We start from the raw sequence: 57,671 nt of genomic DNA on the forward strand, positions 1-57,671 counted from the left end.
GGGCGCCGTCCCCGCCGCACCAGCGGTGCGACCACTCGACCAGGCAGGCGTGGATCGGGAAGCTGGCCCGGCCCTTGTCGGTGAGGCGGTACTCGCCGTCGCCGCTGCGGCTGAGCACCCCGAGCGCGACGAAGCGGCGCAGCCGGTCCGACAGCACCTCCGGGGAGATCGCCAGCTCGTGGGCGAAGCAGTTGAACGCCCGGATCCCGGTGAGCGCGGCGCCGAGGACGGCGGCACCCCACCGGTCGCCGATGATCTCCATCGCACCGGGCAGGAACGAGAGCGGGTCGACGGGCAGCGTGCCGCGGGTGCGCCGCGGGTGTCTGCGGGCCAGCAGGTCCAGCCCCGGCGCCCACGGCTCGCGCTCGACCTCGGTGTCCCGCGGCCCGACCGCGCCGCCGCAGGCCGCACAGCACACCCGCACCCGGGTGGGGCGGCCGCAGTCGCGGTGCACGATCTCGGGGAGCGGGACCTCCCGCGGGACCCAGGTCTTCTCCCAGTCCCAGGTGCAGATCAGCAGCTTCCAGATGTCGCCGCCGCGCTCGGTGAGGGCGTAGCCGCGGCGCTCGCGGGCACCGTCGGCGTAGCTGCGGGGCTCGAGCAGACCCGCGTCGACGAGACCGCGCAGCCGCGCCGACAACGTCGCGTCGGAGATGTTGAGGGTCTCCCGCCACTCCGCGTACCGGCTGACGCCGAGGAAGGCGCGCTGCAGGATCAGCAGCGTCCAGGTGTCGGCGAGCAGGCCGAGACCGCGCCCCACGGCGCCCAGCTCCTGCGGCCGCACCCGCTCGCCTCCCTTGACCCCGGACTGCTCAAGATCGTACCGTTGGCCTCACTCTGCCGATCGAAGCCGCGCCTCCGGGCCCGGCCGGCGGCGGGGTGGGCCGGATCGGGGGGTCGGCCCACCGGCCGGGGCGGACGTCCTGCGACAGCGCGGTGAGGGGGCTGCGGCAGCCGCGGGGCGTCGTCCCGGTCAGCACGTCATCCGTTCTCCCGGTCCTTCTCGTGCTCCGGGTCCTCGGGCCGTGGGGCCGGCTCGACCGTCACCACGCCCTTGTCGAGGTCGATCGGGCCCAGCCGCCACTGCTGTCCGCCCTGCGCGGCGTCCGAGTCCTCGTGCATCCGCTTCCGCGGGAACATCTCTCCGAGTACACCCATACCGCCACCGTAGGCCGATCGGCGGCCGAGCCGGTCCCGCGCGGCCCGGGGGCGACGCGGGACCGGCCGGGATCAGGCCGGGGTCAGCGGCAGCATCCGCGGCCCGGTACCCGACGCCGGGGTGAGCACGCGGGGCTCGCCGCGGTAGGTCGTCGTCCGCTGCCGGACCGGGCGACCGGCGGCCGCCGCGATCGCGGTGAGCTCGGCGACGGAGCGCTCGGAGCCGTTCTCCGAGCCGGCCATCCGGGAGATCGTCTCCTCCATCAGGGTGCCGCCCATGTCGTCGGCACCCCCGGCCAGGATGTCCGCGGCGAGGTCGTCGCCGAGCTTCACCCAGGAGCACTGGACGTGGTCGATCCGCCCGTGCAGCGCGAGCCGGGCGAACGCGTGCACCGCCCGGTTGTCGCGCTCCGTCGGACCCGGCCGGGCGATCCCGGCCAGGTAGATCGGCGCGTTGTGGTGGACGAACGGCAGCGGCACGAACTCGGTGAACCCCCCGGTCCGGTCCTGGATCGAGGCCAGGGTGCGCAGGTGCCCGAGCCAGTGCCGGGGCTCGTCGACGTGGCCGTACATCATCGTCGAGCTGCTGGGGATCCCCAGCTCGTGCGCGGTCGAGACGACCTCGATCCACTGGGACGCTGGCAGCTTGCCCTTGGTCAGCACCCACCGGACCTCGTCGTCGAGGATCTCGGCGGCGGTGCCCGGGATCGAGCCGAGCCCGGCGGCCTTCAGCTCGGTCAGCCACTCCCGGATCGACACCCCGGCCTTGGCCGCCGCAGAGACGATCTCCATCGGGGAGAACGCGTGCACGTGCATCCCCGGCACGGCCGCGGTGACCGCGCGGACCAGGTCGGCGTAGAACGACACCGGCAGCTGCGGGTCGATGCCGCCCTGCACGCAGACCTCGGTGGCACCGTCGCGGGCGGCCTCCGCGGCGCGCTGGGCGACCTCGTCGAGCGAGAGCCGGAAGGCGTCGGCGTCGCGCTCGCGCTGGGCGAAGGCGCAGAACCGGCAGCCGACGTAGCAGACGTTCGAGAAGTTGATGTTCCGGTTGACCACGTAGGTGACGTCGTCCCCGGTGACCTGCCTCCGCACGTCGTCGGCGAGGTCGAGCAGCGTGCGCAGCGCGGGCCCGTCGGCGGTCAGCACGGCCATCGCGGCGTCGGCGTGCGCCGGGTCGAGCAGCGCCGCCGGGTCGGACGCGGCCAGGTCCAGCCCGGCCCGGACGTCGGAGTCGAGCCGCTCGGGGGCCGCCCCGTGCCCGGCGCGCTGGTGCTCCAGCTCGGCGGCCACCTCGTCCCAGTCGCCGTAGACGTCGCCGAAGTCGCTGCGCCGGTCCTCGGTGCGCCCGGTCGTGTCGATCGTGGAGTTCAGATCGGTGCGCCCGGTCGAGGCGAACCCGCCGTCGGGCTCCTGCCACGCCCGCCCCTCCACGACGGCGTCGGGCCGGGCGAGCCCGTCCGGCCCGGCCAGCGCGGCGACATGGCCGAGCAGCCGCGCGTCGATCCACGGCGACCCGGCCCGCACGTACTTCGGGTAGGCGGTGAGCCGCTCCTGCAACGTGAAGCCCTCGGCCTCGGTGATCGCGACCAGCTCGTCGACGGCGGGCCACGGCATCTCCGGGGACACGTGGTCCACCGTCACCGGGGAGACACCGCCCCAGTCGTCGATCCCGGCACGCAGCATCAGCGCCTGCTCGTCGCCGACGAGGTTCGGCGGCGCCTGCAGCCGCACCTTCGGACCCAGCACGAGCCGGGCGACCGCGATGGTGGCGGCCAGGTCCTCCAGGTCGGCGTCCGGGTCGTTCGCCATCGCGGTGTCGGGCTTGGCGCGGAAGTTCTGGACGATCACCTCCTGCACGTGCCCGTGCGCGCGGGCGGCGGAGCGGATCGCGAACAGCGACTCGGCCCGCTCGGTGCGGTTCTCGCCGATGCCGATCAGGATGCCGGTGGTGAACGGGACGCCGACGCGGCCGGCGTCGGTGAGGGCGCGCAGCCGGACCGCGGGCTCCTTGTCGGGGCTGCCGAAGTGCGGGCCGCCCTTCTCGAACAGCCGCTGCGACGTCGTCTCCAGCATCATCCCCATGCTGGCCGCGACCGGCTTGAGCCGGGTCAGCTCCTCCCAGCTCATGACGCCCGGGTTGAGGTGCGGCAGCAGCCCGGTCTCCTCCAGGACGGCGATCGCGCAGGCCCGGACGTAGTCGAGGGTGGAGTCGTAGCCGCGCGCCTCGAGCCACTCGCGGGCCTGCGGCCAGCGCTCCTCGGGGCGGTCGCCGAGGGTGAACAGGGCCTCCTTGCAGCCCTGCGCGGCGCCCTGGCGGGCGATCTCGACGACCTCGTCGCGCTCCAGGTACATGTCGTCGAGCCTGTGCGGGACGGTGGCGAACGTGCAGTAGTGGCAGCGGTCGCGGCAGAGCCGGGTCAGCGGGATGAAGACGTTGCGGGAGTAGGTGACCACGCCCGGGCGGCCCTCCTCGACGAGTCCGGCGTCGCGGACCCGGCCGGCGTGGCCGAGCAGCTCGTCGAGGTGCTCGCCGCGGGCGGCGAGCAGGACGGCGGCCTCGGTGACGTCGAGGGTGGACCCGTCCCGGACCCGGCGCAGGGCCCGGCGGAACGCCGAGTCCGAGGGCACCGGTTCGGCGGGTGCGGGGGTCGGGAGTCCGACCGGCGGTTCGGCCTCGGCCGGGACGGGTGCGGCGGGAGTATCGGCCATGCCACCCACACTAGGTTTCACCGATCACCACAGCGACCGTCCGTTTCCCGGCGATGGATCACCGCCGATGCGGGAATACGGCTCAGGCGACCTCGGCGGGCGTCCCGCCGGTGACCGCGACGAGCTCGTCGAAGGTCGTCGGGAACACCGAGCGGGCCACCCCGCCGGCCGCCCAGACCCGGTCGAACTCCCCCAGTGCGACGTCGACCAGGGTGCGGACCGGCGCCGGGTGCCCGACCGGGGCGACCCCGCCGATGACCTGCCCGGTGGTCTCGCGCACGAACTCCTCCGACGCCCGTCCGACCCGCGCCGCGCCGACCAGCGCGGCGACCCTGTCGGTGTCGACCCGGTGCGCGCCGGAGGTGAGCACGAGCAGCGGGGCGCCGTCGGCGTCGAAGACCAGCGAGTTCGCGATCTGGCCGACCTCCACCTCCAGCGCGGCGGCCGCCGCGGCCGCGGTGGTCACCGCGTCGGACAGCAGCACCAGGCCCGCGATCGACGCGGGGTCGGCACCGGCGCGGCGCAGCGCCTCCTTCACGGCGGCGACGCGGGGGTGGTCGGCGGGGTGTTCGACGCTCCGGCTCACCCGGCTCATCCTGCCCGCCGCCGCGTCGCGGGCGCCGCCGGGTTCCCGCCGCCGGGTGTGCTCAGAGGACGGCGAGGACGAGCAGCACGACGACGACCACGGCCAGCACCCCGGCCACGCCCAGCAGGATCCACCGGTTGCGGCCGAGGTCCCCGCCCGGGGACCGGGGCCGGGCGCCGCGTTCGAACAGCTCGGCGGCCCGGTCGTGGGTCGGGCGCTCGGCCGGGTCGTCGGCGGTGAGGCCGTCCAGGACCGTCGCGAGCGCGCTGCCCGCCGACGGGCGCGGGCCCGCCGCCTCGCGCAGGACGGCACCCAGGCACCACAGGTCCGCGGCCGAGGTGTCGGCGCCCTCGGGGGCGGCGGGCGCACCGTTCCCGCCGGGGCGCGGACCGACTGCCCGGGCGAGGCCGACGTCGGTGAGCAGGGCGCGGCCGTCGGCGGTGACGAGCACCGCGTCGGCGTCGAGGCCGCCGTGGGTGCCGCCGTCGGCGTGCACCGCACGCAGTGCGGCCAGCACGTCCCGGCCCACGAGCGCGACCTGCCGGGGAGAGGGCGGCGCCGTCTCGACGACCGCACCCAGCGGTCGCGCCTCCGGGTGCTCGGTGACCAGGTACTCGCGCATGTCCCCGGCCGAGGACCGGTCGGTGACCAGGTCCAGCACCCCGACGACCGACGGGTGGCGCAGCCGTCCGGCCGCCCGGACCTCCGTGAGCAGCCGCTCCCGGACCCCCGCGACCGCGGGCAGCGCGATCTCGGTGACGGCGACGGTGCGGCCGGTGATGCGGTCCTCGGCACGGTGGGTGGGCCCGAAACCGCGCCGGCCCAGCTCGTCGAGCAGCAGGTAGCGGCCGCCGACCATCCGGCCGGCGATCACGCGGCCCCCAGCCGGACGACGACGGGGGCGTGGTCGGAGAAGCGCCGGTCGTGCGCGGGCGCCCGGTCCACGACGGCCTCGTGCGCGGCGTCCGCGATTCCGGGCGTGGTGAGCAGGTGGTCGATCCGCCACCCGGTGTCGTTGTCGAAGGCCCGCCCGCGGTAGCTCCACCACGAGTACGGCCCGTCGACGCCCGGGTGCCGCTCGCGCACCACGTCGCGCCAGCCGTGCTCGAGCAGCTTCGCGAACCACTCCCGCTCGTGCGGCAGGAACCCGGAGTTGCGCCGGTTCCCGCGCCAGTTGCGCAGGTCCAGCTCGGTGGGCGCGATGTTCCAGTCCCCGCCGACGACCATCTGCCGCCCGGTCGCGGCGCACCGGTCGAACGCGGTGCGCAGATGGTCACCGAAGGCCGCGCAGAACGCGTCCTTGTGGTCCTGCTTCTCGGTGCCCGCCATGCCCTTGGGCAGGTACAACGAGGCCACGGTGAGCCCGCCGGGCAGGTCCACCTCCACGTAGCGGCCGTCCAGGTCGGTGGTGGGGTCGGTGCCGTTGCTCGCTCCGCGGGCTCCGCTCGGGAAACCGATCCGCACCGCCTCGGGCTCGTCCCGGCTCAGCACCGCGACGCCGTTGCGGCCCTTCGCCGTCAGCGACGGAGCCAGGCGCAGGTGCCAGCCGCCCTCGTCGAGCGCGGCCAGGAAGGCGGCCGGCAGCTCGTCGGGCCGTGCCCGGACCTCCTGCAGGCAGACCGCCCGCGCGTCGGTCGCGGCCAGCCACTCCAGCAAGCCCTTGGTGGCGGCGGCACGGACCCCGTTGACGTTGACCGTGGCGAGCGCGTTCACACCGTCTACTGTGCCGCACCCCTGATCACGCTGCGCGACGGGTTCAGCACCGGCTGCCCGAGGTCGCGGCGACGGAGTCCACCGGGACCCACTGGTTCTGCTCGGTGAGCTTGCGGAAGCCGCCGTCGACGATCGTCTCGGCCGCGACCTCGGTCCCGACCGGGAGCGTGCGGACCGGCGCCGCCGAGTTGCCGGGCGACGCGCGCACCGTCACCTGCTCGCCCTGCACGACGACACGGCACCCGGTGGTCTCCAGGTTCCCGGTGACACCGCCGTAGGCGAGTGCGACGACCGTGAGGCCGACTCCGATGAGCCCGACCAGCGGCCAGCCCCTCAGGAGCGACTTCCGGGTGAGCCCGAAGACCTTCGCCACCGTGGTTCCCCTCCCGCCGAGCGCTGCCGCGACCACGGTAGCCGGTCCGCGGCCGTGGGCTCGACCATCACGGGGGTGTCGGGCCGGTTACTCCTGCGGGCGTGCAGGGCCGGTGAACAGATAGCGTGTGGCCCAGTCAGCGGGTCGCCGCGCCGGGGACCCGCCCGGTCGTCCCGGGCCCGTCCGCCGGCGCCGTCGCGGCCCGCTCGCTGGACACGGCAGCACACACGACGAGCCGAGGCAGGCCTGAGGACGCGATGAAGCTCATCTACACGTACACCGACGAGGCGCCGGCACTGGCGACCCACTCCTTCCTGCCGGTCATCGAGGCCTTCGCCGGCCAGGCCGGGGTCGACGTGGAGACCCGCGACATCTCCCTGGCCGCCCGCATCCTGGCGAAGTTCCCGGACCGGCTCACCGACGCCCAGCGCGTCCCGGACTCGCTGTCCGAGCTGGGCGAGCTGGCGAAGACACCGGACGCCAACATCATCAAGCTGCCGAACATCTCGGCGTCGATCCCGCAGCTCAAGGCGGCGATCACCGAGCTCCAGGGCGCCGGTTACGAGGTACCGGACTACCCGGACAACCCGCAGACCGAGCAGGAGAAGGCCGCCCGCGCCGCCTACGACTCGGTCAAGGGCTCCGCGGTCAACCCGGTGCTGCGCGAGGGCAACTCCGACCGCCGCGCCCCGCTGTCGGTGAAGAACTTCGCCCGCAAGCACCCGCACTCGATGGGCGCCTGGAGCTCCGACTCCACCAGCCACGTCGCCACCATGGACGACGGCGACTTCCGCCACTCCGAGACCTCGTTCACCGCCGCCGGTGACGGCGCGGTCCGCATCGAGCACGTCGCCGCCGACGGCACCGTCACGGTGCTGAAGGAGAAGGTGGCGCTGCTGGACGGCGAGGTGTTCGACGGCGCCGTCATGCGTCGCGAGCCGCTGCAGGCCTTCCTCGCCGAGCAGGTCGCGGACGCCAAGGCCAAGGGCGTGCTGTTCTCGGTGCACCTCAAGGCCACGATGATGAAGGTCTCCGACCCGATCATCTTCGGCCACGCCGTCCGCGCCTACTTCGCCGACGTGTTCGCCTCCTTCGCCGACGACCTCGCCTCCGTGGGCGCCGACCCCGACGACGGTCTCGCCTCGATCCTGACCGCGCTGGAGAAGCTGCCCGCCGACAAGCGCGACGCCGTCGAGAAGGCCATCACCGCCGCCTACGAGACCGGCCCGGCGCTGGCCCAGGTCGACTCCGCGCGCGGGATCACCAACCTGCACGTCCCGAGCGACGTCATCATCGACGCCTCGATGCCGGCCGCGATCCGCACGTCCGGCCGGATGTGGAACGCCGACGACGCGCTGCAGGACACCAAGTTCGTCATCCCGGACTCGTCCTACGCCCCGCTCTACGACGAGACCGTCAAGCACTGCCAGGCCAACGGCGCCTTCGACCCGACGACGATGGGCACCGTCCCGAACGTCGGGCTGATGGCCCAGAAGGCCGAGGAGTACGGCAGCCACGACAAGACCTTCGAGATCGCCTCCGCGGGCACCGTGCGCGTCGTCGACGCGGCGTCGGGCGAGGAGAAGCTCTCGCACGAGGTCGGCGAGGGCGACATCTGGCGCGGCTGCCAGACCAAGGACGCCCCGATCCGCAACTGGGTCGGTCTGGCCGTCGAGCGGGCCCGGGCCACCGGCTCCCCCGCCGTCTTCTGGCTGGACTCGGCGCGCGCCCACGACGCGCAGCTGATCGCGAAGGTCGAGACGTACCTGGGCGAGCACGACACCGACGGACTGACCATCGAGATCCTCCCGGTCGCCGAGGCCACCCGCTACACCCTGGAGCGGGCCCGCAAGGGCGAGGACACCATCTCGGTGACCGGCAACGTGCTGCGCGACTACCTCACCGACCTGTTCCCGATCATGGAGCTGGGCACGTCGGCGAAGATGCTGTCGATCGTCCCGCTGATGAACGGCGGCGGCCTGTTCGAGACCGGCGCCGGCGGGTCCGCGCCGAAGCACGTGCAGCAGCTGCAGAAGGAGAACCACCTGCGGTGGGACTCCCTCGGCGAGTTCCTCGCGCTGGCCGTCTCGCTGGAGATGCTGGCGTCGAAGACCGAGGAGCCGCTGCGGGCCAAGCTGCTCGGCCAGACCCTCGACGAGGCCACCGGCACGCTGCTGGAGAACGGGAAGTCGCCGTCGCGCAAGGTCGGGGAGCTCGACAACCGCGGCAGCCACTTCTACATCGCGCTGTACTGGGCGCAGGCCCTCGCCGCGCAGACCGAGGACACCGAGCTGGCCGCGATCTTCGCCCCGCTCGCCGAGAAGCTCGCCGCCACCGAGGACACGGTCGTCGGTGAGCTGAACGCGGTCCAGGGCGACCCGGTCGACCTGGGCGGCTACTACTACGTCGACCGCGCGAAGACCGACGCGGTCATGCGGCCGAGCGCCACGTTCAACGCGGCGATCGACGCCTTCGCCGGCAAGTAGCCCCACCGCGACGGCCCGTCCCCCCGCTGCTGGGAGGGCGGGCCGTCGGAGTGTCAGGCCGAGCTGACGCCGGGGATGCGCCCGGAGCGGAACGCCTCCACGAACAGCGCGTGGTCGGCGCGCACGGTCCGGGCGTAGTCGTGGGCGAACTCCACGACCCACTCCACGAACGCGTCCTCCGCACCGGCGGTGCGCGCCGCGACCGCCTCCTCGACCCGGAAGTCGACGAGCGCGTGGTCGGCGTCGGCGTCGGCCACGCAGTGGATCTTCGCGGTGGCCCGGCCCAGGTCCGCGACGACCGGCGCGATCTCATCGGGCTCGGTGAGCTCCGACCAGTCCAGGTCCGCCTCGTAGGGCGAGACCTCGGCGACGACGAACCCGACGCCGTCGAGCTCGGTCCAACCCAGCATCGGGTCGGCGTGCGCCTGCAGCGCGCGCTGCGAGACCGCCGTCCGGTGCCCGTGGTGGCGGAACGCCGACGCCACCCGCTCGTCGGTGACCACCCGCGAGGGCGCGGCCACGTTGCCCTGCTTCATCGACACGACGATGTCGTTGTCCAGCGCCTGGTTCAGCCCCTCGACCAGCACCGTGTAGGTCGGCAGCCCGGCGCTGCCGATGCCCACGCCGGAGCGCCCGGCGACGTCCTTGACGGTGTAGGCGACGCCGCGGTGGCGCCGGGACTCCGGGATCGTGGCCACGTACGCCTCGAACGCCGCGGTGACCGCGGCCTTCTCGTCGTCGTCGAGGGTGCGGACGCCGGGGCCGGCGCGCAGGATCCGGTCGAAGCCCTCGGTCTCGGTGACCGCGTCGAGCAGTCCGACCCGGGTCCGGGTGCGCGCGGTCTGCAGGACCTGGTGCACCGGTCCCTCGGTGGTGTCCAGGCGCAGCGAGAACGCGTCGTCGTCGCGGTCGGCGAAGTGCCGCACCTGGGCCAGGTAGCTGCGGCAGTAGCGCTCGACGAGCTCGGACAGCGACCGGTCCGACAGCGCCTTGCGCCAGCCGAGCAGGCACAGGCTGGCCGCGAACCGGGTGACGTCCCAGGTCCAGTGGCCGAGGTAGGCCTCGTCGAAGTCGTTGACGTCGAAGACGAGCACGCCGTCGCCGTCCATGTAGGTGCCGAAGTTCTCCGCGTGCAGGTCGCCCTGGATCCAGACCCGGGCGGTCCGCTCGTCGACCCAGGGGTCCTCGCGGCGGGCGACGTCGTCGTAGAACAGACAGGCGCTGCCCCGGTAGAACGCGAACGGGTCGGCGGCCATCTTCCGGAACTTGGTCCGGAACGCCGCGGGGTCGGCGGCCATCAGGTCGTCGAAGGCGGTCACGAGGGTGTCGACGATGTGGCCGCTGCGGTCGGTCATGGCGCGATCATGCTCGCGGACGGTGGCAGGGACCACCTCCGTCCGTGGGGTCCCGCCGGACCGAGCGCCGCCGACCGGGTGGCGGATGGATCTTCGTTGCGATCAACGGGTGATCAGCGGGCCACCGTGGGCGGCGTCACGCAACCCGTCCGCAGCAACCCCCGTCCCGGAGCGGGTGTACCCACCGGTAGAATCTCGTTAGCGATGATCATTATCAGGCCGTCCCGCAGCGCACCGACCGGGGATCTCCCCGCCCGGCCGGGCCGGGTCGTGCGCGCGACCAGCACCGGCCCCGGGCGTCCCGGGAGCAAGCGTCCCGCGGGCCCCCGCAGGCCCCCGACCCGGCGCCCCGCGGGCCCGGAGACGACCGGCGGCTCCCGCAGCTGAGCACTCAGCTGATGGTCAGCGACCCCTGGGTGATCGTCAGAGCCAGCAGCAGGACGACGACGCCGAACCCGCCGTACACCAGCGCGTCGGCGTAGCGGCCGCGGATCGCGAGCAGCCCGACCCGGTCCGGCGGCAGCGCCACGCGCAGGCCCGCGGCGACCAGCATCGCCACCGCCAGCGCCGCGGACCCCTCGCGCCAGTGCTCGGTGACCACCCGCTGCAGCCCGACCAGCGACACACCGAGGACGACGAGCAGCGGCCAGTGCGCCCGCAACCGGGCCCGCAGGCCGTGACCGGAACGGGTCGCCACCATCACCGCCCCCCGCCGCCCGTCACGACGACAGGCTGCGTTCGGTATCGATTCTCACTCCGACAGGCTGCGTTCGGTATCGATTCTCACTCCGACAGGCTGCGTTCGGCTGCCTCGACGACGTTCGTCAGCAGCATCCCGCGGGTCATCGGCCCCACGCCGCCCGGCATCGGCGCCAGCAGCCCGGCGACCTCGGCGACCTCGGGCGCCACGTCGCCGACCAGGCCCAGGTCGGTACGGGTGACGCCGACATCGAGCACCGCGGCGCCCGGCTTGATCTGGTCGGCGGTGATGAGCCCCGCCCGGCCCGCCGCGGCGACGACGACGTCGGCCTCCCGCAGGTGCGCCGTCAGGTCCCGGGTGCCGGTGTGGCACAGGGTGACGGTGGCGTTCTCCGAACGGCGGGTCAGCAGCAGCCCCAGCGGGCGGCCGACCGTCACGCCACGACCCACGACGACGACCCGCGCCCCGTTCAGCTCGACACCGAACCGGCGGCACAGCTCGACGATGCCGCGCGGGGTGCACGGCAGCGGTCCCGGCTCGCCGAGGACCAGGCGACCCAGGTTGGTCGGGTGCAGACCGTCGGCGTCCTTGCCCGGGTCGACCCGCTCCAGCGCGGCGCCGGCGTCGAGACCGTCCGGCAGCGGGAGCTGCACGATGAAGCCCGTGCAGGTCGGGTCGGCGTTCAGCTCGTCGATCGTGTCCTCGACCTGGGCCTGGCTCGCGTCGGCGGGGAGCTCGCGCTGCAGCGAGGTCATGCCGACCTTGGCGCAGTCGCGGTGCTTGCCGCGCACGTAGGCGTGCGATCCGGGGTCGTCACCGACCAGCACCGTGCCCAGCCCGGGGGTCACCCCGGCGGCGGTCAGCTTCTCGACACGGCCCCGCAGGTCGTCGAGCAGCTCCGCCAACGTCGCCTTGCCGTCCATCACGCGTGCGCTCACCCGGGCATCCTCTCAGGTGACGCCCGGGCCGGTCGAACCTGACCGAAGGACGCGTACGTGCCGCGCAGGTAGGGGGCGCCGCCCCCGCGAGCTGCGACGACGGCCCGGTTCCGTGCGACCGGGGTACAGGTCGGGGTCTGGTCGTACGGAGGGGCGAAAAACGATCTCCGCGAGAGCAGAATCACACCGCCGGTGCTCGACCGGTCACGAACTCGACGAGGAGTTTTCCATGAGCGTGGAGAGCGACACCGCGGGGGCGCACGCCGCTGCCGCCCCGCCCGCCCCGGCAGCAGCCGCCCCGGCTGCCAACCCGGCCCTGATGGGCCTCATCTGCTTCCTGCCGTCCGGCATCACGCTGGGTCTGTGGTTCGTGGGCTACCTGGACACCACCGCACTGCCCGGCGGCATGATCCCGATCGTGACCTTCTCGGCGGGTCTGTTCCTGCTGCTGTCGGCCATGGTCGCGCTGCGCGTCGGGGACAGCGTCACCGCCGCGATCTTCGCGGTCTTCTCCGCATTCTGGACCAGCTTCGGCGTGCTGCTCATGGCGCTGAACAACGGCTGGATCATCGACGCCGGCACCGGAGAGGCCCTGTCCACCGAGCAGGTCGGGTCGATCCAGTCGACCTATCTGCTCTCGTTCACCCTGGTGTTCGTCCTGCTGACGCTGGCGACGCTGCGCCTGCCGCTGATGTTCACGATCGGCTTTGTGCTCGTCGACATCACCTTCGTGCTGGCCTACATCGGGGTGACCGCGGGCAACGCGGGCCTGTTCCCGATCGCCGGGATCACGACGTTCGCGTTCTGCATCGTGTTCGCCTACATCCTGTTCGACGCGTTCGGCCAGACGCTGGGCGGACGCGCGATGTCGATGGGCGGGCCGCTCGTCAAGTCCTGACCCCGTTCCGACCGCCCACGGGCCCCGCCGGTTCCTCCGGCGGGGCCTGTGGTCTGCCCGGCCCCGGTGGTCCGCGTGTCCCGGTGGTCCGCGTGTCCCGGTGGTCCGCGTGTCCCGGTGGTCCCCGTGGTCGGGGACCGCGGGGCCCGGAGGTCGCGAGGGCCCGGCGCCGGGCGCGGGCGAGACGGTCAGCGGAAGTCCCGGGACGCCACCGTCACCGCCAGCGGCATCCGCTGCAGCCGGTCGGCCAGCAGGTTCAGCACACCCTCCGGGCTGCGTTCGAGCCGGCCCCGGACCAGCAGCCCCGCGCTCCCCAGCGCCACCGACCGGTAGCGCGCCCACAACCCCTCCGAGCAGGTCACGTTCAGCATCCCGGACTCGTCCTCGAGGTTCACGAACGTCACCCCGCGCGCGGTCGCCGGACGCTGGCGGTGAGTGACCAGTCCACCGACCAGCACCCGGGCCGGGGTGTCCGGGCCGGCACGGCGGCCCACCTCGTCGAGCCGGTCGATCCGGACCGCGCCGAGCGCGTCGAGATCCGCGCGCAGGTGCTGCACCGGGTGGCCGTCCGGGGAGACGCCGGTGGCCCAGACGTCGGAGACGGTCAGCTCCGCCTCGGTCATCCCCGGCAGGGCCGGCGCGTCGAACCCGACGGCGGTGCCCGGCAGGTGCTCGGGGCGCACCCCCGCGACGACGCCCGCCGCCCACAGCGCCTCCCGCCGCTCCACCCCGAAGCAGCCGAACGCCCCGGCCGTCGCCAGCGCCTCGGCCTGCGGGCCGGTCAGCCGGACCCGGCGTGCCAGGTCGGGCAGGTCCGCGAACGGCCCGCCCGCGTCGCGCTCGGCGTCGATGGCCCCGGCGAGGTCCGCGCCGACGGTGCGGACACCCGCCAGGCCGAGCCGGACCGCCCGGCCGCCGGTGCTGTCGTCGTCGGGTTCGAGGACGGCGTCGGCCCGCCCGGCGTTGACGTCCGGCCGGTGCACCCGCACACCGTGCCTGCGGGCGTCGGCCACCAGCGACTGCGGCGAGTAGAAGCCCATCGGCTGGGCGTTGAGCAGGCCCGCGCAGAACGCCGCCGGGTGGTAGAGCTTGAACCACGCCGAGTAGTAGACGAGCGCGGCGAAGCTGATCGAGTGGCTCTCCGGGAACCCGAAGTTCGCGAAGGCCAGCATCTTGGCGAAGATCCGTTCGGCGAGCTCGCCGGTGATCCCGTTCGCGGCCATCCCGTCGTAGAACCGCCCACGCAGCCGTTCCATCCGCTCGGTGGACCGCTTGGAGCCCATCGCCCGGCGCAGCTCGTCGGCCTCGGCCGCGGTGAACCCCGCGACGTCGACGGCGATCTGCATCATCTGTTCCTGGAACAGCGGGATGCCCAGCGTCTTGTGCAACGCGGGCTTGAGCAGCGGATGGTCGTGGTCCCAGGTCTCGAGCTCGTTGCGCCGCCGGATGTAGGGGTGCACCGAGCCACCCTGGATCGGGCCGGGCCGGATCAGTGCGACCTCGACGACGAGGTCGTAGAACTCGCGCGGGCGCAGCCGCGGCAGGGTGGCCATCTGGGCGCGGGACTCCACCTGGAACACCCCGACCGAGTCCGCGCGCGACAGCATCGCGTAGACCTCCGGGTCGGACTCGCCGATCGCGTGCAGCTCGATCCGCTCACCGGTGGCGGCCGTGACCAGGTCCACCATCAGGTGCAGTGCGGTGAGCATGCCCAGCCCGAGCAGGTCGAACTTCACCAGCCCGGCCGCGGCGCAGTCCTCCTTGTCCCACTGCACGACGGTCCGGTCGGCCATCCGCGCCCACTCGACCGGCACGACCTCGGACACCGGCCGATCGCAGATGACCATTCCGCCGGAGTGGATGCCCAGATGCCGGGGCGCACCCATCAGCTGCCCCGCGAGGTCCAGCAGCAGCGGCGGCATCTCCTGCGGGAGCTCGCTCGCCTCCAGGGCGTGCCAGCGTTCGACGCGCCTGCTCCAGGCGTCCTGCTGGCCGGGTGAGAACCCGAGCGCGCGGGCGGTGTCGCGGATCGCCGACCGCGGCCGGTAGGTGATGACGTTCGCGACCTGCGCGGCGAACAGCCTGCCGTAGCGGCGGTAGACGTACTGGATCGCCTCCTCGCGGCGGCCGGACTCGATGTCGAGGTCGATGTCGGGGTAGCCGTCGCGGTCCGGGGACAGGAACCGTTCGAACAGCAGCCCGTGCCGGACGGCGTCGACGTTGGTGATGCCCAGCGCGTAGCAGACCGCCGAGTTCGCAGCCGATCCCCGGCCCTGACAGAAGATGTTCGACCGGCGGCAGAAGTCGACGATGTCCTGGACGATCAGGAAGTAGCCGGGGAAGTTCTTCGCCTCGATGATCTCCAGCTCGCGCTGCACGGTGTGCGCCGCGAACGGGTTCTCGTCACAGCTGCCATAACGCTCCATCCGGCCGCGTTCGGTCAGCACCCGCAGCCAGGTCGTCTCGGTGTGCCCGGGCGGGACGTCGAACGGCGGCAGGTCCGGCGCCACCAGGTGCAGCTCGAACGCCAGCTCCCGGCCCAGCTCCGCCGCGCGCTCCACCGCACCGGGGTGGCGCTCGTCGAACCGCAGGGCCATCTCCCGCCCGGACCGCAGGTGCGCGGTGCCCGCCGCGGGCAGCCAGGGGTCGATCTCGTCGAGGCTGCGCCGGGCCCGGACCGCGGCGACGGTCGCGGCCAGCGGGGCCCGGTCGGGGGTGGCGTAGTGCGCTCCGGTCGTCGCCACCGTCGCGACGCCGGCCCGCTCGGCCAGCGCGGCCAGTGCGTCGTTGCGCTCGGTGTCGCCGGGCTCGCCGTACACCGTCAGCTCGACCCGCACGTTCTCCGCGCCGAAGCGCGCGACCAGCCGGTCCAGCTCCGCCGCGGCGGCCACCGGGCCCGAGCGGTCCAGGGCGCGGCGCACCGCGCCCTTGCGGCAGCCGGTGAGCACGACGACCTTCCCCGCGGTGTCGGCGACGACCTCGTCCGGGTCGTAGACCGGCCGCCCCTTCTCCCCGCCCCGCATCTGCGCGGTGGAGATGGTGCGACACAGCGCGCGGTACCCGTCGGGGCCGCGGGCCAGCAGCAGCAGGTGCTCGCCCTCGGGGTCGGCGACGCCGTTCTGCGGGGCGGTCAGCCCGGTGCTCAGCTCGGCGCCGAACACCGTGCGCACTCCGAGCGCGCGGGCCGCCTCGGCGAACCGCACGACCCCGTACATGCCGTCGTGGTCGGTGAGCGCGACGGCCTCCAGGCCCAGCTCGGCAGCGCGCTCGACCAGCTCCTCCGGGGCGCTCGCGCCGTCGAGGAAGCTGAAGTGCGAGTGGCAGTGCAACTCCGCGTACGGCACGACGCCGGGCCCCGCCGGGTGCAGGTCCTCGGGCGGCTCGTAGGGGCCGCGGTGGACGGACCAGGCCGGTGCGTCCCCGCCGTCGGCCTCCGGGCCGCCGCGCAGGCTCGCGCCGTCGCGCACGGAACGACCCGACAGCGCACTCTCCAGCTCCGCCCAGGGGACGTCCGGGTTCTGCCAGCCCACCCGTGCAGCGTACTCGAACGCAAGTTCGAACGTCGAGTGCCGGGTTCCGCGGACGGGCGTCGCCGTGCGGGCCGGCCGGCTGCTCCCCAGCGCCGGTCGGCCCCGCACGGCGGGTCCGGGCTCCGGCGCGGCACACCGGCCGCTCCCCAGCGCCGGCCCGCGGGCCACCCGGACGTACCCATCCGGTGCCGGCAGGTGGTTCGTGGACCTCCCCGCCGACATCTCCGAGTTCACCAGCCGAACCTGTGGAACGACTGAGACCCCGGTGTGGATCGACCGAGGATCACCGCGGCCCCGGGTCGCGCCGGGTCGTACCGTCGTGTTCGTGACGCCGTGTCGTGATCGTCGGTTCACCGCACGGCCACGCCCGATGGCGGATGCTGGTCCGACGCCGCGGCGCCCGACCGGTACCGCGCACGCACGAGGAGCGCCGGACACCCGGCGCGGACGAGGCCCGGTACCGGGCCGGACGGCAGAGGTGGCTCCATGGGACGGGCGAGCACGACGGGTGGCCTGCACCGGCCACGTCTCGGGAACCGGCTGGTCAGGGTCGCGGCGGCCGGGGTGGCCGTCGTCGCGCTCGCGGCCTGCGCGGACGTCCCCGCGGCGCCGGGCGCCGCGACGATCGGCACCACCGGCGGCGGGAGTCAGGGGACCGCGCAGGGCGACCCCGGCCTGCCGCAGCGGCTCGCGGCCGCGGTGGGCGGCGACGGCGCCTACGCCCACCTGCAGCAGTTCGAGAGGCTCGCCGACGCGAACGACGGCAACCGCGCGGTGGGCACCCCCGGGTACGACGCGGCCGTCGACCACGTCGTCGGGACGCTGCGTGCGAGCGGGTTCGAGGTGTCGACCCCGTCGTTCGAGGTGCGCACCTTCTCCGCGGGCGACGCACGGCTGACCGTGGCCGGCGCACCGGTGACGACCGAGGTGCTCGGCTTCTCCCCCGCCACCCCGCCCGGAGGGCTGACCGCGCCGCTGTCGCTGCGCCCGCGCACCCCGCAGGACCCGACACCGGGCTGCGACGCCGCCGACTACGCCGGGATGCCGGCCGGGGCCATCGCCGTCGTCGAGCGCGGGACCTGCGAGTTCGGCCAGAAGTCCCGGCTCGCGGGGGCGGCGGGCGCGGCGGCGGTGATCGTGGTCAACACCGAGGACGCGGCCCTGCCCGCCACCCTCGGCGACACCCCGGGGGTCGTCCCGACGGCGGCCGTGACGAGGACCGCCGGAGCCGCCCTGCGCGACGGGCAGCAGGCGTCGCTGGTGCTCGACACCACGATCCGGCAGCAGACCTCGCGGAACGTGATCGCCGAGACCACCACCGGCGACCCGGGCCGGGTCGTGGTCGCCGGGGCCCACCTCGACAGCGTGCCCGAGGGCGCCGGCATCAACGACAACGGCAGCGGCAGCGCCGCCCTGCTCGAGATCGCGCAGAAGCTCGGCGGTTCCCCGCCGGTCGGCCAGAAGGTGCGCTTCGCGTGGTGGGGCGCCGAGGAGATCGGCCTGGTCGGCTCGACGAAGTACGTCGAGGGGCTGTCCGAGGCCGACCGCGCGCGGATCGCGCTGTACCTCAACTTCGACATGGTCGGCTCGCCGAACCCCGGCTACCTCGTCTACGACGGCGACAACTCCGACGGCCTCGGCGGCGAGGCGGGCCCGCCCGGCTCCGACACCGCGGAGCGCGTCCTGACCGAGGCGCTGGTCGGGGCCGGCGTGAACGGCCCCGAGGGCACCGCGTTCGACGGGCGCTCGGACTACGGCCCGTTCATCCAGGCCGGCATCCCGGCCGGTGGCCTGTTCACCGGCGCCGAGGAGCGGAAGACCCCGGAGCAGGCGCAGAAGTGGGGCGGCACGCCGGGACAGTCCTACGACCCCTGCTACCACACGGCCTGCGACCGGCTGACCAACATCGACCGGACCGCACTGGACCGGAACGTGACGGCGATGGCCTCGGCGATCGGCCGGTTCGCCGTCGACCTCACCGGGGTCCCGCAGCGCTGACCCGCCCGCGGCGGCCGGTGGCTCAGTCGTAGACACCCGTCACCTCCCAGCGGCCGCCGCGGTGCACGAGCAGCAGGGCCGTGCCGTCGGCGAGCACGACCTGCAGCCGGACCGCGGGCCCGGGGCCGTCGGGGGCCCACCAGCGGGTGTGCACCGGCCAGGGTCCGGCCCAGCCGGTGACCTCCCGGTCCGGGCCGCCGCCCGCGACCCGGCGCGGGACGCCGTCGAGCAGGTCCGGCGCGGCCGGGCACACCTCGGCGCCGTCCGCGGCGAGCAACCGGACCGGGACCGGGACTGGGGGCACCGTCGCCGGGGACGGTGCCGGGAGTCGGCCGGGCCAGGTCGCCGGGGGGTCGGCGGGTGGACGACGACCGGGAGGCTCCGGGGTCACCTGCTCCGCATGCCCGGGGGCACCGGTGGCGCCGTCCCGCGCGGGAGCCACGGGTCCCGGCCGGGCGGGGACCGCCGTGTCCTCGACGACCCGCTCGTCGCCCCACGGCACCAGCCGCACCCGCTCGCCCGGGTCCCGGCCCCCCGTCGGGACCGCGGTGAGCACCGCCTCCGGCCCGAGCAGCGCCTGCACCCGGACCAGGGTCCGCCCGGCCCGCTCGTCGCCCTCGCCGACGTCGCCCCACAGCCCGCGCTGCAGCGCCCCGGCGACCACGGTGTCCTCCGGGGTGAGCCGCAGCGCGACCAGCGTCCCGGAGCCGCCGCGCCCGAGCCACGAGTCGAGCTGCCAGCGCACCCGGTCCACCGTCCCGGACGGCGTCAGCGGCTCGGCGCACCGCCAGACCCGCAGCAGCTCCTCCCCGCTCTCCGTGCGTGCGTGCACCCCCAGCCGGGTGCAGGCCAGGCCGTGCCCGGCGAGCGCGGTGTGCAGCCGGGTCGCGAGTGCCCGCGCGGCGAAGGCGGCCGCGTCGACCCGGTCCACCGGCGGGTCCAGCTCGACCGCCGCGGACAGCTCCTCCGGCGGGACCCGGCGCGCGGGCGGGCGGGGGTCGAGCCCACGGGCGAGCCGGTGCGCGGCCACCGCGTCGGCGCCGAAGCGCGAGGCCACGTCGGACTCCGACAGCGACGCGAACGCCCCCAGCGACCGCAGCCCCAGCCGGCGCAGCAGGTCCACCAGCGCGGCCCGGTCGACGTCGGGGTCCCGGTCCAGCTCGGCGACCTCCAGCGGTGCGAGGAACTCCGCCGACCGTCCCGGCGGCACCCCGCGCCCCCGGCGGGCGGCGAGCGCGGCGGCGAACATCCCGTCCGCGACGCCGATCTGGCACTCGGTCCCCGCGTGCAGGGCGACCTGGTCGATCAGCCGCTCCACCGCGGCGCGCTCCCCACCGAACCAGCCGACCGGACCGCGCGCGGGCAGCACCAGCAGCCCCGGCCGCACCACCTCGACGCCGGGGGCGAGCGCCTCCACCGCGGCGGCGACCGGCTCGAACAGCCGGGCGTCGCGCCCCGGGTCGGGGGCGAGCACCACGAGCTCCGGGCACCGGGCCTGCGCCTCCCGGCGCCGCAGCCCCCGGCGGACCCCGTGCCGGCGGGCCGTCGCCGAGCAGGCCAGGACCCGGTTGGCGTGCAGGACCGCGGCCGGCCGGTCCGCCGGGACGTGCGCGGCGCGGGCGGCCGCGGTGACCGGCCAGTCCGGGGACCAGACCGCCAGCACCCGCGGGTCGGGCTCCGCCCGTCCACCGCCGCCCGTGCCCGTCGCGCCGCCCGCCTCCGCCGTACCGGGCGTGCTCATCCCGCCGCCCGGGCCACGGGCCGCGCGACCGCGACCTCGCCCACCCCGGCCGCGGAGACCGCGGGCACCGACGGCACCGAGGTGATCGCGGGCACCGACGGCACCGCGGGGACCGGGGGTGTCGCCGGGGCGGGGACGACCGTCCCGCCGGGGCCCGGGAGGAGCACCTCCACCCCCCACCCGGCCGGGCCGGAGCGGGCCGGGCCACCACCACGAGGTCCAGCCCGTCCAGCAGTGCCGCGGTCACCCCGACCAGGTCCGCGCCGGGGTCGGGGACCAGCGCCAGCCGGTCCAGCCGCACGCCCGCCTCGGCCGCGGCCGTCGCGCCGAGGCCGGGACGGCCGACCACGCCCGCCCACGCGCCCTCCGCGGACGCGGCGGCCAGCAGCGCGAACAGCAGCGACCCCGCGCCGGACCCCACACCCACCGCCACGGTGGACCCCCGCCGCAGGCCCCCGCCGGGCAGCAGACCGGCCAGCGACCCCGGCACCGGCAGCAGGTCGGCCTCGGTCACCGGACGCGCCTCGACCGTCCCGGCGCTGCGGGCCGGGGGCTCCGGCTCCGGGCAGGGCCCCACGGGCCCCGGCCGGGACCGCTCCAGGCCCGCCCGGGTCTCCGTGCGGCGCAGGACGTGCCGGGCCCGGGCGAGCCGCTCGGCGGCCGAGCCGGCCGCGGCCCCCGGCCCCCGGCCGGGCCCCGTGCCCCGGGCAGCGGCTCCCGCCCGCCCCCGGGGACACGTGACCCGGCCCCGACCACCGGCCCGGACCCCTCCGGACCGGTGTCGTCCCCGGCGTCGACGCCGGCTCCCCCACCGGCACCGCCGACCACCCGGCCGACCGCCGCCGCTCCTCCGACGACGACCGGCCCCTCGCCCGCACCGACGCGCACCGCAGTACCTCCCCGCCACACACCGCGCCACGACCGAACGGTCGCGACCTCGCCCGGCGCGCCGCGGGGAAGGCGACGCGTGCTCGAACTGACGTTCGAAGCATAGGGCCTGTGCCGTCTCTTCGCATCCCCCGGGTGGGGGTGGCGACGACGACGGGAGGACCGTCGCACGCACCCCCGACATTCTCGGCCGGGACACCCTCCGAACTGCTCCGAACGCCGACGGGTCGACGGCCCGGGCCGCGCGAGGCGGTCCCGGGCCGTCGGGGTGGGCGGTGGGTCAGTGGGCGAAGTGCCGCGTCCCGGTCAGGTACATCGGCACGCCCGCCTTCGCGCAGGCCGCGACGACCTCGTCGTCGCGGACCGAGCCGCCGGGCTGCACGACGGCGGCGACCCCGGCGTCGAGCAGCACCTCCAGCCCGTCGGGGAAGGGGAAGAACGCGTCGGAGGCGGCGACCGAGCCGCGGGCCCGGTCCCCGGCCCGGGTCACGGCGAGCTTCGCCGCGTCGACCCGGTTGACCTGGCCCATGCCGACGCCGACCGCGGCGCCGTCGTGGGCGAGCAGGATCGCGTTGGACTTCACCGCGCGGCAGGCACGCCAGGCGAACGCGAGGTCGTCGAGCACCTCGGGGGCGACGGCGTCGCCGGTGACGAGCTTCCAGGCGGCCGGGTCGTCGCCGTCGGCGTCGACGAGGTCGCGCTGCTGCACCAGCAGCCCGCCGGAGATCGGGCGGATCTCGGTGCCGGTGCGGGCGGCGCCGTCGGGGATGCGGAGGACACGGACGTTCTTCTTGCGCTGGAGCACCTCGAGGGCGCCGTCGGCGTAGCCGGGGGCCACGACGACCTCGGTGAAGATCTCGGCGACCTGCTCGGCCATCGCGACCGAGACCTCGCCGTTGACCGCGATGACCCCGCCGAACGCCGACACCGGGTCGGTGGCGTGCGCCTTGCGGTGGGCCTCGGCGACGTCGGCGCCGACCGCGATCCCGCACGGGTTGGCGTGCTTGATCACCGCGACCGTGGGGCGGTCGCCGTGGTCGTGCGCGGCGCGCCAGGCGGCGTCGGCGTCGACGTAGTTGTTGTAGGACATCTCCTTGCCGTGCAGCTGCTCGGCGCCGGCCAGGCCCGAACCGGTGCCGTCGGTGTAGAGCGCGGCGGACTGGTGCGGGTTCTCGCCGTAGCGCAGCGGGCGCTCGCGGGTCCAGGTGGCGCCCACCCACTCGGCGGAGGCGTCGTCGTCGCCCGCGGGGAACTGCTCGCCCATCCAGGTCGCGACCGAGACGTCGTAGGCGGCGGTGTGCCGGTAGGCGTCGGCGGCCAGCCTGCGGCGGTCCTCCACGACGAACCCGCCCGCGCCGACCTGCTCGAGCACCCAGGCGTAGCGCGACGGGTCGACGACGACCGCGACGCTCTCGTGGTTCTTCGCCGAGGCCCGCACCATCGCCGGGCCGCCGATGTCGATCTGCTCGACGGCCTCGTCGCGGCCCGCGCCGGACGCGACGGTCTCGCGGAACGGGTAGAGGTTGGACACCAGCAGGTCGAACGGCGCGATGTTCAGCTGCTCGAGCTGCGCGAGGTGCTCGGGCTTGCGGGTGTCGGCGAGCAGCCCGGCGTGCACCCGCGGGTGCAGGGTCTTGACCCGGCCGTCGAAGCACTCGGGGAACCCGGTGACCTCCTCGACGGGGGTGACCGGGACGCCGGCGTCGGCGATCCGCTGTGCGGTGGAGCCGGTCGAGACGATCTCCACCCCGGCGGCGTGCAGCCCGGTGGCCAGGTCGAGGAGACCGGCCTTGTCGTAGACGCTGATCAGGGCCCGGCGTACCGGCCTGCGCTCACTCACTGTTCACCTCATGGGGTTGGGCGGCGGCGGCGAACCGTCGCACGGTCGCGACCAGCAGCCGTCGTTCCTCGGTCTTGATGCGCTCGTGCAGGGAGGTCTCGTCGTCGCCCGGGAGCACGGGGACCTCCGCCTGCGCGAGCACCGGTCCGGTGTCGAGCCCGGCGTCGACCTCGTGCACGGTCGCGCCGGTGACGGGCACCCGGGCGGCCAGCGCGTCCCGGACGGCGTGCGCGCCGGGGAACGCCGGCAGCAGCGCCGGGTGCGTGTTCAGCATCGGGCATCCGAGCGCGTCCAGGAAGGCCGGGGAGACGAGCTTCATGAACCCCGCCCCGACGACGAGGCCCGGCCGGTGCGCGAGGACGGCCGCGGCGAGCGCGGTGTTCCAGGCGTCGCGGTCGGGGTGGTCGGCGACCCGCTCGACGAAGGTGGGGACACCCGCGGTGCGGGCCCGGTCGAGCCCGGTGGCACCCGCCCGGTCGGCCCCGACGGCGACGACGGCGAACCCGGCGCCCGCGGTGTCGAGCAGTGCCTGCAGCAGGGTGCCGCTCCCGGAGACGAGGACGACGACCCGCAGCGCCCCGTGCCGCTCCTGCGCGCCCACCGTGTCCCTTCCTCGCCGGTCCGGGCCGCTCCACGGCCCCTGGCCAGGGTAGACGCGCCCTCCGACGACGAGGGCGGCCGGTGCGGTGGCCCGGGTCACCCGGCCCGGCCGGGCGGGTCAGTCGTCCCGGGAGCGGTCGCGGGGGCGGGTGATCCGGTCGGTCCGGCCGTCGGTGCGCCGGTCGGACGGGTCCCCGCCGTCGGTGCCCCGGTCGGCGCGGCGCCCGGCTGCGCGGCGACCGTCGGGGCCGTGGTCCCCCGCGTCGTCGCCGTCGCCGTGGTCGGGGTCGTCGTCGGGGTCCTCGTCGTCGCCGGCGGGGTCACGGCCGGCGGAACCGTCGACGCGACGGGCGGCCGTGCGACCGGCTCCGTCGGGCTCCTCGTCGGGGGCGGCGTCGGAGTAGGGGTGGAGGTCGTCGTGGCCCCCGTCGTCGTCCCACACGGCGTCGGCACGGCGGGCGGGCGCCCCGGCGGTGCGACGGCGTTCGACCAGCTCCCCCACCGTCGACGCGCGACGGCGGTCCCGGGCCGCCCGGGCCCGGTCGACCGCGGTCCGCGACCGGTCGGTGCCGCCCATCGGGACGTGCCGGGCGAGCTCGGTCCCGGCGCAGGTCAGCACGGCCGGGGTCCCGACCAGCAGCAGCGCGCAGCCGAGGACCGCCCACGGGTGGAACGACACCGGGTCGTAGGGCCCGCCCGCGAGCGCACCCCCGGCGAGCGCCGCCGGGACGGCCGCCCCGACCGCGACGACCACGGCCGCCAGCGCCGGTGCCGCGACCCGGTCCACGACCGGCGCGTCGTCGGCCAGCGCCCGCCGGCAGGCGATCCCGCCGAGCACCCCCGCGACGACGGGCAGCAGCACGACCAGCACCGCGGCCGTCGGGACGGTGGCGACGGGCAGGACCACCGCGGGCGGGAACGGCGGCAGCGGACCCGGCTCGACGCCGAACGGACCGGAGCGGGCGATACCGACCGACACCCCCGCGCCCAGCGCCCAGGACAGCGCCCCGACCAGGGCGTTCGGCAGGTACCCGATGCTCAGCACCAGCACCCCGACGCCCGCCCAGGCGCCGGGGGCGATGCGCTCGGCGGTGTCGGCGACGTCCGGGGCGCTCGCGACCAGCGCCACGGTCAGGACGAGGGCGGCGACCAGCAGCAGCGCGGCGGCCGCGACCCGGGCCCCGGCGAGCGCCGCGCCGGGCCAACCCGCCAGCACCCGCTTCCAGGCCGCCGGCGCCCCGCAGGCGTGGACGACGCCGATCCCGGCGGCCGCCCCGGCCACCAGCCCGGCCCCGATCATCGACGCCCAGGGGGCGGTGACGGCCATGTCCCGCGGCAGCAGTGCGCCGGCGAGCACGGCGAGCGCGGCGGCGGCCCCGGCCTGGGACGCGACGACGGCGCCCGCGTCGTGCCGGACCCGCCCGCCCAGGCGGAGCACCGCCCAGCGCGAGCAGAAGGCGACCAGCGCGACGACCACCAGCGTCGGCAGCAGCGGCAGCACCCCGAACGGGCGCCCGTCCACCGCGACCGGGATGAGGTGCGCGGCCAGCCACAGCGGGACGGCTGTGGCGAGTGCCCCGTCCGCGGTGACCGCGACGCCGCCGGTGCCGGTCAGCAGCGCCGCCACCGGGACGAGCATCGTGTACCCGGCGAGGACGGCGCCCATCGTGGCCACGAGCAGGATCCGCAGCCGGTCCAGCCCGGTGCCGGTCCCGGTACCGCGCGTCGGGGTCCGGGCGGGGCGGCGGCGCCCCCGCTCCCGGTCCGCGACGGCGGTCGCGCGCCCACCGCGGGAGCGCTCCGGTGCGGGCCCGGTGGACCGGGCCCGGGAGCCCGGGCGGCCGCGGGCGGGACGGGGCGGGGTGGTGCTCACCCGGTCAGCGTCGCAGCGAACGCGGCCCGGGAGGGGCAGGCACGCCGCGACGTGCCGGGACCCACGGTTCCCTCCGCTCAGGCGGAGCCGTCACCGCCGGGCCGGAAGGTGCGGGTGGCCTCGTCGTCACCGGACGCCGGGGCCGCGGGGCGCTCGGTCTGCTCGCCGGGCGCCGGGGCGGAGCCGGAGCCGGGGATCGCGGAGGGGCGGGTGACGCCCGCGTCGTCCCCGGTACCGCTCGTGCCCGCCGTGTGGGGGGTGGTCGGGGGCGGGGCCTGCTCGCCCCCCGGCGCGCCGGTCACCGCGGCGGCGCGGTCACCGTAGGACACCCCGGAGAAGGCGCCGCCCGCGCCGGACGGCGTGTGCGGTGCCGCGTCCGCCTGCGGGGTGCGGCCGCCGACCGCGTGACGGCCCGCGTCGTCGCCGGTCCGGTCCTGCGCCCCGGGCACCTCGGGCGCGCCGTGGGCCCCGGACTGCGCCGGGTACTGCCCGGCGGCGGGCTGCGACGCGGCGGGCACCGCACCGGGGGCGCCGTACGCGGCGGCACCGGCGTGATCCGCGCCGGGCTGCACCGCACCGGACTGCGCCGCACCGTGGGCGGCGCCGTACTGGCCCGCTCCGTACTGGCCGGCGCCGTACTGGCCGGCGCCCGGCTGGGCGACACCGTGCTGTCCCGCACCGGGCTGCCCCGCGACGTGCTGTCCGGCGGCGTACTGGCCCGCACCGGGCTGGCCGGGGGTGTACGGGGCCGCGCCGGGCTGGGCGGCGTAGGGGCTCGCGCCGTACTGGCCCGAGGCGTAGGGGTCCGCTCCGTAGGGCGTCGCACCGGAGGCCGCACCGTACGGGGCCGCGGCACCCGGCTGGCCCGCACCGTAGGGCTGCTGCGGCATCCAGGGCGGCTGCCGGCCCGGCGGGACCTGGCCGGGGCCGGGGCCCCAGCCGGGCTGCCCGACGTGCGACGGGCGCTGCGCCCGCGGCGCGGGGGCGGAGACGACACCGGACAGGAGGAGCTGGGCGTAGAGCAGTGCGGCGGCGGCGAGCAGCGCGACCACGAACACGACCCACCCGAGCGTGCCGCCGACCGCCCCGGTGCCGCTGCCGGCCAGGAGCAGCAGCATCGTCAGCGCCCCCGTCGTCGACAGGACCACGCCCGCGACCAGGGTGCGCCCGGTGCCGGGCAGCAGGGTGAGGCCTCCCGCGACGCCACCGGCGACGACCATCGCGACCGGGAACAGCCCGGTCGTGACGTCGAAGAAGGTCAGTACCAGCGCCAGCAGGGCCAGCACGGCCCCCGCCAGGACGGCGACCCGCACCGTCGGAGCGGGCGCGGCCTGCTCCGGAGCCGGGACGGCCCCGGGCTCGTTGCTCGACATGACGACCACTCCCGTGTGACGGACGGACTCGCTGCACCGCACGCTAGCCGATGCCCCCGACCCGGCCGGGTGAGGCGCTCGGGGTGCACACAGCACGACGCGCGGGCACCCGGGAGAAGTTCCCGGGGCCCGCGCGTCGGACGTGCGACCCGAACTCCGATCAGGCGGAGAGGATCTCCTTCATCAGCGCGGCGGTCTCGGACGGCGTCTTGCCGACCTTGACACCGGCGGCCTCGAGGGCCTCCTTCTTGGCCTGCGCGGTGCCGGCCGAGCCGGACACGATCGCGCCGGCGTGGCCCATCGTCTTGCCCTCGGGGGCGGTGAAGCCCGCGACGTAGCCGACGACCGGCTTGGTGACGTTGGCCTTGATGAAGTCCGCGGCGCGCTCCTCGGCGTCGCCACCGATCTCACCGATCATCACGATGGCCTCGGTCTCGGGGTCCGCCTCGAACGCCTCGAGGGCGTCGATGTGGGTGGTGCCGATGACCGGGTCGCCGCCGATGCCGATGGCGGTGGAGAAGCCGAACTCACGCAGCTCGTACATCATCTGGTAGGTCAGCGTGCCGGACTTCGACACCAGGCCGATCCTGCCCGCGCCGGCGATGTTCGCCGGGATGATGCCCGCGTTGGACTTGCCGGGCGAGATGATGCCGGGGCAGTTCGGGCCGATGATCCGGGTCTTGTTGCCGGTGGCGACCGCGTGCGCCCAGAAGTACGCCGAGTCGTGCACCGGGATGCCCTCGGTGATGACCACGGCCAGCGGGATCTCGGCGTCGATGGCCTCGATCACGGCGTCCTTGGCGAACTTCGGCGGGACGAAGATGACCGACACGTCGGCGCCGGTCTCCTTGATCGCCTCCTCGACCGTGCCGTAGACGGTGACGTCCTTGTCGCCGATGGTGTGCGTGGTCCCGGCCTTGCGGGCGTTCACACCACCCACGATGTTCGTCCCGGCGGCGAGCATCTTGGTGGCGTGCTTGGTGCCCTCGCCGCCCGTGATGCCCTGGACGATGACCTTGCTGTTCTCGTTGAGGAAGATCGACATGTCTCAGGCTCCAGCGTTCGCGAGCTCGGCGGCCTTGGCGGCCGCGTCGTCCATCGTGCCCACCACGGTGACGAGCGGGTGGTTCGCGTCGGCGAGGATCTGACGACCCTCCTCGACGTTGTTGCCGTCCAGGCGGACGACCAGCGGCTTGGTCGCGTCGTCGCCCAGGATCTTGAGGGCCTCGACGATGCCGTTGGCGACCGCGTCGCACGCGGTGATGCCGCCGAAGACGTTGACGAAGACGCTCTTGACCTCGTCGTCACCCAGGATGACGTCCAGGCCGTCGGCCATGACCTGCGCCGAGGCGCCGCCGCCGATGTCGAGGAAGTTGGCGGGCTTGACCCCGCCGTGCGCCTCGCCGGCGTAGGCGACGACGTCGAGGGTGCTCATGACGAGCCCCGCGCCGTTGCCGATGATGCCGACCTGGCCGCCGTCGAGCTTGACGTAGTTGAGGCCCTTGGCCTTGGCCTTCGCCTCGAGCGGGTTCTCGGTGCGCTCGTCGACCAGGTCCGCGTGCTGCGGGTGCCGGAAGTCGGCGTTGGTGTCCAGGGTGACCTTGCCGTCGAGGGCGATCACCTTGTCCTGCGGGTCACGGACCAGCGGGTTGACCTCGACCAGCGTCGCGTCCTCGGAGACGAAGGTCTCCCAGAGCTTCACGATCACGTTCGCGGCCTCGTCGGCGACGGCGGCCGGGATCTTGCCCGCGGCGACGATCTCGTCGGCCTTGGCCTTGTCGACACCGGCGATCGGGTCGATGGCGATCCGGGCCAGCGCGTCCGGGCGCTCGACGGCCAGCTGCTCGATCTCCATGCCGCCCTCGGCCGAGCACATGGCCAGGAAGGTGCGGTTGGACCGGTCCAGCAGGAAGGAGAAGTAGTACTCCTCGGCGATGTCGCTGGCCTCGGTGACCAGGACCTGGTGCACGGTGTGACCCTTGATGTCGAGGCCCAGGATGGCCTCGGCCTTCTCCTTGGCCTCGTCGGCGTTCTCGGCCAGCTTCACGCCGCCGGCCTTGCCCCGACCACCGGTCTTGACCTGTGCCTTGACCACGACGGCGGTGCCCAGCTCGGCCGCCGCGGCCGCCGCGTCGGCGGCGTTGTCCACGGTCCGGCCCGGCAGCACCGGGACTCCGTGCGCGGCGAAGAGGTCCTTCGCCTGGTACTCGTAGAGGTCCACTCGGCTCTCCCGCTCCACTTCGCTCTCGCCGCGACCGGCGCGACCCCGGCTCGTTCTCCGGGCGCGCCCCGCACAGGTGGCGGGCGGCAGCGGTCGCGGACGTCGGTGATGCTGCGACGGGGAGCCTAGCCACGCCGCGCGCACCGGTCCTGACCTGGGCCGGTGACCGCTGTCACCCCGTCGGCGCAGTGCTCGATTCAGATCGGCCGACCGAGTGATCGGGGCCACCGACCGTCCCGCGACACAGCGGAATCCTGTGACCTGCCTTACCTTTCGGACATGGCGACGTCGCTACCCGGAGGCGCTCGCCTGCGCGCGATCGCCGACGGGGCGCTGTCGACAGTGACGGCCGCGACGTCCGATCTCGGGCAGGCGGCGGGATACGCCGCGCGGACCTTCACCTCGCGGGCGGGACTGCGCGGACTGGCACTGGAGGGCGCCTGGCTGGCCGCGCACCTCGCGCTGTACCCGATCGGGCTGGCCGAGGAGACCGTCCGCCCGCACGGCCACTGGCGCACCGACAGCCTGCCGCCGGTCAAGCGCAGCCTGGTCGTCGCCGACCCCACCGCCGCCGGGACGCCGATCCTGCTGGTCCACGGCATCATGGACAACCGCTCGGTGTTCACCGTGTTCGCCCACGAGCTGCGCCGGCGCGGCTTCGGGGTGGTGCACGCCATCAACTACAGCCTGTTCACCGACGACGTCCGCACCGCGGCGCACGAGCTGCGCGGCCACGTCGAACGGCTGCGCGAGGCCACCGGGTCGGACCGGGTGCACATCGTCGGGCACTCCCTCGGCGGGGTGATCGCCCGCTACTACGTGCAGCGGATGGGGGGCGACGCCGTCGTCGACACCCTGGCGACGCTCGGCAGCCCGCACTCGGGCAGCAACCTGGCCCGGATCGCGCCGCTGCCGCTGTGCCGCCAGCTCCGCCCCGGCTCGGCGATCCTGCGCGAGCTGGACGAACCGGCCCCCGGCTGCCGGACCCGGTTCCTGGTGGTCTGGTCGCGGATGGACGAGATCATCGTCCCGCAGCGGAACTCCCGGCTGCGTCACCCGGACCTCGACGTCACCGAGCTGGAGCTCGACGACGTGGGCCATCTCGCGCTGCCGGTGGACCGGCGCACGGTGCACTTCGTGGCGAGCACGCTGGCCCGCGGGGAGGCGGAGCGGCGCGAGCACGACCGGGTGCGCGACCGGCGGCTGCGCGGGTCGCTGCGGCTGGTCGGCCGGCACGCCGCCGAAGGCGCCTGAGCGTCCGGTCCGGGTGGGGGAATGGGATCCTCCGTTCGCCGTCGCGTCGCCGACCGCCCGACCGGTCGTCGATGATCCGCGACCGTCCGCAACCGCGCGGCGGGCCGCCGTTGCCGCCCGGCGGGGCCCGGGTTACCGTCGCGTCGTCCACGTCACGGACCGGTCACGGTGATCGGTGTCGCCCCGAACGACGCCATCCCCCGACGGAGCCCCCACTCCGACGATCACCGCCGAACGGCCCGCGGCGCCCTGAACACCAGAAGGGCAGTCTTGTCGCGCCACCGCTTCCCCAGCGGCGCCACGCGACCGGAGGCCCGGCCCGGCACGCTCCCCCCTGTGCCGCCGGCCGGTCACCGGCTCCCGGCGCTCCCGGCTCCCCCGCCGGTGGTCTCGCGTACCCGTGTGACCGTCGCCGCGGCGGCCGGTGGCGCCCTGGTCGCGGCCGGTCAGACGGTCGCCGGCGCCCTCGGGGTGCCCGGCTGGGGCGGTGAGGCCGCGGTCGAGGAGGCCTACGCCCGGCTCGCCGCCTCGGCGATGCTGCCGGTGTCCAGCGACACCCGCCCGGCCGACACGACCGCCCCGATGGACGCCTCCGCGATCGGCGGCGAGCAGCTCTCCGCGCAGGCCGCGTCGCTGCCCGACCTGGACTCCACCTCGAAGGTCGACGTCGCCAACCTGACGAAGGCCGCCCGGATGGGCCGCGAGGCCGCCAAGCTGGAGCGGGCCGTGACGACCGCGATGTCGCACGGCGCCCCGAAGGCGGTCATGTACAACGGCGAGGCCCTGGTCATGCCGACGGCCGGCCGGTTCACCTCCGGCTTCGGCGCCCGCTGGGGCGTGCAGCACAAGGGCATCGACCTCGCCGCCCCGATCGGCACCCCGATCTTCGCCCTGACCGACGGCGTCGTGGAGAAGTCCGGCCCGGCCAGCGGCTTCGGGATGTGGGTGGTGCTCAAGCACCCCGACGGCACCAGCACCGTCTACGGCCACATCAACCGGTCGTTCGTGCAGGAGGGCCAGCAGGTCGAGGCCGGCGACGAGATCGCCGAGGTCGGCAACCGCGGCCAGTCCACCGGCCCGCACCTGCACCTCGAGGTGTGGGAGCCGGACGGCACCAAGATCGACCCGCTGCCGTGGCTGGCCGCGCGCGGCCTCGACGTCACCGCCGCGACGGGCTCCCGCGACGCCTGACCGGCGGTCGCCGCTCCCCGGCCCGCCCGGACGGTCCAGAATGGCCGGGTGGCGGACGAGTCGGCGTACCGGGTGGGGGACGGCGAGCGACGGGCGGTCGACGCCCGGCTGCAGCGCGCGCACGGCGAGGGACGACTGTCCCTGCCCGAGTACGAGGAACGCTCGGCGAAGGCCTGGGCGGCCCGCACCCGCGCCGACCTGGAGCCGTTGACCCGCGACCTCCCGGCCGACACCGCCGGGGCGCCCACCGCCGCCGTCGAGCAGGCGCCGACCACGGCACTCCCGGCGCGGGCACCGACCGGCGAGTTCGCCGCGGCCGCCGGGCGGCGCGCCGGCGGGATCCTCGCCACGGCCGCGCTGGTCGTCGCCGCCGTCTGGGGCGGGTCGCAGGTGCTGCCGCTGACCGACGGCGTGACGGTGTTCGGGTCCCGCACGATCGGGGTCCAGGCCGAGGCCCCGCGGGTGGGCGGGGTGCTGCTGTTCGGCTCGGTCGAGGTCGTGGTGCCCGAGGGCACCCGGGCGGACGTCTCCGGGTTCACTGTGTTCGGCTCGACCGACTGCCCGACGGCGTGCGCCGCGCCGGGCGACCGGACGGTGGACGTGCACGTCGTCGGGGCGTTCGGGTCGGTGAAGGTGCTGACCCCGGCCGAGGCCGCGACGCAGGACCGCGACGACGACTGAGGTCTACAGCTTCTGCATCGGGACGCCGCCGATCAGCATCAGCCGGACCGTCCCGCCCGAGCCGAAGTCGATCGTCACCGTCGCGCGCGGGCCGATGCCGTCGGCCGCGACGACGGTGCCCAGGCCGTACTTGTCGTGGTTGACCCGGTCCCCGACGTCGAGGTGCAGCGACTGGTTGTTCAGCGACCTCTCCGGGACCTTCCAGCTCCCGCGGTCGGTCGCCTGCGGCCGCTTCCCGAACCCGAACCGCCCCACCGGCGCCGACGGCCGCTGTGCGGCGAGCTGCTCCTCGGTGCGCCGCCAGTCGAGCAGTGACGGGGGCACCTCGTCGAGGAAGCGCGACGCCGGGTTGGTGCTGGGCTGCCCGAACGCGGACCGGACGATCGCCCGGGACAGGTAGAGCCGCTTCTCCGCGCGGGTGATCCCGACGTAGGCCAGGCGGCGCTCCTCGGCGAGCTCCTTCGGGTCCCCGAGGGTGCGCAGGTGGGGGAAGATCCCGTCCTCCCAGCCCGTCAGGAAGACCACCGGGAACTCCAGGCCCTTCGCCGTGTGCAGGGTCATCATCGTGACCACGCCGGAGTCGTCGTCGGGGATGGAGTCCGCGTCCGCGACGAGCGCGACGCGCTCCAGGAACGCGGCCAGCGAGCCGGGCTCCGGGACACCGTCGGGGGTGTCGTCGTAGGTGTCGGCCTCGCCCTCGGGGGCCGCGCCGTCGGATGCCCCGTCGGCGGGGGCGGCACCGGACCCGATCGCGGCCCCGCCGTCCGGCGCCAGGTCCGCGACGGCGGCGTCCCCCGCGAACTCCCGCGCCACCGTGACGAGCTCGGCGAGGTTGTCCATCCGGGTGCCGTCCTGCGGGTCCTCCGACGCCTGCAGCTCCTCCAGGTAGCCGGTGCGCGCGTAGACGGCCTCGAGGACCTCGGCGGTGTCGTCGCCGCGCTCGACGAGCTCGCGCAGCTCGTCGAGCATCCGCACGAACCCGGCGATGTTCTTCTGCGAGCGGGTCGCCAGGGCGGGGAGCCGCTGCGGCTCCTCGGCGGCGGCGCGCAGCGCGCGGGCGAACGAGGTGCGCTCGCGCTCGGCGTACTCGGCGACGACGGCCTCGGCCCGGTCCCCGATGCCGCGCTTGGGCACGTTGAGGATCCGGCGCAGGCTGACCGTGTCCTCCGGGTTGGACAGCACCCGCAGGTAGGCCAGCGCGTCGCGGATCTCGCGGCGCTCGTAGAACCGCACCCCGCCGACGACCTTGTAGGGCAGCCCGACCCGCAGGAACACGTCCTCGAAGACGCGGGACTGGTTGTTGGTCCGGTAGAACACCGCGATGTCGGAGTTGCGGTACTCGCCGGTGTCGACGAGCCGGTCGATCTCACGGGCGACGAACGACGCCTCGTCGTGCTCGTTGTCCGCGACGTAGCCGACGACACGCTCGCCGTCGCCCGAGTCGGACCACAGCCGCTTGTCCCGCCGCTCCGGGTTGCGGGCGATCACCGCGTTCGCCGCGGACAGGATCGTCTGGGTCGAGCGGTAGTTCTGCTCCAGCAGGATGGTCCGCGCGTCCGGGAAGTCCTGCTCGAACTCGATGATGTTGCGGATGTTCGCGCCGCGGAAGGCGTAGATCGACTGGTCCGAGTCACCGACGACGCACAGCTCGCCGGGACGCCCGTTCGCCGTGGCCGGCGCGACGAGCTGGCGGACCAGCTCGTACTGGGCGTGGTTGGTGTCCTGGTACTCGTCGACCATGACGTGCCGGAAGCGGCGCCGGTAGTACTCGGCGACGGCCGGCAGCCGGTCCAGCAGCGAGACCGTCTCCATGATCAGGTCGTCGAAGTCGAAGGCGTTCGCCTGGCGCAGCCGCGACTGGTAGACGCCGTAGACCTCGGCGATGCGCCGCTCGTGGTCGGTGGCGGCGCGCTCGGCGGCCTCGTCCGGCGAGACGAGCTCGTTCTTCAGGTTGGAGATCTGGGCGGCCAGTGCGCGCGGGGCGAACTTCTTCGGGTCCAGCTCCAGGTCGCGCCCGACGATGCCGACGAGGCGGCGGGTGTCGTCGGCGTCGTAGACGGAGAAGGCGCTGCGCACGCCGAGGTGCTTGGCCTCGCGCCGGAGGATCCGCACGCACATGGAGTGGAAGGTGGACACCCACATCGGCCCGGAGCGTCGCCCGACGAGGGCGTCGACGCGCTCCTTCATCTCGGCCGCGGCCTTGTTGGTGAAGGTGATCGCCATGACCTCGCCGGGGTGCACCCCGCGTTCGGCGAGCAGCCAGCCGATCCGGTGGGTGAGCACGCGGGTCTTCCCCGACCCCGCTCCGGCGACGATCAGCAGCGGTGAACCCGCATGCGTCACGGCCTCCCGCTGGCGGTCGTTCAGGCCGTCCAGCAGGCGGCGGCCCTGGGCCGTCGTCGGCTCGGCAGCGGCGGCGGGGCCCGTCCCGGGGAGTTCGAACAGCGCACTCATCGTGTCGAACACGGTACGCCGGGGGTCCGACGACCCCGCTCCGGCGTCGCCGGTCCCGGAAACCACGGCGGCCCGGTGCGCCGGGTGGTCTACACTCGCCGCGTGGCTCACGACGGGCGATTTCGCTACGGGTACCGGACCCCGGTTCCCGCTGCGCCGCCCGTCTGAGCCCAGACGCCACCCGCACGCCCCGGAGTCCGACGGACCCGGGGCGTTCGCATGTCCTCGGTCCCGACGGCCCGTGACCGAGACGAGGAGACCATGACCGTGACCGACCCCGCAGCCCCGCAGCCGAGCTCCGGCACGAGCACCGAGGTGCGCACCGGAGCCGACCCCGAGATCGAGCAGCTGCGCCGGGAGATCGACCGGCTCGACGCCGAGATCCTCGACGCGATCCTCCGCCGCACCGAGGTCTCGAAGCGCATCGGTGCCGCCCGCATGGCCGCGGGCGGACCGCGCATCGTCTACAGCCGCGAGATGGCGGTGCTGGACCGCTTCGCCGACCTCGGCCCCGAGGGCCGCGAGCTGGCGATGATGCTGCTGCGGCTGGGCCGCGGACGTCTCGGCGGCCGTTGACGACCGTGTGACACCCTGTCGCGCCCGGCGACGGGGGCCGGAGCGGCGACCGCTCGGCGATTCACGCGCAGTACACAGGGCGACACGCCCACACGGGCCCCACCTGGGGTTCAGGTCGGGGCAGGCTTGCGCAGTGGTTGCCTTGCGAGGCAACGAGCAGGTCGAGCGGTCGGATACGGCCGATGAACGGGAACCACCCGATCGGGTGATCTGCGACGAGCGGAGTGTGATCACTTGGGGATCAAGGACTCTTTCCGGTACATCTTCCCAGGTCGAAATGACCCGAAGGAGGACGTGCGGCCGTGACCGACACACCTGCCGGAGCCCCGCTCCCCGGCGCCCCCGGCGCCACCGGGCCCCGCGACGTGGTGAGCGTCGCCGAACTGCTGGCGCGTCACTCGCGTGCATCCCACGCGTCCTCCGACGGCGCGGGTCCGCTCACCGGGCCCGTCCTGTCCGTCGGTGACCTGCTGCGCCGAGAGGGGCGTCCCCCGGTGGCCGACGGCGCGGCCGCCGACGCCGCGTCGGCCGGTGACATCGCCGCCGCGGGTGCCCCGGGCGGCTGGGGGGACATCGACCTCCCGCAGCCCCGCGCCGCGGCCGGCGCCGACGGCTGGACCGGCCGTCAGGTGTCGGGTCGTCGTCGTGCCGGTGTGGTCGCCGGCGCGCTGCTCGCCGCGGGCTCCGTGCTCGGCGCGGCGCTCTACAACGGCGTCGGCACCGAGAACTCCGACGCGCGCGCCGCCGCCGACGGCCTGTTCCCCGGCTTCGGCCTGCCCACCGCGGGCGACACCCCGGACACGCTGCCCGCCCAGTACCTCCCGGCGAACGTGGCACTGAGCTCGCCGCTGCCGGACGCGCCCGCGACCGCCCCCGGCGCCACCGACTGGATGGCCGTCGCCTTCGGTCCGCAGCAGCCGGCGCAGGCCGTCGCGGCGGGCCGCGCCCCGGGCACCGCCGCCGGGCCCGCCGTCGCGGTCCCCGCGCCCCGCACGCCCACCTCGCCCTCGACCGGGAACCCGGGCACCGGGGCCCCGTCGTCGCCGGCGGTCCCGGCTCCGCGCGGCTCCGGTGGGACGGGCTCGCCGCTCGCCCCGATCGTCGCCCCGATCAACAACCCGGACCGGCCGTCCGCGGGCAACATCCTCGAGCCCGTGACCGGCACCCCGCCGTCGCGCGGCGGGACCAGCACCGGCCCGATCCAGGACGTCACCGAGAACGTCCGCCCGGTCGGGGACGCCGTCGGTGGCGTCGTCGCCCCGGTCGCGCAGGCCGCGGCACCGGTCGGGAAGACCCTCGGCGGTGCCGTGTCCCCCGTGACCGAGGCCGTCCGCCCGGTGACGAAGGCGGTCAAGCCCGTCACCCGGCCCCTCACCGACACCCTCGAGCCGGTGACGACGCCGGTGCTCGGCGCGCTGTCGCCGGTCACCGAGCCCGTCCTCAGGAGCACGGAGCCGCTCACCGGCCCGGTCCTGAAGGCGGCCGAGCCGGTCACCGGGCTCCTCGACACCTCCGCGAAGAAGGCCACCGCGGACACCGGTTCCTCGTCCTCGGACGCCACCCAGCCGCTGCAGGCCGTCACGAAGCCCGTGGGGCAGGTGGCCGGCACGGTGACCGAGCCGGTCGGGGGCGCCCTGTCCGGCGTGACCGAGCCGGTCGGCGGGGTGCTCGGCGGCGTCACGAAGGGCGCGGGCGGGCTGCTGGGCGGCTGACGCCCCACCCACGACGACGCCGCTTACACGAGCCTCCTGTCGGAAGCCCAGCGGGACAGCTCGTGCCGGTTCGACGTCTGCGTCTTGCGCAGCACGCTCGACACGTGGGTCTCCACCGTCTTCACGGAGATGAACAGCTCCTTCGCGATCTCCTTGTAGGCGTAGCCGCGGGCCAGCAGCCGCAGCACGTCCCGCTCCCGCTTGGTCAGCTGGTCGATCTCCGGGTCCACCGGCGGTGCCGCACCGGGCCGGTCGGAGAACGCGTCCAGCACGAACCCGGCCAGGCGTGGCGAGAAGACCGCGTCACCGGCCCGTACGCGTCGCACGGCGTCGGCGAGGTCCCGGCCCGAGATCGTCTTCGTGACGTAGCCGCGGGCGCCGGACCGGATCACCGAGATGACGTCCTCCGCGGCGTCGGACACCGACAGTGCCAGGAACACCGACTCGGTGCCCGCCGCGCGCGCCCGGCGCAGGATCTCCGCGCCCCCGCCGCCGGGCATGTGCACGTCGAGCAGCACCACGTCCGGCGCGAGGTGCCCGACGCCGGCCACCGCCTCGTCGACGGAGCCCGCCTCACCGACGACCTCCAGCACGGGGCTGCGCCCGTCGCCACGGTCCAGCTCGGCGCGCACGCCGGACCGGAACAACGCGTGGTCGTCGACCAGGTAGACCCGGATACCGGTGTCGCCCGGACCGGCCGGTGTCCCCGGCACGTCGGCGGTGGTCATGCCGTCTCCTTCTCCGTCAGCGGCATCGACAGCCGCACCTCCGTACCCTCCCCGGCCCCGGTGCGGATCCGGACCGTGCCGCCGTGGCGGCGCATCCGGGCGTGCACCGAGTCCGCGAGGCCGTGCCGGTCGTCGGACACCGCATCCGGGTCGAAACCGGTGCCGCGGTCCCGCACGAACACCTCGGCCGCGCCCGGCCCCTCGTCCGAGGCGGGCTCGACCTCGACGTAGACATCGACCTCGGACGTCCCCGAGTGCTTCGCCGCGTTCACCATCGCCTCGCGTGCCGCCAGCACCAGGGCGCGCAGGTCGTCGTCGAGCTCGGCGTCACCGACCAGCACCGGGCCGACGGCCACCGCGTAGGTGTCCTCCACCTCGCCCGCGACGCGCGTGATCGCCGCCGACAGCAGCGTCTCCACGGCGTCCGGGCTGCCGCCGCCGCCCCGGGCGCGTCCGCCCGGCCCGTAGAGCCAGGCACGCAGCTCCCGCTCCTGGCCGCGGGCCAGCCGCTGCACCTCGCGCGGGTCGCCGGACTGGCGCTGGATCAGCGCGAGGGTCTGCAGCACCGAGTCGTGCAGGTGCGCGGCGATCTCGGCGCGCTCGGCGGCGACCGCGCGGGCCCGGCGCTCCTCGCCGAGGTCGCGCACCAGCCGTACCCACCAGGGGACGGTGAGGACCGCGACGCCCAGCAGCGTCGCCAGCGCCGCGAGGATCCCGAACCTCACCTGGCTCAGGTCCAGGTTGCCGAGCAGGAACACCGCCAGCCCGGTCAGGACGAGCGCGGCGCCGAGCACGGTGCGGGCCAGCGCCGCACGACCGCCCGTGACGCGGCTGCGGGCGTCGCGTGCCCACCGCCGTCGCTGCGCCTCGTCGGCCTCCCGCCACACGACGGCCGCACCGACCGTCGCCAGCCCCAGCGGGCCGGCGATCCAGCCGAGCACGGCCGAACCCGAGGTCGCCGCGACCAGCGACAACCCCAGCCCCAGCGTCAGCAGCCCGGCGGCCTGTAGGCGTTCGGACCGGGTGACGGTCCGCTCGACGACGGCGGCCTCCTGCCGCAGGAACACCCACAGCAGGCCGTAGGCCAGGACCCCCGCCCAGCCGAGCAGGGTCAGCGCGACGAAGGCCGCCCGGATCCAGCGGACGTCGACGCCGAGGTGGTCGGCCACCCCGCCCGCGACGCCGCCGACCATCCGGCCGGAGCGGCGCCGGGTCAGCGGGACGCGTGCACCGGGGCGCGGCGGTACCGGGCCGCCCGGCCGCGGGGGGACGGCGTCTCCGGGCGGCGGGGGCACCGGGCCGGCGGGCACGGGCACCGTCGGCCCCGGTCCCCCGTCGGCCCCGGGCCCGGCAGCTCCGGACACGGTCGCCCCGGGGGCGGCGGCGCCGGGCAGCGCGGCACCGGGCAGCGCGACACCGGGCGACGGGGCCGCCCACGGAGCGTCGGTGGGCCGCGTCGGCGCGTCCGCCGCCCCCGGTGCGGTACCGGTCGAGGGGTCCGAGCTGTTCACGACCCCATCGTCACACGACCCGCGCCGGATCCCCTCGGGATCGGGACCGGGGTCCTCTCGGGGTTCTCCCCGAGACGCCGGGGCCCGCCCGGACGGCAGGCTCGACGCCATGAACCAGACGCAGCTGCCCGGGAGCGGCCGACCACCGTCGGCGTCGTCGACGGCCCGGAACACCATGCGCGACATGTGGGACTCCCGGCCCCTGCGTCCGCGCGACGACCGCAAGCTCGCCGGTGTCTCCGCCGCGATCGCGCGCCGCTACGAGATCGACCCGACGCTGGTCCGGGTCGGGTTCGTCGTCGCCGCGATCGTGGGCCCCGGCATCCCGCTCTACCTGGCGGGCTGCGCGGTCCTGCCGGACGCCGGCCCGCCCGGCAGCCCCGTCCCGCCGCGCAGCGGACCGTCCTCCGCGCTGTCGGTGACGCTGCTGGTCCTGGCCGCGCTGCTGGCCGTCCCGCTGGTGCTGTCCGCCGACCGCGTCATCCCCGCCGTCGTCACCGTCGCGCTGCTCGTCGCGCTGCACGTGACCCGGGGGAACCGGCCCGGGGCCCGGGAGGCCGCCGCGTCGCCGACACCCGTGGTGCCGTGGGTCGCGGACCCGCACGCCCCCACCGTGGCGCAGGTGACGCCACCGGCTTGGGACCCGCTCGGCGCCGCACCGTTCGCCTGGGACCTGCCCGAACCGGGCCCGGAGCCGGGTCCGCCCCCGGCGCCCCGCTCGATGCTCACACCGATCACGCTGGCCGTGTCGCTCGTCGTCGCGGGGATGGTGGGGGTGCTCGCCCTGGCCGCACCGGGTGCGGTGCCGGCCTCGGCCGTCCCGGGGGCCGCGCTCGCCGTCGTCGGGGTCGGGCTGGTCGTCGGCGGGCTGCGGCGCGCCGGACGCTGGCTGGTGCCGTTCGCGGTGCTGCTCGCACTCGTCACGGCGGCCACCATCCCGCTCAACGACGCCGTCGGACCCGACGGCTGGGCCGTGCGCGGCGGCGTCGGGGAGACCGTCGAGGCCCCCGCGACCGTGGCGCAGCTCGCCCCGGAGTACCGGCGCGGCACCGGTTCGGTCCAGCTCGACCTGACCCGCCTCGACCTCACCGCGACGCCCGGCGCGACCGGACCGGTCCGCACCCGGGCCGAGGTCGGCGCGGGCGCGGTGGAGATCCGCGTCCCGCGCGACGCCGACCTGCTCGTCCGCAGCTCGGTGGGCACCGGCGACCTGACCGTCGACGGGCAGACCCGCACCGGGCAGGACGTGGACCTGACCGTGAACGACCCCGGCCCGGACGGACCCGGTGGCCGGGTGCTGGAGCTCGACCTGCGGGCCGAGCTGGGAACCGTGGAGGTCACCCGTGGATAGCTCGCTCGCCCGTCGCGCCGACCCGTTCGCCCTCGTCGCCGGGGTCCTGTCGCTGCTGGTCGCGGTGTGCGGGGTCCTCGGGATCGCCCCGTGGGAGGTCGTCGACCTGCGCTGGGTGCTCGCCGGGACCGCCGTTGTGGCCGGGATCGCATTCCTGATGGCGAGCGTGCGTAACTCCCGGGCCACATCGGACGACTGAAGGGGCATCACGGGAGCCGGCGGGCTGGGGAGCGCCGCCGGACCCGCCGCCGCCCGCGTGGCAGCGGTGTCCGACGGGGGTCGGACACCGCGAGGCCCGGGCTGGCCGGGGCGGGGCCGAGACATCGGCCCCGCCCCTGTTACGTCAGGCCCCGGTCACTCCCACTCGATGGTGCCCGGGGGCTTGCTCGTCACGTCGATGACGACCCGGTTGACCTCGGACACCTCGTTGGTGATCCGGGTGGAGATCCGCTCGACGACGTCGTAGGGCAGCCGGGTCCAGTCCGCGGTCATCGCGTCCTCGCTGGACACCGGGCGCAGGACGATCGGGTGGCCGTAGGTGCGGCCGTCGCCCTGCACACCGACGCTGCGGACGTCGGCCAGCAGCACCACCGGGCACTGCCAGATCTCCCGGTCCAGCCCGGCCGCGGTCAGCTCCTCGCGGGCGATCGCGTCCGCGGCCCGCAGCGTCTCCAGCCGGTCCCGGGTGACCTCACCGATGATCCGGATGCCCAGGCCGGGGCCGGGGAACGGCTGGCGGGCGACGATGACCTCGGGCAGCCCCAGCTCGGCACCGACCATCCGGACCTCGTCCTTGAACAGCGCACGCAGCGGCTCGACCAGGTCGAACTCGATGTCGTCGGGCAGACCGCCGACGTTGTGGTGGCTCTTGATCACCGCGGTGCCGTCGCCGCCGCCGGACTCGACGACGTCGGGGTAGAGCGTCCCCTGGACCAGGAACCCGACGTGGTGGTCGGCGACCACCTCCGCCGTGGCCGTCTCGAAGACCCGGATGAACTCCCGGCCGATGATCTTGCGCTTCTGCTCGGGCTCGGTGACCCCGGCGAGCGCGTCGAGGAACCGGTCGGCGGCCTCGGCGACGTGCAGGGTCGCGCCGGTGGCGGCGACGAAGTCCTTCTCGACCTGCTCGCGCTCCCCGGACCGCATCAGCCCGTGGTCGACGAACACGCAGGTCAGCCGGTCACCGATGGCGCGCTGGACGAGCGCGGCGGCGACGGCGGAGTCGACCCCGCCGGACAGCCCGCAGATCGCGCGGCCGTCGCCGACCTGGGCACGGATCGCCTCGACGGTCTCGTCGATGATCGACGCCGTCGTCCAGGACGGGCGGATGCCCGCGATGTCGTGCAGGAACCGGCGCAGCACCTCCTGGCCGTGCGGCGAGTGCCCGACCTCGGGGTGGTACTGCACGCCGGCCAGACGCCGGTCGGTGTCCTCGAACGCGGCGACCGCGACCCGGTCGGTCGACGCGGTGACGGTGAATCCCGCGGGGGCGGCGGTCACCGAGTCGCCGTGGCTCATCCACACCGGGTGCGTGCGGGGCAGGCCCTCGTGCAGCGTGCCGGGGGTACCGGTCAGCGCGACCTCGGTGCGGCCGTACTCGCGGGTGCCGTCGTGGGCGACCTCGCCGCCCAGCGCCCGGGCCATCGCCTGGAAGCCGTAACACATGCCGAACACCGGGATGCCGGCCTCGAACAGCGCCGGGTCGACCGCGGGGGCGCCGTCGGCGTACACGCTCGCGGGGCCGCCGGAGAGGATCACCGCGGCGGGCTCGCGGGCCACGATCTCGGCGACGGGCAGGGACGCGGGCACGATCTCGGAGTAGACGTCCGCCTCGCGCACGCGACGGGCGATGAGCTGCGCGTACTGGGCGCCGTAGTCCACGACGAGGACGGTCGGGGTCTGCACACGACCAGGGTAAACGGGCGATCCAGGTCACCCGTCGTCCGTACCGTCTCGTCGATCCTGATGATCCCCGCCGGCCGCGGGCGGTACGGCGTAACGGCGAGGCCCGGTTGCTCCGATGGGGGGAGGACGGCACCGTACGACCTGGAGGCACCCCGATGGCCACCACCCCGACCGGCCACACCACCGGCACCGGCGACACCCCCGCCGACCCGGCCGTCGACGGCGCCACCACCACGACCGCCGCGCCGCTCGTCCCCGCCCAGCGCTCCGCGCCGGAGCAGGAGACCCGCCCGGCCGCCGGCACGCTCGGCACCGGCGCGCTCGGGGTGGACGCGCTGGGCCTCGGGGCGCTCGGCACCACCGGGCTGCTCGGCGGGAGCCCGGCCCCGGTCGCCCCGGCGCAGGCACCCGCAGCGCCCCCCGTCGACGAGCCCGCGGTCGCGGAGCCGGTCCGGGAGTCCGCGGAGCCGGTTCCCGGGGCCGCGGTCGTCCCCCGGGCCCGCGCGTTCCGGACCCGGATCCTGCCGGTGTTCCTGTGCGCCGCCGCCACCGGTACCGCGGCGATCGCCGCCGCGGGCCTGATCATGACCCCGTCGGCGACCTCGCCGCTGCCCACCCCGCGGACCGTGACCGCCTCCGGCGCGACGGTGCCGCAGGGCCCGCCGCTGCCGCAGGCCGTCGCGGCGTCGCTGGTCGGGTCCGCCGCCGGGACCGGGCTGCGGGCCGGGGACCCGGTCGTCGCGATGACCGCCTGGCGCGACAACGGCGGGCTCACCCACCTCACCGCGATCGGCGACGGCTTCACCCGCGTCGCCGACGCCGCGGGCCGTCAGGACGCGGTGGCGCTCGCCGTCGCCTGCGGGCGGCTGCAGGCCGCCATCGACGCCGCACGGGCCCACGACGCCTTGCCCGACGCCGTCGCGCAGACGTCCTGGACCGCGCTGCTCGACCACGGCACCGCCGCCGCCACCGCGGGGACCTCCGGGGCGCTCGCGCTGGACCCCTCGCAGCTGTCGGTCTTCACCGCGCAGGCGAACCTGGTGCGCGACGACCTGACGGCCGTCACCGACCGCGTCCGCGCCGTCCTGGCGGGCTGAGCCTCAGTCCTCGTGCCGCCCGCGCGAGCGCAGCGGCGGCGGCTGCACCGACCCGAGCAGCGCCCGCAGGTCCGCGGCGCTCGCGGCGCGGCGCCCCAGGTCGACGGCGACCGTCGGTGCGATGTCGCGCAGCCGTCCGAGCAGGGCCGGGTCGGCCAGGTCGTACCGGCCGTCTGCGGTCCCGGTGACGATCGCGTCCGGGCGCAGCGCCCGCACCGCCTGCGGGTCCGGGCTGCGGTCGTCGCCGACCGCGTCGACACCGTCGAGCGCCCCCGCGCAGCCGACCAGCTGGGCGCCCAGCTCCAGCAGCAGCTCCCCCACCCGGGGGTCGGTCGCCACCACCCGCACGACCGGTCCGCGCAGCGGCACCGGGGTCCCGGTCGCGTCGACGAAGGCTCGTCCACCGCCCATGGCGGCTCCGGCGGTGGGGCGGCTCATCGGCGGGCTCCTCCTGGCTGACGACGGCGTCGCCGTCGAACCTACCGCGCGAAACCCGCTCGACCCGCGCGGCGACAGGCGCCTAGCGTGGCCCGCCGTGACCAGCCCGACCGAGACCCGGATCCGCCGCGCCCTCACCAACTGCTCCAAGGGGGAGGCGACGCGGATGGTCCTGCCCGCGTGGGTCCGCGACCTGGACCCCGACCGGCTCGACGACGTCCGCGGCTGGCGTGACCCGAAGGCCCCCGACCGCGGGGTGCTGCTGGTCCCCACCGACGACGGCCCGGCCGGTGTCGTGCTGCGCGCCGCCACCGGCGCCACCCGCGCGGCGGCGATGTGCGCGCTGTGCCGGACCACCCACACCGTCGGCGGGGTCGCGCTGTTCGCCGCCCCGCGCCGCGGCGCGAAGGGGCGCCAGGGCGACACCGTCGGCACCTACATCTGCGCCGACCTGGCCTGCGCCGAGCACGTCCGCGTCGAGACGGCGACGGCCGCGCTCAAGCCGGCCCCCGGCACGACCGTCGACGAGCGACGGGCCGGGCTGCGGGAGCGGGCCGCGGAGTTCGTGGCGGCCGTGACCGCCGAGGGGTGACTCAGGTACGCAGGTTCAGCCCGACCCGCTGGAACTCCTTGAGGTCGGAGTAGCCGGTCTTCGCCATCGCCCGCCGCAGCGCACCGAACAGGTTCGTCGTGCCGTAGGGGCTGTCGGTCGGCCCGAACAGCACCTGCTCCAGGGTCCGCCCGGACCGCGCGAGGCCGGTGACCTCCGAGCGCGGCAGCGACGGGTGCGCCGCCGAGGAGGTCCAGTACAGCCCGCCCGCGGGGGCCTCCGCGGCCTCGGCCAGCTGCTCCCCGAGCATGACCGCGTCGGCGCCGCAGGCCACGGCACGGGCGATGTCACCGGAGGTGCCGATGCCGCCGTCGGCGATCACGTGCACGTACCGGCCGCCGGTCTCGTCGAGGTAGTCGCGGCGGGCCGCCGCGGCGTCGACGATCGCGGTCGCCATCGGGACCCCGACCCCCAGCACCTCGTCGGTGGTGGTGGAGGTGGACTGCCCGTACCCGACGATGACGCCGGCGGCGCCGGTGCGCATCAGGTGCAGCGCGGTGCGGTAGTCCCCCACCCCGCCGGCGACGACCGGGACGTCCAGCTCGGCGATGAAGTCCTTGAGGTTGAGCGGCTCGCCGTCCGAGACGTGCTCGGCGGAGATGATCGTGCCCTGCACGATGAGGATCTCGACGCCCGCGGCGAGCAGCGCCGGGGTGAGCTCACGCGCGCGCTGCGGGCTGACCCGCGCCGCCACCGTGTGCGAGCCGTCGCGCAGCGGGCGCAGCGCCTCGGTGATCAGGTCCTGCTGGATGGGGGCCTGGTGCAGCTCCTGCAGCAGCGCCACCGCGGAGTCCGGCTCGTCGCCGGTCGCCGCCGCGACGACACGCTCCAGCGCGCCCTTCGGGTCGGTGTGCCGGGCCCACAGGCCTTCGGCGTTCAGCACCCCCAGCCCGCCGAGCTCGCTGATCCGCACCGCCGAGTCCGGCGACACCACCGCGTCGGTGGGGTGGGTCAGCAGCGGGATGTCGAAGCGGTAGGCGTCGAGCTGCCAGGCCGTCGAGACGGCCTTCGAGCTGCGGGTCCGCCGCGACGGGACGATCTCGATCTGGTCGAGGTCGTAGGCACGACGGGCCTCCCGGCCCATCCCGATCTCCACGAGGTCACGCACGGGCACCACCCTAAGCGGCGCTGCTCAGGATGGTGCTGGGGCCCCCGTCACTACCGGGCGGCGTAGTTCGGGGCCTCGACGGTCATCGTGATGTCGTGCGGGTGGCTCTCCTTGAGACCGGCCGCGGTGATCCGCACCAGGCGCGCCTGCTGCAGGTCCGGGATGGTCTGCGCGCCGACGTAGCCCATGCCCGAGCGCAGCCCGCCGCCGAGCTGGTGCACGACCGAGGACAGCGGCCCGCGGAACGGGATCCGGCCCTCGATGCCCTCGGGGACGAGCTTGTCCTCGCTGAGCACGTCGTCCTGGGCGTAGCGGTCCTTGGAGTAGGACCGGCCCGCGGCACCGGCACGGCCCTGCATGGCGCCGAGCGAGCCCATCCCGCGGTAGGTCTTGAACTGCTTGCCGCCGACGAGCACGACCTCGCCGGGCGACTCCGCGGTGCCGGCCAGCAGCGAGCCCAGCATGACCGTCGACGCGCCGGCCGCGATGGCCTTGGCGACGTCGCCGGAGTACTGGATGCCGCCGTCGCCGATGACCGGGACGCCGGCCGGGGCGCACGCCCGGGTGGCCTCGTAGATCGCGGTGATCTGCGGGGCGCCGACCCCGGCGACGACGCGGGTGGTGCAGATCGAGCCCGGCCCGACGCCGACCTTCACCGCGTCCGCGCCCGCCTCGACGAGCGCCCTGGCGCCCTCGTAGGTGGCGACGTTGCCGCCGACGACGTCGACGTGGTCGCCGACCTCGGCGCGCAGCTTCGCGACGGTCTCCAGCACCCGGCGGGAGTGGCCGTGCGCGGTGTCGACCATCAGGACGTCCACACCGGCCTCGACGAGCTGCATCGAGCGGGCGTAGGCGTCGTCGCCGACCCCGACCGCGGCGGCGACGACGAGCCGCCCGTCCGGGTCCTTGGTCGCCAGCGGGTACTGCTCGGTCTTGTTGAAGTCCTTGATCGTGATGAGGCCGCGCAGCATGTCGTCGCCGTCGACGATGGGCAGCTTCTCCAGCTTGTGCCGGCGCAGCAGGCCCAGCGCGGCCTCCGCGGTGACGCCGACCTTGGCCGTCACCAGGGGCGCGCGGGTCATGACCTCCGACACGGGCCGGTCGGTGTCGACCTCGTAGCGCATGTCGCGGTTGGTGATGATCCCCACCAGCCGGCCGGTCTCGTCGGTCACCGGCACACCGGAGATCCGGAACTTGGCGCACAGGGCGTCGACGTCGGCCAGCGTCGCGTCGGGGCTGCAGGTCACCGGGTCGGTCACCATGCCGGCCTCGGACCGCTTCACGACCTCGGCCTGGGCCGCCTGGGCGTCCGGGGAGAGGTTGCGGTGCAGCACGCCGAGACCGCCGGCGCGGGCCATCGCGATGGCCATCCGGGACTCGGTGACGGTGTCCATCGGGGACGAGACCAGCGGCACCTGGACCCGCACCCGGCGGGTCACCTGGCTCGACGTGTCGGCCGAGCTGGGGATCACGTCCGACTCGGCGGGCAGCAGCAGCACGTCGTCGAAGGTCAGTCCGAGCATCGCGAACTTGTCCGGCAGGCCGCCCATCTCGCTCGTCATCTCTCCGGGGCTCCTCTTGCGGTCGAAGCAGTGTTGTCGAGGCGGTGCGGTCGACGCTGACGGCGGGCTCCCGCCGCAGGCCGCCATCGTACGTCCACCACCCCGGGGTGGGCCGGGGCCCGACCCCCCTGCACCGGTACCGTGTACGCCGTGTCACCAGAGGCGCTGCCACCGGACCCGTTCGCCGGAGACCCGGATGACCCTGCGCTCTCGATGCAGGCCTACGACGACCGTGGTGACGGCCCGTGGCCGGGTTCCGGTGACTCCGATGTCCCCCCGTTGAACGAGACCGACCGCGGCGAGATCCTGGCCGACCTGGCGGACCTCGCCGTGTACCAGGCGCTGCTGGCGGGCCGTGGCGTCCGCGGGATCGTCGTCGACTGCGCGGACTGCGGCGAACAGCACTTCCACGAGTGGAACCTGCTGCGCGCGAGCCTGCAGCAGTTGCTCGACGAGGGCCGGATGCGGCCGCACGAGCCGGCCTACGACCCGGACCCGGCGTACTACGTCACGTGGGAGTACTGCCGCGGGTACGCCGACGCGACCCTCGCCGACTGAGCGCGGCACCCCGGAGACATACGACGGGCCCCGGAGGAGATCCTCCGGGGCCCGTCGCCGTGCTGCGTGCCGGACCGCGTCAGTTCGGTGTGCTGCTCACCGCACCGGTCGTCGTCGACGACGGCGGGGGCGTGGTGTCGTCCGAGGGGTCGGCCTGTCCCTCCCCGGCCGCGGTGGGCCGGGTCGTGGGCGCCGTCGTCGGCGTCGTCGGGTCCGCCTGGCCCTCCGTCGTCGGCGAGGTCTCCGACGGCGACGGCGACGTCGTGGGCGACGTCTCACCCGGCCCGTTCAGCACGGACGGGTCGGTGGTGCCCTCCGGGGAGGTCGGGCCGCCCGGGGTGGTCGCTCCCTGCGTCGGACGCGGGTCCGGCGCCGGGGTGTCCTCGTCGCCCTCGGAGACCGGGGGCGGCGGGGCCGGGGTCCCGTCGCGCAGCGGCGACCGTGGGTCGGTCGGCGTGCCCGGCGGGGTCTCGGCGACCTTCTGGCTCAGGAAGCGGTTCTGCTGCTCGAAGTCGTTGCGCAGGTCGGGCGCGGTGCGGTCCACCAGCGGGCCGAGCGCGGCGAGTTCCTGCTGCGCACCGACGGTGTCCCCGGCGGCGAGTTTGGCGTTGACCCGCTCGATGCCCTCGCGCAGCGTGGTCGCGGCCTGCACCTGTTCGGCGCGCTCGCTGTAGAGCACCCGGGAGACACCCCACAGGGCGTCGCCCGGCTGGGCCTCGTGCGCACTGATCGAGACGACGGCCAGCGCACATGCCGCGACCGCCGCGGCGGCGACGAGCGGACGCAGGAAGGAGACCTTCCGCGACGGCTTCGCCGGCTGCAGGATCTGCACGGCCTCGTCGGTGTCGAGGAGCTGCGGGATCGGGTCGCGCTCGACCTCGTCCTTCCAGGACGAGAGCATCGCGGTCAGGTGGTCGTCGACGTCGTAGCCGCGCCGGCCGGGGCCGGACACGCCGAGCCCGGAGGACAGGGCGTTGATCAGCTCGTCGTCGGCCTGGAGCTCGACGAGGTCGATCGGGCCGTCGTCCTCGACGCCGTCGAGGTCGTCCCACTCGTCGGCGCGGGCGGCGTGCCGCTGCACGGCCGGCTGCGGGACGGTGCGCCCGTCGAAAGGCACCGGGTGACCCCGGTGCCCGAGCGGATGCGAGTGGCCGTTGGTGTGGCCGTTGGTACGGGGAGGGCGGGGCTCGCCGAAGCGGCCACGCGTCACCGGTGCGGGCGGGCGCTCCCAGCCCTCACCGGGCGGCGGGGGGAAGCCCGGACCGTGCGGACCCTGGTCACGCATCCCGGACCACCTCCTCACTCATCATCTTCCTCAGCCGGGCCAGCGCCCGGTGCTGGGCGACGCGGACGGCGCCCGGGGTGGAGCCGACGGCTGCCGCGGTCTCCTCCGCGGACAGACCCACGACCACGCGCAACACGATGATCTCCCGATGCTTGTCCGGAAGGATCTCCAGGAGCTTGGACATCTCCTTCGACAGTTCCACCTGCAGGGCCCGGGACTCCGGACCGTCGGACGACTCCATGCGGTCCGGCACGTCGGCCATCGGTTCCGAGCGGTTCCGGGACGCAGCCCGGTGCGCGTCGATGACCTTGTGGGACGCGATGCCGTAGACGAAGGCGAGGAACGGGCGACCCTGCACCCGATACCCCGGCAACGCCGTGAGCACGGCCACGCAGACCTCCTGGGCGACATCGTCCGCCGAGACGGACCCTCGGTCGGTCCCCAGACGGGCGCGGCAGTAGCGCACGACGAGGGGCCGAATCATGGCGAGAACGCGCTCGACCGCGGACCGATCGCCGGCCATGGCCGCTTCGATCCACTCGTCGGGAACGTCTCTTGATTCACTCATCGTGGGGAACCGCCCAGGCGTTACGAGCTTCCAGCAGTGTCATCCGATCGTGGAGGCAACCCGCGTTCACGCAGGTGGGATCGGCTCGGATCCACCGTATCCGAGCGGGGCTCGCCGACGGGAGTCGCTCCATGTCAGATCAGACGATCGTGCACTGTTCCGGGTTGCGCGGGGCCACGCCGGAACACGGCCACGGGGCGACCACGGTCGGCGAGCGGTTCGTCACCCACCGCAGATTTGCGGTCACCGGACACAGTGAAGATCGTCCGCGCCCGATCACCGGCCGTGGACCGCCCGGCGCGGGTCGCGCCCGGTTCGGCGCGGAGTCCGGACGGGTCGCCGTGGGGTCGCGGGGCTGCGGCGGCGCATGTGACACCAGGGACGAGAGGGACGACGGAGGTCGATTCCCGGCGTCCCCCCGACCGCTCGTCGGACGAGGGCCGATCGGACGCGGACGGTTACGGCGTCCGGCGGATCCGTCATCGGTCCCGCCGAGGCGGCCGCGCTCCGGCGGGGTCCGGTCGCGGGGAGCACGACCGGCGTCCCGTCACCGGGCGCCGGGCCGGCCGGAGCCGGTCGGGGCGGGGGTCCCGGGCGTGGTGCCCCGGGTGCGGGCCGCGGGGGTCTGCAGCGGCCCGGGTGCGTGGGCCGGACACGGGGATGTCCGGGCGTGGAGCCGGACCGCGGGGGTCGGTCCGGCTCACGATGCCCACCCGCGGGCGAGTGGGTGGAGCGGCCGGTTCGGGGTCGGTCGCTCGGTGGTGCGTTCTCGTGCCGTTCCGGGTGGGGGCCCGGTCAGGACACCAGGCCGCGCCGGAAGCCGTGGGCCACGGCCTGTGCGCGGTCACGGACGCCGAGCTTGCGGAACAGCCGGCGGGCGTGGGTCTTCACGGTGTCCTCGGAGAGGTAGAGCTCGCGGCCGATCTGGCCGTTGCTCTTGCCCTGGCTCATCCCGCGCAGCACCTGGAGCTCACGCTCGGTGAGCTGGACCCCCGGGTCGGTGGGGACGCGCGGGGTCGGCACCGAGGTGCTGGCCAGGGTGTGTGCCAGCGCGGCGACCAGCTCGGGACGCGAGGCGTCCCAGCGCAGGTAACCGCGTGCCCCACCGGCGATGGCGGCGGCGATGCTGCCGGCGTCGTCCGGGGCTCCGAAGACGATGACGTTGGCCTGCGGGTGGGCGGCCACCAGTCGCCGGGTGGCCTCCACCCCGGTGGGCACAGCACGCTGCGTCCCGACCAGGACGACGTCGACGGACTGGCGGGCGTAGCGGGCGAGGAGCTCGTCCCCGTGGGCGACGCAGTCGATGCGCTGGACCCCCGGGACCGCGGACATGACGCGAGTCAGTCCCTCGCGGACGCTGCGACGATCGTCGCAGATGAGTACCGTCGTCACGACGATTCCTTCCTGCAGCTTCCTGCAGCCGGGTGATTCATCACCCTCCGAATCGGCGGGTGACACTCTCACCTTGACACGGTCGGGGCGATTTTGTGCCCTCCGTTCGGCGCTCTGACCCACGTGCATCAGCGTCATGTGGGTGAAGCGTCGCCGAATGGAGTAATCCGTACGGTACATCGTCCGGGCCCGGCTCCGGGCACTACTCCCGCAGCAGTTCTCGCCCGCTACGGTCACTTCGCGTATAGAGGACGCTCACCGTGTGCAACACCGCATGTCGGCGACCCTCCGCACCCGCTCGGCGACTGCGCGTATCGAATGGTGACGCTCCGGCGTGTCGCGCTCCGGCGACCGGTCCGGAACCGGCCTCCGGTATCGCCCGATCGGCCCCGCGGCGCCCGCGGTGCGGCCGAGCGGGTACGACATCCGGACCACCTCCGGCCGGGTCCGGTGCCCCGTCCGGCCCCGGTGCCGGCCCGGTGAGGTCGGACCGGGCGAGCAGCGCAGGGCGGTGCAGCGGTAGCAGTCCGTGTACGAGCGCGTCCGCGGCCACCGCGTCCAGCTCGGCGACGACGTCCGCCGGGTCGTGCCCCGCCACCCCGGCGGCGACCGCCCGGACCAGGCGGCTCTTGAGCACGTGCCGCGCGGACCCGAGCGCCCGCGCCCCGGCCAGCGCCTCGTCGGCGGCGGCGAGCGCCGCGGCCGGGTCGCCCGCGACCAGTGCGGTCTCCGCGGTCACCCAGCCGTGGCGGACCCGGGTGCGGTGGCCGTGCGGGCCGCACCACGGCCCGGCCCGGCGCAGCAGCACGGCGGCGGTCGCGGCGTCGAGGCGGCCGAGCGCGTCGGCGGCGAGCCCGGTCAGCGCGTCGGCGACGGCCGCGGCGCGGCCGAGGCCCCACGGCCCGGGGTCGCCCGGGGTCACCGCGCCCGGCAACACCAGCCGGAGCGCGGCGCCGTCGAGTGCGGCCGCGGCGCGGTGCCCGCCGAGCTGGCGCAGGTGCGAGGCCCGGGTGACGGTCGCGTGCGCCCGCGGCACGACCCCGGTCGACGGGTCGCGGCGCACCCCGTCGAGGAGCGCGGCCGCGGCCGCGTAGTGCCCGGAGCCGCCCCGGGCGACGGCGGCCGCCCACCGCAGCTCCGCCGGCCCGTCCGGGCGCGCCGCCGCGGCCACCACCCGGTCCGTCGCCGCCCCGGCGAGCAGGGCCCGGACCTCCGCCGACGGCGCCCGCCGTGCACCACCCTGTCGGACGTGCACCATCGTTCACCTCGAATCAGGTTTGCGGCCGCCATGGCCAGGGAATCTGAGCGTCGTCAGGTTCGATAGCGAAGGCAGGTGACGAACATGGCGGACATCCGGAGGCTTCCCGGCCCGGTCGCCGACATCTACGACTGGCAGATGGAGGGAGCCTGCCGGGGGATGGACAGCGCGTTCTTCTTCCATCCCGAGGGTGAGCGAGGTCCCGCCCGGGCCCGTCGTGAGACCCGAGCGAAGCAGGTCTGTTCGGAGTGCCCCGTGGTGCAGCAGTGCCGCGAGCACGCACTGAAGGTGCACGAGCCCTACGGCATCTGGGGCGGCCTGTCCGAGTCCGAGCGGGACGCGATCATCCGCGGTCCGCGCCGCACGCTCAAGGTCGCCGCCGAGGCGACCGTCCAGCCGGTGGAGATTCACACCGCCTAGAGAGCCCCGACCGGCGGGGGCTCCCATCTCCCGCCGGACGGCACACACTTCCTGCCCCGCAACGCACAACGGCGGGCGACCCGAGGGTCGCCCGCCGTCGTCGTGCTCGGACCGGATCAGTGACCGTGACCGTGCCCGTGGCCACCGGCCGGGGCCGGGTCGGCCTTCTCCGGCTTGTCCACCACGGCGCTCTCGGTGGTCAGCACCATGCGCGCGATGGACGCGGCGTTCTCCACCGCCGACCGGGTCACCTTGACCGGGTCGATGACGCCGTCGGCCAGCAGGTCGCCGTAGGAGCGGGTGGCCGAGTTGTACCCGGTCCCCCAGCCGCCCTCGGCGACGCGGGACACGACGATCGCGCCCTCGTCGCCACCGTTCTCGGCGATCCAGAACAGCGGCGCCGACAGTGCCCTGCGGACGATCGCGACACCGGTCGCGGCGTCACCGGTCAGGCCCAGCCCGCCCTCGAGCTCGGCCGCGGCGTGCACCAGCGCGGAACCGCCGCCGGGGACGATGCCCTCCTCGACCGCCGCACGGGTCGCCGCGACGGCGTCCTCGATGCGGTGCTTGCGCTCCTTGAGCGCGGTCTCGGTGGCGGCACCGGCCTTGATGACCGCGACGCCGCCGGAGAGCTTGGCCAGGCGCTCCTGGAGCTTCTCCTTGTCCCAGTCGGAGTCGGACTCCTCGATCTCGCGCTTGAGCTGCGCGACACGACCCTCGACGTCGGCCTTGGAGCCGGCGCCCTCGACGATCGTGGTGGCGTCCTTGGTGACGACGACGCGACGCGCGCGGCCCAGCAGCTCGAGCCCGGCCTCGTTCAGCTTCAGGCCGACTTCGGGGTTGATGACCTGACCGCCGGTGGCGACCGCGAGATCGTCCATGAACGCCTTGCGGCGGTCACCGAAGAACGGCGACTTGACCGCGGCGACCTTGACGGTCTTGCGGATCGAGTTGACGACCAGGGTGGACAGCGCCTCGCCCTCGACGTCCTCGGCGATGATCAGGAGCGGCTTGCCCTCGCCGAGCACCTTCTCCAGCAGCGGCAGCAGGTCCTGGATGGACCCGATCTTGTCGCGGTGCAGCAGGATGTACGGGTCGTCGAGCGCCGCCTCCATGGACTCGGAGTCGGTGACGAAGTACGGCGACAGGTAGCCCTTGTCGAACTGCAGACCCTCGGTGATCTCCAGCTCGGTCGAGAGGGTGGAGCCCTCCTCGACGGTGATCACGCCGTCCTTGCCGACGGTGTTGATCGCCTGGGCGATCAGGTCGCCGATCTCCTGCTCGCGCGAGGCGATGGCGCCGACCTGCGCGATGTGGCTCTTGGCGTCGACCGGGGTGGCCTTCGCCAGCAGCACCTCGGAGACCTTGGCCGAGGCCGCGGCGATGCCCTGGCCCAGCGCGAACGGCGCCGCACCGGCGGCCACGTTGCGCAGACCCTCCTTGACCAGCGCCTGGGCCAGCACGGTGGCGGTGGTGGTGCCGTCACCCGCGACGTCGTTGGTCTTGGTCGCGACGGTCTTCGCCAGCTGCGCGCCGAGGTTCTCGTACGGGTCCTCGAGGTCGACCTCACGGGCGATGGTGACGCCGTCGTTGGTGACGGTCGGGCCGCCGAACTTCTTGTCGATGACGACGTGCCGGCCGCGCGGGCCGAGCGTCACCTTCACCGCGTCGGCGAGCTGGTTCACGCCGCGCTCGAGCGCGCGACGGGTCTCCTCGTCGAAGCTGATCTGCTTCGCCATGTCTTGTTCTCGCTGCCTCTCGGGATACTCGGGTTCTCGGGGGAGAGACGCGACCGCCCCGGTGCGGGCCACCCGTGAGGGTGGACCACCCGGGGCGGTACGTCAGGCGGTGCCTCGCGTCAGTTGACGACGGCCAGCACGTCGCGCGCGGAGAGGATCAGGTACTCCTCGCCGTTGTACTTGACCTCGGTGCCGCCGTACTTCGAGTAGATGACGACGTCGCCGACGGCCACGTCGAGCGGGACGCGGTTGCCGTTGTCGTCCACCCGGCCCGGGCCGACGGCCAGGACCTTGCCCTCCTGGGGCTTCTCCTTGGCGGTGTCCGGGATGACGATGCCGGAGGCGGTGGTGGTCTCCGCCTCGCTGGCCTGGACGACGAGCTTGTCCTCGAGCGGCTTGATGTTCGCCACGACGATGACCTCCCCTTCCTGGGGTGAATCCGGTGTCACGGGTTCTCTAGCGGTGTCAGCAGCGCGCATGTGGCGACTCCCGCCCCGCCGTCGCGGGTGCCGGGGCGGAGGTCGTCCGCCGCGCGCGTTGGCACTCTATCCATGAGAGTGCCAGAAGCCGAGCGGGGGCTCAACCGCGCCGTTCGGGCGTGTCGGGAGTTCCCGTTCGTCGCCCGTTGTTCACGTGCTCGTCGGCGGGCGGCCCGGTGTCACTCGATCGGGAGCGTTGCACTGCACATCGTGGTCACCTCCCGCCGTTCGCTGCTGCGCGCCGGACTCACCGCCGCCGCCGTCACCGCCGCCGCACCCCTGCTGCCCGGCGCCGCCGCCGCGGCGCCCGGACCCGCCCCGGCCCGGCCGCCGGGCGACCCGTTCGGGCTCGGCGTCGCCTCCGGGGAACCCGATCCGACCTCGGTCGTGCTGTGGACCCGGCTCGCCACCGACCCCGTCGCCGAGGACGGCCTGGGCGGGCTCGGGAACCGGGCCACCGACGTCGAGTGGGAGGTCGCCGACGACGAGCGCTTCACGCGGGTCGTGCGTCGCGGCCGGGTCCGCACCGGGCCGGACGCGGGTCACAGCGTGCACGTCGAGGTGCCGGGCCTGCGCCCCGGCCGGGACTACCACTACCGCTTCCGCGTGGGCCGCACCGTCTCCGACGCCGGCCGCACCCGGACCGCGCCCCCGCCGGCGTCGATGGCGCCGGTGCACATGGCCTTCACCTCCTGCTCCCAGTTCGAGCACGGGTGGTTCACCGCGTACCGGCGGATGGCCGAGGAGCGCCCGGACGTGCTGCTGCACCTGGGCGACTACATCTACGAGTACCCGGCGAAGGACTACGTCGCGCCCGGCGGGAACGTGCGCGACCACGCCGGCCCGGAGACGACGACGCTGGCCGGCTACCGGCAGCGACTGGCCCAGTACCACGCCGACCCCGATCTGCAGGCCGCGCACGCGGCCGCGCCCTGGCTCGTCGTGTTCGACGACCACGAGGTCGAGAACAACTGGGCCGGCGACGTGCGGGAGCTCCCGCTCGACCCGCCAGGGGACTTCACCGCCCGCAGGACCGCCGCGTTCCGCGCCTACTGGGAGAACATGCCGCTGCGCGCCGCCCAGCGCCCCCGCGGCGCGGCCATGCGGCTGTACCGCCGCGTCGGATGGGGCGGGCTGGTCACCTTCCACATGCTCGACACCCGCCAGTACCGCGGCGACCAGCCCTGCGGCGACGAGTTCCGGACCGACTGCGCGGAGCGCACCGACCCGGCCCGCTCGCTGCCCGGGTCGGCGCAGGAACGCTGGATCGCCGACGGCTTCGCCCGCTCCCGCGCCCGCTGGGACGTGCTGGGCCAGCAGGTGTTCTTCTCCCAGGTCGACTTCACCCCGGGCACCGGGCGCGGCTTCAACCCCGACGCGTGGGACGGCTACCCCGGCTCCCGGGACCGCGTCGTCGACTCCTGGACCGCGGCCACGCAGCGCGGCCGCGCGCGCAACCTCGTCGTGCTCACCGGCGATGTGCACGCGCACTGGGGCGCCGACGTGAAGCGCCGCTTCGACGACCCCGCCTCGCCGGTGGTCGGCACCGAGCTGGTGTCCAGCTCGATCACCTCGGGCGGCGACGGCTCGGAGAAGCAGAACGGCTCCGACGCCGTCCTCGCCGAGAACCCGCACATCCGGTTCCACAACAACCGCCGCGGCTACGTCAGCACCCGGTTCACCGCGGACCGGATGGAGGCCGACTTCAAGGTGGTGCCGTTCGTGAAGCGGCCGGGTGCCCCGGTGCAGACCCGCGGACGGTTCGTGACCGAGGACCGGCGGCCGGGCCTGCGACCGCTGTAGCGGAGTAGGTTCGGACGCGTGGCTGACCTGGTTCTCGGCGCGAACGTCTTCGGCTGGACGGCGGACAGGGAGACCTCGTTCGCCGTCCTCGACGCGTTCGTCGCCGCCGGCGGACGGATGATCGACACCGCGGACTCCTACATGTGGCGCGCGCCGGGGAACTCCGGCGGCGAGTCCGAGACGATCCTCGGCGAGTGGATGGCCGCCCGCGGCAACCGCGACGCGCTGCACCTGGCGACGAAGGTCGGTGCCCTGCCGGGCCGCGAGGGCCTGTCGGCGGAGAACATCGCGGCCGCGGCGCGGGACTCGCTGCGCCGCCTGGGCACCGATCGGATCGACCTCTACTACGCCCACCGCGACGACGAGGCGACCGCGCAGGAGGAGACCCTCGACGCGTTCGACGCCCTGGTCCGCGAGGGGCTGGTCCGCGAGGTCGGCGCGTCGAACTTCTCCCCGGAGCGGCTGCGGTCGGCGCTGGAGATCTCCGCGCGCGACGGGCTGACCGCGTTCAGCACCATCCAGCCGCACTACAACCTCATGGAGCGCGACGCCTTCGAGGCGGGTCTGGCCCCGCTCGCGGAGTCGGAGGAGCTGGCCGTCCACCCGTACTACGGGCTGGCCAAGGGCTTCCTGACCGGCAAGTACCGGCCCGACTCCCCCGCCCCGGAGGGCCCGCGCGCCGAGGGCGCGGCGGCGTACCTGGACTCCCGCGGCCGCGCCGTGCTGGCCGGGCTCGACGAGATCTCCGCCGGCTACGGCGTCCCGGTCCCCGCGGTCGCCCTGACCTGGCTGGCCGCGCAGCCCGCGGTGACCGCGCCGATCGCGAGCGCACGCACCGTCGAACAGCTGGAACAGCTGCTGCCGATGCGCACCCTGGAGCTGACCGACGACGAGCTGCGCCTGCTGTCCTACCTGTCCGCGACGTCCTGAGCGGCCTTCCGCACGCGGTCGCGGCGCATCGTGTGGGCGTCGGCCATCGACGGCCGGTAGTAGCGCCTGCGCAGCCCG

Annotated in this window: 49 protein-coding genes (2 of these 49 running past the window's edge); 16 read left to right on the plus strand and 33 right to left on the minus strand. The window is 75.0% G+C overall.

The window, feature by feature from the left end:
• From ZF1_RS22935 to ZF1_RS22965, 7 genes are all read right to left on the minus strand, one after another.
• On the minus strand, window positions 1-784 hold the 5' portion of the coding sequence (locus ZF1_RS22935) for a winged helix-turn-helix transcriptional regulator (protein WP_251784345.1). The gene continues 119 nt to the left of window position 1, outside the view; only the first 784 of its 903 coding nucleotides appear in the window; it begins with the start codon at window positions 782-784; its stop codon lies beyond the left edge, outside the window.
• 197 nt (window positions 785-981) lie between these two features.
• Complete coding sequence (locus tag ZF1_RS22940; RefSeq protein WP_346108427.1) at window positions 982-1,158, minus strand: hypothetical protein; 177 nt, start codon at window positions 1,156-1,158, stop codon at window positions 982-984.
• Window positions 1,159-1,230: 72 nt separating this feature from the next.
• Window positions 1,231-3,870, minus strand: a complete 2,640-nt coding sequence (locus ZF1_RS22945; RefSeq protein WP_482638314.1) for a bifunctional FO biosynthesis protein CofGH — start codon at window positions 3,868-3,870, stop codon at window positions 1,231-1,233.
• Between the two features lie 82 nt (window positions 3,871-3,952).
• Window positions 3,953-4,465, minus strand: a complete 513-nt coding sequence (locus ZF1_RS22950; RefSeq protein WP_482638315.1) for a YbaK/EbsC family protein — start codon at window positions 4,463-4,465, stop codon at window positions 3,953-3,955.
• 52 nt (window positions 4,466-4,517) lie between these two features.
• Complete coding sequence (locus ZF1_RS22955) at window positions 4,518-5,330, minus strand: protein kinase domain-containing protein (RefSeq protein ID WP_482638316.1); 813 nt, start codon at window positions 5,328-5,330, stop codon at window positions 4,518-4,520.
• Window positions 5,327-6,169 carry an exodeoxyribonuclease III gene (locus tag ZF1_RS22960; protein ID WP_482638317.1) on the minus strand — a complete coding sequence of 281 codons (843 nt, stop codon included), beginning with the start codon at window positions 6,167-6,169 and terminating at the stop codon, window positions 5,327-5,329. Before ZF1_RS22960 ends, ZF1_RS22955 begins: the two co-directional genes overlap by 4 nt.
• Window positions 6,170-6,212: 43 nt before the next feature.
• Window positions 6,213-6,542, minus strand: coding sequence for a hypothetical protein (locus ZF1_RS22965; protein WP_405415106.1), 330 nt, complete (start codon window positions 6,540-6,542; stop codon window positions 6,213-6,215).
• 257 nt (window positions 6,543-6,799) lie between these two features.
• Between ZF1_RS22965 and ZF1_RS22970 the strand changes: the two genes are divergently transcribed.
• Entirely contained in the window at window positions 6,800-9,028 is a 2,229-nt protein-coding gene (locus ZF1_RS22970) for an NADP-dependent isocitrate dehydrogenase (protein ID WP_482638318.1), read from the plus strand.
• Between the two features lie 53 nt (window positions 9,029-9,081).
• Here ZF1_RS22970 and ZF1_RS22975 read toward each other — a convergent pair whose 3' ends face one another.
• The 3 genes from ZF1_RS22975 to ZF1_RS22985 all read right to left on the minus strand — a co-directional run bounded on the left by ZF1_RS22975 (window position 9,082) and on the right by ZF1_RS22985 (window position 12,021).
• Window positions 9,082-10,383 (minus strand): DUF2252 domain-containing protein, encoded by a 1,302-nt coding sequence (locus tag ZF1_RS22975; protein ID WP_073576409.1) that lies wholly within the window; start codon window positions 10,381-10,383, stop codon window positions 9,082-9,084.
• 391 nt (window positions 10,384-10,774) lie between these two features.
• Window positions 10,775-11,083 carry a DUF3017 domain-containing protein gene (locus ZF1_RS22980; protein WP_062397707.1) on the minus strand — a complete coding sequence of 103 codons (309 nt, stop codon included), beginning with the start codon at window positions 11,081-11,083 and terminating at the stop codon, window positions 10,775-10,777.
• 83 nt (window positions 11,084-11,166) lie between these two features.
• On the minus strand, window positions 11,167-12,021 hold the full coding sequence (locus ZF1_RS22985; RefSeq protein ID WP_062397708.1) for a bifunctional methylenetetrahydrofolate dehydrogenase/methenyltetrahydrofolate cyclohydrolase: 855 nt from the start codon (window positions 12,019-12,021) through the stop codon (window positions 11,167-11,169).
• Between the two features lie 229 nt (window positions 12,022-12,250).
• On the opposite strand from ZF1_RS22985, the gene ZF1_RS22990 reads away from it, so the two are divergent.
• Window positions 12,251-12,919, plus strand: coding sequence for a GPR1/FUN34/YaaH family transporter (locus tag ZF1_RS22990; protein WP_482638319.1), 669 nt, complete (start codon window positions 12,251-12,253; stop codon window positions 12,917-12,919).
• 188 nt (window positions 12,920-13,107) lie between these two features.
• Here the strand turns inward: ZF1_RS22990 and ZF1_RS22995 are convergent, their stop codons facing one another.
• Window positions 13,108-16,449, minus strand: coding sequence for an error-prone DNA polymerase (locus ZF1_RS22995; RefSeq protein WP_482638320.1), 3,342 nt, complete (start codon window positions 16,447-16,449; stop codon window positions 13,108-13,110).
• A 486-nt stretch (window positions 16,450-16,935) separates the two neighbouring features.
• Here ZF1_RS22995 and ZF1_RS23000 point away from each other — a divergent pair, with 486 nt between their 5' ends.
• The gene (locus tag ZF1_RS23000) at window positions 16,936-18,447 is read left to right on the plus strand and encodes a M28 family metallopeptidase (protein ID WP_482638321.1); all 1,512 of its coding nucleotides are present in this window, start codon (window positions 16,936-16,938) and stop codon (window positions 18,445-18,447) included.
• 22 nt (window positions 18,448-18,469) lie between these two features.
• Here ZF1_RS23000 and ZF1_RS23005 read toward each other — a convergent pair whose 3' ends face one another.
• The 8 genes from ZF1_RS23005 to sucC form a co-directional block, all read right to left on the minus strand.
• Window positions 18,470-20,188, minus strand: a complete 1,719-nt coding sequence (locus ZF1_RS23005; protein ID WP_482638322.1) for a DNA polymerase Y family protein — start codon at window positions 20,186-20,188, stop codon at window positions 18,470-18,472.
• The gene (locus ZF1_RS23010; protein WP_482638323.1) at window positions 20,185-20,361 is read right to left on the minus strand and encodes a hypothetical protein; all 177 of its coding nucleotides are present in this window, start codon (window positions 20,359-20,361) and stop codon (window positions 20,185-20,187) included. Before ZF1_RS23010 ends, ZF1_RS23005 begins: the two co-directional genes overlap by 4 nt.
• A gap of 995 nt (window positions 20,362-21,356) precedes the next feature.
• Window positions 21,357-22,916, minus strand: coding sequence for a bifunctional phosphoribosylaminoimidazolecarboxamide formyltransferase/IMP cyclohydrolase (gene purH / locus ZF1_RS23015; RefSeq protein ID WP_482638324.1), 1,560 nt, complete (start codon window positions 22,914-22,916; stop codon window positions 21,357-21,359).
• Window positions 22,909-23,517 carry a phosphoribosylglycinamide formyltransferase gene (gene purN, locus ZF1_RS23020; protein WP_208827067.1) on the minus strand — a complete coding sequence of 203 codons (609 nt, stop codon included), beginning with the start codon at window positions 23,515-23,517 and terminating at the stop codon, window positions 22,909-22,911. Before purN ends, purH begins: the two co-directional genes overlap by 8 nt.
• Before the next feature lie 117 nt (window positions 23,518-23,634).
• Entirely contained in the window at window positions 23,635-25,389 is a 1,755-nt protein-coding gene (locus ZF1_RS23025) for a cell division protein PerM (protein WP_482638325.1), read from the minus strand.
• Window positions 25,390-25,466: 77 nt separating this feature from the next.
• The gene (locus ZF1_RS23030) at window positions 25,467-26,762 is read right to left on the minus strand and encodes a DUF5336 domain-containing protein (protein ID WP_482638326.1); all 1,296 of its coding nucleotides are present in this window, start codon (window positions 26,760-26,762) and stop codon (window positions 25,467-25,469) included.
• Window positions 26,763-26,922: 160 nt separating this feature from the next.
• Window positions 26,923-27,807 carry a succinate--CoA ligase subunit alpha gene (sucD, locus tag ZF1_RS23035; RefSeq protein WP_073576419.1) on the minus strand — a complete coding sequence of 295 codons (885 nt, stop codon included), beginning with the start codon at window positions 27,805-27,807 and terminating at the stop codon, window positions 26,923-26,925.
• Window positions 27,808-27,810: 3 nt separating this feature from the next.
• Window positions 27,811-29,001 carry an ADP-forming succinate--CoA ligase subunit beta gene (gene sucC, locus ZF1_RS23040; RefSeq protein ID WP_301549002.1) on the minus strand — a complete coding sequence of 397 codons (1,191 nt, stop codon included), beginning with the start codon at window positions 28,999-29,001 and terminating at the stop codon, window positions 27,811-27,813.
• A gap of 261 nt (window positions 29,002-29,262) precedes the next feature.
• On the opposite strand from sucC, the gene ZF1_RS23045 reads away from it, so the two are divergent.
• From ZF1_RS23045 to ZF1_RS23055, 3 genes are all read left to right on the plus strand, one after another.
• A complete protein-coding gene (locus ZF1_RS23045; protein ID WP_208823105.1) occupies window positions 29,263-30,237 on the plus strand; it encodes an esterase/lipase family protein in 975 nt (324 codons plus the stop codon).
• A 402-nt stretch (window positions 30,238-30,639) separates the two neighbouring features.
• The gene (locus ZF1_RS23050) at window positions 30,640-31,428 is read left to right on the plus strand and encodes a M23 family metallopeptidase (protein ID WP_482638327.1); all 789 of its coding nucleotides are present in this window, start codon (window positions 30,640-30,642) and stop codon (window positions 31,426-31,428) included.
• 48 nt (window positions 31,429-31,476) lie between these two features.
• On the plus strand, window positions 31,477-32,109 hold the full coding sequence (locus tag ZF1_RS23055) for a DUF1707 SHOCT-like domain-containing protein (RefSeq protein WP_405415075.1): 633 nt from the start codon (window positions 31,477-31,479) through the stop codon (window positions 32,107-32,109).
• Window positions 32,110-32,112: 3 nt separating this feature from the next.
• Here the strand turns inward: ZF1_RS23055 and ZF1_RS23060 are convergent, their stop codons facing one another.
• Window positions 32,113-34,563 carry a UvrD-helicase domain-containing protein gene (locus ZF1_RS23060; RefSeq protein ID WP_073576851.1) on the minus strand — a complete coding sequence of 817 codons (2,451 nt, stop codon included), beginning with the start codon at window positions 34,561-34,563 and terminating at the stop codon, window positions 32,113-32,115.
• A 315-nt stretch (window positions 34,564-34,878) separates the two neighbouring features.
• On the opposite strand from ZF1_RS23060, the gene ZF1_RS23065 reads away from it, so the two are divergent.
• Both ZF1_RS23065 and ZF1_RS23070 read left to right on the plus strand, forming a co-directional pair.
• On the plus strand, window positions 34,879-35,139 hold the full coding sequence (locus ZF1_RS23065; protein WP_149663792.1) for a chorismate mutase: 261 nt from the start codon (window positions 34,879-34,881) through the stop codon (window positions 35,137-35,139).
• Between the two features lie 302 nt (window positions 35,140-35,441).
• The gene (locus tag ZF1_RS23070) at window positions 35,442-36,851 is read left to right on the plus strand and encodes a hypothetical protein (RefSeq protein ID WP_482638328.1); all 1,410 of its coding nucleotides are present in this window, start codon (window positions 35,442-35,444) and stop codon (window positions 36,849-36,851) included.
• A gap of 23 nt (window positions 36,852-36,874) precedes the next feature.
• Here ZF1_RS23070 and ZF1_RS23075 read toward each other — a convergent pair whose 3' ends face one another.
• Both ZF1_RS23075 and ZF1_RS23080 read right to left on the minus strand, forming a co-directional pair.
• Window positions 36,875-37,579, minus strand: a complete 705-nt coding sequence (locus ZF1_RS23075; protein WP_073576423.1) for a LuxR C-terminal-related transcriptional regulator — start codon at window positions 37,577-37,579, stop codon at window positions 36,875-36,877.
• Window positions 37,576-38,895 carry an ATP-binding protein gene (locus ZF1_RS23080; RefSeq protein ID WP_482638746.1) on the minus strand — a complete coding sequence of 440 codons (1,320 nt, stop codon included), beginning with the start codon at window positions 38,893-38,895 and terminating at the stop codon, window positions 37,576-37,578. Before ZF1_RS23080 ends, ZF1_RS23075 begins: the two co-directional genes overlap by 4 nt.
• Before the next feature lie 304 nt (window positions 38,896-39,199).
• Here ZF1_RS23080 and ZF1_RS23085 point away from each other — a divergent pair, with 304 nt between their 5' ends.
• Both ZF1_RS23085 and ZF1_RS23090 read left to right on the plus strand, forming a co-directional pair.
• Window positions 39,200-40,441: a PspC domain-containing protein gene (locus ZF1_RS23085; RefSeq protein WP_482638329.1), complete on the plus strand. Its 1,242-nt coding sequence runs from the start codon at window positions 39,200-39,202 to the stop codon at window positions 40,439-40,441.
• Window positions 40,434-40,640, plus strand: a complete 207-nt coding sequence (locus ZF1_RS23090) for a hypothetical protein (protein WP_073576424.1) — start codon at window positions 40,434-40,436, stop codon at window positions 40,638-40,640. The genes ZF1_RS23085 and ZF1_RS23090 overlap by 8 nt, the downstream gene beginning before the upstream one ends.
• Before the next feature lie 155 nt (window positions 40,641-40,795).
• Here ZF1_RS23090 and guaA read toward each other — a convergent pair whose 3' ends face one another.
• Window positions 40,796-42,346, minus strand: coding sequence for a glutamine-hydrolyzing GMP synthase (gene guaA, locus ZF1_RS23095; protein ID WP_062397738.1), 1,551 nt, complete (start codon window positions 42,344-42,346; stop codon window positions 40,796-40,798).
• A gap of 155 nt (window positions 42,347-42,501) precedes the next feature.
• On the opposite strand from guaA, the gene ZF1_RS23100 reads away from it, so the two are divergent.
• Complete coding sequence (locus tag ZF1_RS23100) at window positions 42,502-43,443, plus strand: hypothetical protein (RefSeq protein WP_337825550.1); 942 nt, start codon at window positions 42,502-42,504, stop codon at window positions 43,441-43,443.
• 3 nt (window positions 43,444-43,446) lie between these two features.
• Here ZF1_RS23100 and ZF1_RS23105 read toward each other — a convergent pair whose 3' ends face one another.
• Window positions 43,447-43,881, minus strand: a complete 435-nt coding sequence (locus ZF1_RS23105; RefSeq protein WP_157818339.1) for a substrate-binding domain-containing protein — start codon at window positions 43,879-43,881, stop codon at window positions 43,447-43,449.
• Window positions 43,882-43,978: 97 nt separating this feature from the next.
• Between ZF1_RS23105 and ZF1_RS23110 the strand changes: the two genes are divergently transcribed.
• Entirely contained in the window at window positions 43,979-44,473 is a 495-nt protein-coding gene (locus ZF1_RS23110; protein WP_073576428.1) for an FBP domain-containing protein, read from the plus strand.
• A gap of 1 nt (window position 44,474) precedes the next feature.
• On the opposite strand, the gene ZF1_RS23115 is transcribed toward ZF1_RS23110, so the two are convergent.
• Both ZF1_RS23115 and guaB read right to left on the minus strand, forming a co-directional pair.
• Complete coding sequence (locus tag ZF1_RS23115) at window positions 44,475-45,599, minus strand: GuaB3 family IMP dehydrogenase-related protein (protein WP_073576429.1); 1,125 nt, start codon at window positions 45,597-45,599, stop codon at window positions 44,475-44,477.
• Between the two features lie 50 nt (window positions 45,600-45,649).
• Complete coding sequence (gene guaB / locus ZF1_RS23120; protein ID WP_073576430.1) at window positions 45,650-47,161, minus strand: IMP dehydrogenase; 1,512 nt, start codon at window positions 47,159-47,161, stop codon at window positions 45,650-45,652.
• A gap of 150 nt (window positions 47,162-47,311) precedes the next feature.
• Between guaB and ZF1_RS23125 the strand changes: the two genes are divergently transcribed.
• Window positions 47,312-47,719, plus strand: coding sequence for a DUF5319 domain-containing protein (locus tag ZF1_RS23125; RefSeq protein ID WP_073576855.1), 408 nt, complete (start codon window positions 47,312-47,314; stop codon window positions 47,717-47,719).
• A 79-nt stretch (window positions 47,720-47,798) separates the two neighbouring features.
• Here the strand turns inward: ZF1_RS23125 and ZF1_RS23130 are convergent, their stop codons facing one another.
• From ZF1_RS23130 to ZF1_RS23145, 4 genes are all read right to left on the minus strand, one after another.
• Window positions 47,799-48,836 carry an anti-sigma-D factor RsdA gene (locus ZF1_RS23130; RefSeq protein ID WP_337825549.1) on the minus strand — a complete coding sequence of 346 codons (1,038 nt, stop codon included), beginning with the start codon at window positions 48,834-48,836 and terminating at the stop codon, window positions 47,799-47,801.
• Between the two features lie 160 nt (window positions 48,837-48,996).
• A complete protein-coding gene (locus ZF1_RS23135; protein WP_073576432.1) occupies window positions 48,997-49,572 on the minus strand; it encodes a sigma-70 family RNA polymerase sigma factor in 576 nt (191 codons plus the stop codon).
• A gap of 795 nt (window positions 49,573-50,367) precedes the next feature.
• Entirely contained in the window at window positions 50,368-50,964 is a 597-nt protein-coding gene (locus ZF1_RS23140; protein WP_010225624.1) for a response regulator transcription factor, read from the minus strand.
• 202 nt (window positions 50,965-51,166) lie between these two features.
• On the minus strand, window positions 51,167-52,222 hold the full coding sequence (locus ZF1_RS23145) for a hypothetical protein (RefSeq protein ID WP_482638330.1): 1,056 nt from the start codon (window positions 52,220-52,222) through the stop codon (window positions 51,167-51,169).
• An 84-nt stretch (window positions 52,223-52,306) separates the two neighbouring features.
• Here ZF1_RS23145 and ZF1_RS23150 point away from each other — a divergent pair, with 84 nt between their 5' ends.
• Window positions 52,307-52,642, plus strand: coding sequence for a WhiB family transcriptional regulator (locus tag ZF1_RS23150; RefSeq protein WP_062403765.1), 336 nt, complete (start codon window positions 52,307-52,309; stop codon window positions 52,640-52,642).
• A gap of 116 nt (window positions 52,643-52,758) precedes the next feature.
• Here ZF1_RS23150 and groL read toward each other — a convergent pair whose 3' ends face one another.
• Both groL and groES read right to left on the minus strand, forming a co-directional pair.
• Window positions 52,759-54,381 (minus strand): chaperonin GroEL, encoded by a 1,623-nt coding sequence (gene groL, locus ZF1_RS23155; protein ID WP_178376004.1) that lies wholly within the window; start codon window positions 54,379-54,381, stop codon window positions 52,759-52,761.
• 119 nt (window positions 54,382-54,500) lie between these two features.
• Window positions 54,501-54,791 carry a co-chaperone GroES gene (gene groES, locus ZF1_RS23160; RefSeq protein ID WP_020623960.1) on the minus strand — a complete coding sequence of 97 codons (291 nt, stop codon included), beginning with the start codon at window positions 54,789-54,791 and terminating at the stop codon, window positions 54,501-54,503.
• A gap of 279 nt (window positions 54,792-55,070) precedes the next feature.
• Here groES and ZF1_RS23165 point away from each other — a divergent pair, with 279 nt between their 5' ends.
• A complete protein-coding gene (locus ZF1_RS23165; RefSeq protein WP_482638331.1) occupies window positions 55,071-56,663 on the plus strand; it encodes an alkaline phosphatase D family protein in 1,593 nt (530 codons plus the stop codon).
• 18 nt (window positions 56,664-56,681) lie between these two features.
• The gene (locus tag ZF1_RS23170) at window positions 56,682-57,593 is read left to right on the plus strand and encodes an aldo/keto reductase (RefSeq protein ID WP_482638332.1); all 912 of its coding nucleotides are present in this window, start codon (window positions 56,682-56,684) and stop codon (window positions 57,591-57,593) included.
• Here the strand turns inward: ZF1_RS23170 and rimI are convergent.
• On the minus strand, window positions 57,572-57,671 hold the final stretch of the coding sequence (gene rimI, locus ZF1_RS23175) for a ribosomal protein S18-alanine N-acetyltransferase (RefSeq protein WP_251784381.1). The gene runs 392 nt beyond the window's last position; 100 of the gene's 492 nt are visible here — the last part of the coding sequence; the start codon falls outside the window, past its right edge; the stop codon is at window positions 57,572-57,574. The genes ZF1_RS23170 and rimI overlap by 22 nt on opposite strands.

The sequence above is a fragment of the Pseudonocardia sp. ZF1 genome (assembly GCF_056835605.1).

Coding starts and splice junctions, on each gene's coding strand:
- ZF1_RS22940 (WP_346108427.1), bottom strand. CDS start 1,158: ATGGGTGTACTCGGAGAGATGTTCCCGCGGAAGCGGATGCACGAGGAC.
- ZF1_RS22945 (WP_482638314.1), bottom strand. CDS start 3,870: ATGGCCGATACTCCCGCCGCACCCGTCCCGGCCGAGGCCGAACCGCCG.
- ZF1_RS22950 (WP_482638315.1), bottom strand. CDS start 4,465: ATGAGCCGGGTGAGCCGGAGCGTCGAACACCCCGCCGACCACCCCCGC.
- ZF1_RS22970 (WP_482638318.1), top strand. CDS start 6,800: ATGAAGCTCATCTACACGTACACCGACGAGGCGCCGGCACTGGCGACC.
- ZF1_RS22975 (WP_073576409.1), bottom strand. CDS start 10,383: ATGACCGACCGCAGCGGCCACATCGTCGACACCCTCGTGACCGCCTTC.
- ZF1_RS22980 (WP_062397707.1), bottom strand. CDS start 11,083: ATGGTGGCGACCCGTTCCGGTCACGGCCTGCGGGCCCGGTTGCGGGCG.
- ZF1_RS22990 (WP_482638319.1), top strand. CDS start 12,251: ATGAGCGTGGAGAGCGACACCGCGGGGGCGCACGCCGCTGCCGCCCCG.
- ZF1_RS23000 (WP_482638321.1), top strand. CDS start 16,936: ATGGGACGGGCGAGCACGACGGGTGGCCTGCACCGGCCACGTCTCGGG.
- ZF1_RS23005 (WP_482638322.1), bottom strand. CDS start 20,188: ATGAGCACGCCCGGTACGGCGGAGGCGGGCGGCGCGACGGGCACGGGC.
- ZF1_RS23030 (WP_482638326.1), bottom strand. CDS start 26,762: ATGTCGAGCAACGAGCCCGGGGCCGTCCCGGCTCCGGAGCAGGCCGCG.
- sucD (WP_073576419.1), bottom strand. CDS start 27,807: ATGTCGATCTTCCTCAACGAGAACAGCAAGGTCATCGTCCAGGGCATC.
- ZF1_RS23045 (WP_208823105.1), top strand. CDS start 29,263: ATGGCGACGTCGCTACCCGGAGGCGCTCGCCTGCGCGCGATCGCCGAC.
- ZF1_RS23060 (WP_073576851.1), bottom strand. CDS start 34,563: ATGAGTGCGCTGTTCGAACTCCCCGGGACGGGCCCCGCCGCCGCTGCC.
- ZF1_RS23075 (WP_073576423.1), bottom strand. CDS start 37,579: ATGACCACCGCCGACGTGCCGGGGACACCGGCCGGTCCGGGCGACACC.
- ZF1_RS23085 (WP_482638329.1), top strand. CDS start 39,200: ATGAACCAGACGCAGCTGCCCGGGAGCGGCCGACCACCGTCGGCGTCG.
- ZF1_RS23100 (WP_337825550.1), top strand. CDS start 42,502: ATGGCCACCACCCCGACCGGCCACACCACCGGCACCGGCGACACCCCC.
- ZF1_RS23105 (WP_157818339.1), bottom strand. CDS start 43,881: ATGAGCCGCCCCACCGCCGGAGCCGCCATGGGCGGTGGACGAGCCTTC.
- guaB (WP_073576430.1), bottom strand. CDS start 47,161: ATGACGAGCGAGATGGGCGGCCTGCCGGACAAGTTCGCGATGCTCGGA.
- ZF1_RS23135 (WP_073576432.1), bottom strand. CDS start 49,572: ATGAGTGAATCAAGAGACGTTCCCGACGAGTGGATCGAAGCGGCCATG.
- ZF1_RS23145 (WP_482638330.1), bottom strand. CDS start 52,222: ATGGTGCACGTCCGACAGGGTGGTGCACGGCGGGCGCCGTCGGCGGAG.
- ZF1_RS23150 (WP_062403765.1), top strand. CDS start 52,307: ATGGCGGACATCCGGAGGCTTCCCGGCCCGGTCGCCGACATCTACGAC.
- groL (WP_178376004.1), bottom strand. CDS start 54,381: ATGGCGAAGCAGATCAGCTTCGACGAGGAGACCCGTCGCGCGCTCGAG.